Source organism: Bradyrhizobium sp. USDA 4472 (assembly GCF_054058595.1).
On sequence record NZ_JBSSAM010000001.1, the window covers coordinates 789244 to 844798 of the forward strand.

A 55555-nucleotide genomic window follows, 5' to 3' on the forward strand; every position below is an offset into this window, starting at 1 on the left:
CAGTTACAGGGGCTTAGCTTCGAACAGCAATTAAGCAGCTGGCTGCCTAGGAAATCTTGCGTAAGCCGCTTTCCTGGTCGGGATAAAAATTAATACGCGTTACGAGACCGCACCAGCTCGAGACACGTTAACACCAAAATCTTGAAGTCGAGGGCCAAGCTCCAGTTATTGATATACCAAAGATCGCAGTCGACCCGGCCCTTCATCTGCTCCACGCGCGCGGTCTCGCCTCGGAACCCCTTTACTTGGGCCCAGCCGGTAATGCCCGGCTTAACGTGGTGCCGTAACGCATAAGCAGAAAGAAGATCGCCATAATGGTCGTCATGGGCGAGCGCATGCGGCCGGGGTCCAACCAGCGACATGTCCCCGAAGAGAACGTTCAGCAGCTGCGGCACCTCATCGATGCTCGATCGCCGCAGGATCCGTCCAACCCGTGTCACGCGCGGATCGAACCGCCTAGCCTGCACCACGGTTGCGCCATCCTCCATCACGGTCATCGTGCGGAACTTGAAGATCGGGAATTGCCGGGCGTTGAACCCCTTGCGTCGCTGGCGGAAGAACACCGGGCCAGGTGAATCCAGTTTGATCGCAATTGCACTCAGCAGCATCAGGGGAGCCAGCATAGTCAGACCGCAGGCAGCCCCCGCCACATCAACGAGGCGCTTCGAAAGCTGCTCGGCTCGCGAAAGCGGACCACGTTGAATTTCGATCGACAATGATTTGCGCAAGCGGAACGAGGGATTTTCTGCCAGTGAGCGAATCCGCCGATCGGGCAGCAGCTGCACCGGAAGCGGCGAAATCCGCAGCTGATCTCGAACCAGCTCCAGCTTGCGCGTATCAGTCCATGGGAGAGCCAGCACGATCTCATTCGCGCCACGCTCACGCGCAACTGCCAGCGCTTGGTCGAGCGAACGCGCCTCATCCTCAGTCATCGCGAAACGGGTATTGTCGTTGCTGGTGAAAACGACGCGCTCGATCTCCGTAAGACCAAAACGTTCGAGCAACTCACCGACCCCGAGCGTCGCGAGCTCATTGCGCGTTCCGAGTACAATCGCGCGCCGGCCCTGGACTTGGCCCTCAGCAACCGCAGTCGCAACAAAACGCTTGGAAACGCGCCGGAACAGCAGAAGCAACGATAGAGCTAGCAGCCCAAAACAGATGATCGACCCGCGCGAGAAGGACGCCCCAGCCTTCATCAGAAAGGCGAGCAGAGTAAGAAGTAAGCTCACCAGCGCCCATTGCGCAAAAATCCGTCCGGCATCTTTTCTCTTGGAAAATGCGGTGCGCAAATCGTAGAAACCGCCGGACTGGCCGATCAGCACATAGAGCAACGCCGCAATAAGGCCCGCACCCAGCAATTGATTGGCGTTCTTGAAGTCTCCCATGACCAACATTTGATAAAGCCCACCTCCAACGAGGCTCGCCGAGATGATCAGGCAAGCATCGATGCAAGCGAGGGCGTTCTGAAGCGCAAAATAAGGCAGCTTGAACTTGCTGTCGGTGCGCTCGATGGTTGTCGGGCTATTGGACGGATACAGACCGCTCGCCTCCTCAGACGCCGCTTGATGCTTTGCAAAGCGTTCGCGTTGCTCTAGGTCGGTCGAACTCTGGGGGTTCAATATCGCCTCCCGAAATAGCCGGGTACGTCAACTTGCAATGAAACAAGCATAAACTTTTTTGCAATGCAATAAAATTGCGCGCCGCAGCACTACAAAACTTTATGATAAACACATGCCTACATAGTAAGCATGCCGTCAAGCGGATCCTTATGAACAAGCATCAACACCTCTCGCCGCAAACGCGAATCCGTCTCAGCGCCTCAGGGACGCTGGCTTTCCTGGTGCTGGCCTGTAGCCCGAGCGCTGCTTACGCGCAGCGGTTGCTAAATTGTGTGCCGGGCGCCGGGGCTGGCCAAATCGAAAGCTGCGACGAGGAGGCTTCAAGACTCGCCAATGCGCGGACCCAAACGACAATGCTCGGTGACGGATGGCGCCTGGCCAAAACGCGGGATTCGAGCAGCAGCGCTGAGATCGTCTCCGTCATGCATGTCGCCGATATCTCGAAATCGGATATCAATCTCGCCGGATTGAGCCTGCGCTGTGGCCAGGATGGGCTCCAGGCGGTTCTGATCCTGCTCGCACCGCTCCCGCGCAGCAGTCGACCGTCTGTGGTTGTGAAGACCAGCACGAAAAGGTCGGAATTCGAGGCGGTCGTCACCCAGGCAGGGGAGGCCTTGCTGCTGCCAGGGCTCGCATCCACGCTAGCAAGCGGCGCATGGCAAACGGCGTCGGAACTTTCGATCGAAATTGCGACGGGCCCCAACCCTATCGAAGGCGTCGTGCCAATCCGAGGACTGGTTGCCGCACTCAACTCCCTTCCGCCCAACTGCTTAACCAAATAGCCAACCACATCGCGAAGTCGTGGAGCTAAGGCGGTCGTTTCACCCTTTTTTAGGGAACCGGGTGAAATGGTGGCATCCGGAGATTTCGCATGATTCCGGCCGCCATTTTCTTGTTTCTCGTGGGCGCGGTCCTGGCGTGGGCGTTCCGCGTCTGGATTCTCGTGCCGCTATCGCTATTGGCGACGCTCTTAGCGACGGTCTTCGATTTTTCTTCCGGCGCGACTTTCTTCGAAGCCTTCGCGCAAGGCTTGCTGATCGGCATGACCCCACAGTTCGGTTACGCCTTCGGCCTGCTCTCACGATTCACGCTGTTGGGCCTGCGAGCGCCGTTGCTACCGAAAGCCTCCCGCAACGCTTCGGTCGCGCTGCTCTACAAAAAGAACGCAGCGCGGCGACCTCACTGAGGCCCCCGCGCTCGCTGTCATCAGTGCGAGCAAGCGACCCTACACACGGAGGGTTAGCCACACCGTTTGGCGTTACGACTTCCATATGCGATAGTCGCCAGCAATAGCGTCAGACTTGACTGTCGAACTCCGGTCACGTCATCACCTGAAACCATTGAAACTTGCTAATCGCCTTCCGACTTCTCACAATACTTTTGGCCGCCGTCCCTGCACTCGCAATAGCAAACGATGCGGTCGCGCGGCTTTGCGTCATCTTGGCAGCCGCGGCACTCGCGGTGCTATCTGCGGTGACCATTCCGCAGGGTGAGCTGACGCTTGTTTCACCGCCGCTACGCCGCGTATCAATTGCGATCGTCTTTCCCGTAACGTGGATGCTGCTGCAGATCGTGCCGTTGCCCTTCGCCAGGCTCATCAACCCGATCTGGTCGACCGCGACAGCCGCTTTGGGAGAGGCTTCGAAATGGGGCTATATCAGTATCGCCCCCGGGGCCACCTTCCAAAGCCTCGTCTTCTACCTGACACTCCTGGCGCTGATGATCTCCTCGGCTCTGGTCACGAGAGATCGCAAGCAGGCCGAGACCGCATTCTTCGTAGTCACAGCAGTCCTGACAATTGTGTCGGCCGAAGTTTTGATTGGTCAGAACAAGACCTTCGCAGGATTAGTCTCCCCGCCAGGTAGCGCTGCCTCAGCCGTGTTCGCCTCCATGAGCCTGTTGGCCACACTCTTTAACTGCGCAGCTGCGATCATGGCGATCGAACGGCATTTGAGCCGGAAAGCTTCGGCCAAGGACTTGTCGTCCATGCCCCTGCTGCGTCAGCTCGGTCTGGTCTTTATCGGTCTCGCAATGTCCGCCGGAGCAACAGCGATCCTTGCGCCGCCTTTCGCAGTCGCGGCCCTAATCTTGGCGCTAGCGGCGCTGGTGTCCGTTGCGATCCTACGCGGCCTCCATTTCCAGTCAGGGCCCGCAGCGATCCTGTTTCTAATCGTTGCAGGAATCGCAGTTGCTATCGTGCTCCCGCATCTTCAAGGAAATTCGGCCCGCGGAATCGCCGGATTCGCAACCTTTTCGACCCCTGAGACGCTCGCGCTTGCGAACCGCATCCTGGCTGACACGCCTTGGTTCGGAACCGGCGTCGGAACGTTCCGCACGCTGACGTCGGTGTATGGCGATTTCGGCAGTGCGCCGCAGGCAGCGCCTACAACGGCGCTGTCGGTCGCGATCGAATGGGGATGGCCGGGCTTCGCGATCCTGGCGGCGCTGACCCTTCACGTCTTCGTATTTCTTTTTGCCGGAGCCCTGCGCCGAGGACGAGATTCGGTCTTCGCCTCGGCGGCTGCAGCGAGCATCCTGACCGTGGCCACCGAAGCCCTCTGCGACGCAAGCCTGCTTTCCCCAGAGGTTCAGGTCGTTGTCGCAATCATTGTTGGGCTCGGCCTCTCGCAAAGCGTCGGCCGGACCAGCAAGCTCAAATAGATCGCCTACACCCCACGGCCCGCGATCGTGGCCCAGAGCCGGTGATGGGTCGGCGTCTGGATCCGGACCCAACGGTAAGGTACGCGCGACCAGGGCCTGATCTGAGGCGTCAGGTTATCGAGCACGAGGTCGCCGCCATTGGTCCGGACGACCAGGATCAGGTGATGTTCGCCGGAGCTGACCACGACCTCACTGAGCAGAAGCGCACGAGCTGGCCAGCCCCTGCTGAGCAGTTCGTGGCGCTTGCTGACGGCGTAGTCGTTGCAGTCACCGCGATCTGGGTTGATCAGCCATTTTTCCGCAAGGAGCCCGAGCTCATTGCGCTCCGGAATGATCTCGCGATTGACGCTTTGATTGACCTGCTTCAACTCGGCCAAGCGTTCTTCCGTGAGCTTCACGGGTCCGCCACGAAAGATCGGCCGCTTGCGGCACTCATCCTCGTAGCGGACACAGAACTGCAAGAATGCAAAGGGCGGCATCGTCGGATTTTCGAACTTGATGTGCTGGATTGCGGCCTGGAGCCCCATAGGCATCCCCAACAATCCAGCGTGAGCCCCTCGAACCCCCATCGACATCACCACAAAGGCCGTGGCAACCAGAACAGAAAGCTTGCGCATATGTCGCATCCCCGAATTTCCTTTGCCGGGGAAGCTAGATGTAAAGGTTTGAAATTCCGGGCGTATTTGACCGCCAATTAAGATCAAATGCGCCTTATGGCCTACTGAATTTGTTTACTATGTGGGTACGGTTGAAACTGTCCGAATCAACTGCTGCATGGATCACCAGAGTCGCCCTAGATGTTCAAATGGCCACAAGCGAAGACGCAAAGGCGCAAGCCGAAACTGCCGGAAGGGCTTCGCGTCTACGCCATCAGCGACATTCACGGCTGCGCTGATCTGCTTCAGCAAATGTTCACAGTCATCGACAGGGATTTGACGACGATCGGCTCCAGACGCCCGCTCCATGTCTTCCTCGGCGACTATGTCGATCGTGGCCCAGATTCCCGTCGCACCATAGACCTGTTGATCGAGCGAGGCCGCAAGCACGAATCGGTATTCCTGAAGGGCAATCACGAGGCCTTCCTTACGGACGTACTCAAGGATCCGTCCCAACTCGATCAGTGGAAACAATTTGGTGGCCTTCAGACACTGACGTCCTACGGCCTGAGACCATCGCTCAATCCTGACGCAGCCGAGCAGGCCGAGCTCGTCAAGGAGCTCGCCACGAAAATTCCTGCTCAGCAGCAGCGATTCTTTCACAGCCTGCGACTGCGCTTCGTCTGCGGTGATTTCTTCTTCGTGCACGCGGGCGTTAAACCCGGCGTCCCGCTCGCTCAACAGCAGGAACAGGACCTGCTCTGGATCCGGGAGGAGTTTCTGCAAAGCGAAAGGCATTTCGGCAAATACATCGTTCACGGCCACACACCCGTGCAGGAGCCGGACGTGCGTCATAATCGGATCAACATCGACACCGGCGCCTATGCGACGGGCAATTTGACGTTGCTCACCATCCAGGGCGATAGTCTCTTAGCTCTGTGACAAGAAGCCCATTTCCTATGTATTCCACAACACGCTTCCGCATAGCTCTGACGACCCTTGGTCTGGTGCTGGGCTGCTACGGTCTCTGTTCCCTGGCCGCGGAGTTGAGCGCGATGCAGAGGCCGCAATTTCCCTCTGATCCGGGCAAAATTGTCGCGCCTGCGGGCGAGGTACCGGGATGGCTCGAGGCGGCAGCGCTCGTCAGGTCGGACCTCCAGAGCAGTCAAGCCCTGATCGCCGCTTTGCAGACGATCCAGCGCGGCAAGGCGGCCAACAGCGCGGCGTCCCATAATGCGAGCAGCCGTTCGCTCGTCAAACAGGCGCTTTCCTCAGCGCCATACGATGCCGAACTCTGGCTCGCCCTCGCCCTGCTCGAGAGCCAACACGAACCCGGCGGACCGACCATGCTCGAGGCACTGAAAATGGCGTACTTTACGGCGCCAAATGATGCACGGCTGATGCCGGTGCGACTTGATACGGCAACCCTGTTTGATGTGTTGGTCGACCCGGACCTTGCGGAACTGGCCCGCGGCGACGTGCGGCTGATGCTGACGCGACAGGCCGACCTGAAAATGGCCGTCGTGCGAGCTTACCGGCGGGCGTCAAAGCAGGGCAAAGAATTCCTCGATCAGGCCGTTAAGGCGATCGATCCGTCTTTCATCGCCGCCTTGCATAGTTAGGGATCGCGCCTGTGCGCATCGCTTGCTCGTCTGCATCGAACCGTCTAAGTTAATTGCAATTGGGGAAAATACAGCCATGCGATCTCCTCTCGGTCTTTTCGCACTCATGTCGAGCCTGACGGTCTCAGCTGCGCCCTCCTTTGCCGCAGACTACGCGGTCCCGCCGGTTCCGGTACGCCACGTGTCGAGCATCCCATACATTGACCGCGGCCCGAATCCGTATTGCGGTCCGCGTTGCGGCTGCCCGATTGTGGTTCATGTCCGCCACAAGAGCCTTGTGCGCTACTATCCGTCGAGCTTCGACCCGCGCACCAGGAATGATGATCCGAACTATGCTTATGGTCGGACACAGACGTACGCCCGTTTTGCAAATCCCGCCTTTCCAGAGCGCGTTCTGGACTATTAATCCCTTCAGGTAACGCCGACTTGAATATGGCCTGTCGACCGTTCAGTGGCGCTTAGCTGAACCAGATACGGCCGCCGCTAGTTGTTAGCGGCCGGCGGCCTGAACTTCGGAAACCGGCTCAGCATCGCCGCCTTCAAAAATTTGAAATGAGCGATCGAGGAGCCGAGTTCCTTGAGCCGGCGCTGGCCGTTCAGGATCTCCTTGTCGAACAGATCCTGGTGATGATTGTCCAGCGCTTCGCGCTCGAGATATTCGTCCTCGCCGTTGCCGATCGTCACGGCAGCCCGTGCCAGCACATCTTCGACCCGGCGATTGAGGCCCGACTGCTCCCGCTCGGCCGCCTCCAGAGCGTCTTCGATCGCGGCCATGATGGTCTCGATACGGGACTGGTCGGTTTCGGCGTCGCGCTCGGGCGAACGGGAACGGAACTCTTGCTCAGCCCCGCTGTGGCCTCTCAGGAAGTTGTGGGTTCGAGCTCGCAAGAACAGCTGAAACATGCGTTCATTTTCCGGTTGAAAGCGTCAAGGCCAGAAGAAGACCAGAAAGTGGGTCCGGGATAGTTAATAAAGGCTAAAGCCCCCGGACTGCTCGTCCCGATTTTGCGCCACCCATGCTTTCCAGGCGCCTTCGTGCTTGCTGTACAATTCCTGCCAGCGTTGCTGCCCAACAACTGGGCAGAGGACACTGCCGTCGCGTGCCATCGGGCCGTCTTCCTGGCCAGGAAGTGCCTGGCTGTCCAGTCGTTCGAACTCGCACGTCTCCTCGAATGTCAAGCCGATCAGGACCCGCCGCCCACCAGCATCGACGAAATATCGCCGCGGCGCATTGTTCCCCGGGTCAATCATGGCGCGCCTCTTCCCAAATCCAGGGGCCTCTCAATGCGCGGAGACGACGACCATAAGCCCAGACAAACAGCGGTGTTCCGATAACCAGGACCAGCAAAGCGATGAGCCAAATCATTAATACCAACCCCAAATTCGAGATTACGGAAGCAACCATTGGCCTTCAAATCCGGGCGCAACTAAGCCACCAGCGGTCAAGGAAACAATGGCAGCTGCCGCTTAACCTAACCGGACATGGTTACCTGGCGATCCTGGACAAGGCCACCATCACCTCCAAATTCACACCATCCAAACCTCCGCAGGTTGTAGATCCCTAGACTGGATACGCACCGCGTAGCCAGAGGCGAAGCCGGCAAAGAAGATCAAGAGCACGATCAGGAATGGCGCCATTTGGAAATCTTCCACTTGCGGATGTTTCCTTCCCCAGACTCCGCATTCTCATCGCCCAGTTGTGTCGAGACGATGATGAACGCCGCTGATTTCGTCAGCAAGCGCGAGAAATATGGGCAGCAATCTGCTTGAGGATTAGCCGTTCTCGATCAACCGAAGAACCACAGGATCAATCTCACCAGCGACATCGTGATGAAATAGACCCAGCCCGCCATCGCGATCAGCACGATGCTGAAGAACGCACCTTCAAATGCACGCTCTCCGATCTTGGTGAGAGGCAACGCTGCCCAGGTTTTTTGAAGCATCTACGTCTTCGTATTAATTGTTTGCGAGATAATAGAAATCGAATTCGACGATCTCGTGACGCGCCTCGTAGGAACTCATCTCGAGAGATTCACCAAAGCATTGTTGCATGCCCGCAGCATGCTTAGATTGTGAACCGGAGTTCCTGCGTCATTCAAGATTGGCCGCGAAGACTTTGGTCGTATAGACAGGGACCACGTTGCCCCGACATCGCGGCGGAGACATCGATGTTGCGCACTTATGCTAGACGAAATCTGCTGTTTGGCCATCCGCTCCCGACGGGCCGCGAAACAGGAAGAGGCCTTTATCCGTAGAGACAATGTCGCCCGGCTGCAGCGTGTCCTCGGCGAGCACACGCTCAGTCGCAAGCTTCTCCGGCAGATCCGGCTCGAATCAGCGTAGCGGGGCCTTGAGTCGCCAATCCCGCCGGGCCTGTTCAGCGCGCTTGCGAGCATCGTTTATTCTGCGCTTCCAGTCCTCGCGCAAAACCAGACCCAGCACCTGTCCGCTCCCGAGCTGGAGCGACACGACCAACACGACTACAGTTGCAAGATCCACCCTCATGCCGGTTATCAGGCTCGCGCGGCAATTCGCGCGCATTCTATTTCACTGCCGCGGCAATGTCTTCCGGCCTCGAGCATGCCGCGGAGCGAAACGAACTTTGTACGAAGGGCTCAGCTCACGAAAACTCCCGTGGTTGTACGGTGCGCTTCGCACCAACTTCATCGCGGTAAGGTTGAGCGGTTAGCTTAATCGGCGTTGTTTGTTGCGAAGTCTCACGGATCGCCTATCCATCTTCGCACCGGGCTCCCCCAAGGCCCGGCCCCACCCAAGCAAAGCCGCTGAGCGAATATCGGTCCGCTTGGCGGCTTTGTCGTTGTGTTGACGCGTAGAGGATCATTCGGTTATGGCGCGCAAGCCCTGGTCATTCAAAGAAGACCGCCGGCTCATAGAATTGGCCAAGTCTTCGATCTCGCTGGAAGAGGCAGCGAAGCAACTCGGGCGCACGCCCGATGCCATTAAGCGCATGGCCCTGCGCCTCGGCCTTTCCCTCAGATTGAAGGGCGGCAAGAAGGGTTAACGACCGCTTTTCCCGGATGCGTCCGGAGCGGAACCGTCAGGCAAATTCGGCGCTGCTTCAAAAGGAACTTGCTGAAATGGCGGAGATTCCGCCGTGGCACATTATTTCATTATCGGCATATCCATTTGGTTCGCCCTCAACGTTGGCTTCTTAGTGTTGCGCCTCTGGGTGACACGCCCGACCTGACACCCGAGCTATGCGTGGCAGCTATCAGCCGAGCCAAATCCGGGTATGGCCGCCGCTGCGCCATTAACCACACCCCGATCGGCGCCAGACCACCCCCGTGGTCGGATCGGCGTTCGGCTTTAAACCTTATTTTAGCGGGCCGAAGGTTAGTGTCGGGTAATTCTTGTTTTACCCCCCTGGGCCGGATGGAAGCAGCACGGCCGAAACTATCAATGGTGGCGCTCGTGCTTGCGGCCACGGCTGCCTTTGGGCTCGCCGGCCACCTCCTCGTTCATTCACAATCAGCAGCCGCGGCAGCTCGATGAACTCACCGAGGTGGTGATGCGCCGCTCCGAGTTCGCTGTCGACTTCGCAGCGGCAAACCTCGACGAATTGGCGGGCCGCGGCTGGCCACATGCGATCCGTCTGCACTCCAGGCGATCCGCCTCCATGTCTATCAGAGCTCGGCCGTCGTCCAGATGCTGGTGGCGCTCGCCAGGAATTTCCATATGACGGTGGTTGCGGAAGGCGTCGAAAGCGAGGAACAGGTCCACGCACTTCTGTCCTGCGGCGTCGAAGAGGGACAGGGCTATCTCGTTGGGCCGCCGTTACCCCTCACAAGATTTAGTGATCTTCTTGTTGCTCATACTGTGCGCAATTCATCTGGTGCTGCATCCGAATATGGTTTGACCGCGTAAGGTCGCTCATCGCAGTCTTTTTTAGGAGCTTCTAACGCTTCACCCTGCATGCGATGAAGATGCAAGCCGAAACTTTGCACAAAACCATCGGCCGTGCACACAACTGATCGTCAAACTTCTGCTTGAGAGCTGTCTCATCATCCTCGCAATGGCGGAACCCAGCGGGGATCGTGGTGATGAGACAGATCCCATCCATTGTGGTTATATTGATCCTCGCTTGCTTCGATCGAACGGCCGCGGTGTCACAAGATGACCGAGTTCCGCCTCCCATGGCGTTCACCCTGTTTTGCACGCGCCATCCCGCGGACTGTAGTCGGCGCGCTGGAACCCAACAGGCGGTAGACCGACTTGATTTCGCGGCACTTTGGCACGAGCTGAACCTGGTCAACACTGTGGTGAATGCCAGCATTGCACCAAGCGCTTCGAGCGACGCGATCGACCTCGACTGGCAAATCTCTCCGCAAGAAGGAAACTGTGCGGACTACGCGGTGACCAAACGCCACCTCTTGCTGGACTCCGGCTGGGCCTCATCCGCGCTGATGCTTGCAGAAGTGGTCATCCGGAAGACGGGCGAGCACCATCTCGTGCTCATCGTCAAGGAAAACGGAGATTACCTGGTCCTCGACAATCGCAGGCCCGCGATCGTCAAACTCATGCAGGCACTGAGGGATTACAGTTTCGTTCGCGGACAACGGGATGACACGTCCCGACTTTGGACGCGAGCTCTGTGGTAGGCCGTTCAGAAATCGATTGAGATTCCCGGAGATTCATTGGAGAAAGAGCATGTAACAACCCCGAGTAAATCATGACGCGGCCTGCAGTGTTCTTCGATCGCGACGGCGTTCTCAACGAGGATGATGGCTACGCATTTGAACCGAGCAAGATTCGGTGGGTCAAAAGAGCCATTGAAGCTGTACGAGCCGTCAATCAATCCGGTTATTTTGCCTTCGTGGTGACAAACCAGTCCGGAGTCGCGCGTGGATTTTACCAGGAGCAACAGGTTCGCGCGGTTCACGACTGGATGGCGGATCAACTGGCAGCAGTGGGCGCGCGTATCGATGAGTTCGCTTACTGTCCCCACCATCCCGAAGGCACGGTCGCCAAGTATCGGCAAACATGCACGTGCCGCAAACCTCAACCGGGAATGATCCATGAACTAGCAAAGCGCCATTACGTTGACCTCCGCCGGAGCAGCATGATCGGCGATAAGCAGAGTGATCTCGACGCTGCCGAAGCTGCAGGCATTTCGGGTCATATGTTTCGCCGACCGGATCTCAAGGCGTTCATCGTCCCTCTCTTGGTGCAACTGTAGCAGGCGCCCCGACCAATGTGATGGCGCGCGTAGGAGCGTCTGTCGGGATCAGGAACCTGATCTCGGCATCGGATTGCCTGCGAAAAAATCCGAGGTTGCGATGTCTCGCAACAAAAGCACGCGCTGGACCGAAGACCAAGAGTCGCTCTTGCTCGAACTGGATGCCAAGGGGTATCCGCCGCGATTGATCGCCGCAAAGCTGGAGCGCTCTGTACGATCCGTTACGATACGGCTCGCGCAGATTAAGAAAACAGCACCAGACAAGGCACGCTGACTTGTACGATGCTTTGTTGGCCAATGCCGGCGATCGCTCTCATCTCCGGGATTTTTGCGATCTGCTTCTGCTTGCGGCACAGGGGGCACTCTCGCGAGGATAAGGCTGCTCGAGACGATCGCTTTGACAAAGCCACCGGCGTCACGCTCTGACCTGAGCAGCAACACGTCCAGATGAGCACGACCCCGGGCGTTTGCGCCTCTTGATTCCAGTTCCACGTTTCGCAGGCAAATTCATGTGATCACGAGTCATCGCGATTCCGCAAAACTGCCTTATCCGTGTTGGGCTAACTCCGTAAACGGAATTTCTTCTCCGTTTCAGGTCTCGTTCAATGCTTGGTGCAATCCTCCTGATCGTCATCGTGGCCGCTTCGTTTGCGGCTGGCTACCTCACGCGCTCCGCCGTCTCCTCTCGGCGTCGTACGCGATATTTGAAATGGGAACCCTATGTTCGATCTTCGCGCCCTTCGCAACCCCCACAGTTCCTGATGCGACCAGACGACCGAAACATCACACCCATGCACCGGTTCGCATCGGGCAATCGTCGTAGGGCTTGACCTCGGCGGCTCGCGACCGCGAAGTTCCAAGCGAATCTGCTTAACGATACCGAAAGGTTCCAAGCGCCCGCAGCCCCGATTGGCGCTATGGTCTGCGCATGCAACGTAAGCACTTCATGACCGCGACGGGGATTTGTCTCGTGCTTATCGCTTATGCCACCTTGGCAAGACTGGCAGGCAGGCCCGCTTTACTGGGCCACGCGGAGGCTTATTGGGTCGTCGTCATCGAGCGCTTTAGTGCTTACGCCGTACTTGGATTCCTTCTGTCTTTCCTGTTGCCCGGACGAATTTCAGTAGCTTGTCTTCTCGTTTTGACTGTCGCGACCTTTCTTGAGATCTTTCAAGCTTTTATACCAGATCGCGACCCACGCCTTCTCGACGTCCTGCAGAAGGCGGCAGGCGGGATCACAGGCGTTCTCATAGCCCAAACGATACTGACATTTCTGCCGCGCCCCCCATCCTAGCACCACGGCTCACGTGACTTCGTTGCCATGCGACGAAGTTTTGATTGGGCGGGGAGCGGCATTCAATTCATATTGGACGCACGAATAGGAAGGATTGGGTCATGATGAACGGACATGGCTTGCTTGTGGCGGGTGCGCTGTTCATCGGACTGTCGTTCCCCGCCAAGGCTCAGGGCACGTACACCATCACCACCACACGAGGCGGATATACCGGCAGCACTTACGGCACACCTGACGCCCCTAAGGCTCCTGCAACTTCGAGATATGTTGCCCCAGCGCCGCGGAATCCGGGAACAGGCCAAGGCCGGACCGAAGGCGCCATGGGGTTGACGCCTCAACTACAAAGAGAGCTTGGAATTTCACGCCAACAGTAGAAAATTGTTCTCGCCAGCGAATTTCGACACGGAGGGCTAAACTAACGTTCGAATTTCGGTGAACTGCAGCCAATGCGGGTTATAGAACACCTCTATGACCGCTGCGAACGGTTCGCGGCGGCATTCCGAAGGATGCCAAGATGCGCAAGAGCCCTGGCTTTATCTTGATCACAACGCTTTCTGTGGCAGCGGCTTCGGCTCAGGACAAGCCTCAGCCTCCGCGGCGCGAGAACAGCCGGTGCAACTACACGATTGCGGGAAAGCAATATGAGCTTGCAGCAGATACCAGGATTTGCTTTCGCTCGCCGCCGCCATACGGTGACCAATACTCCCTACAGCAGTGTTTTCCCCCGTTGCAAGAAATTGCCCAAGTAAAACGCGGCGACCCGCGCTGCGAGAAATACGAAGATCGCCAATAACTTACAGATGCGTCCCGCGTTGAGCAGACTGAATGGTTCTGGATCAAATTGAGCGAAGCTTCTGCCGCGGTGCGTATCCGCTTGCTTGACGCTTGGGAGCGACATCGCTCGGAAATTTGCCCTACTTCGTCATCTGTCCGCGCAGCTCGCCACTGGGATTAAGGGCCGTGTGGATGTTCGCGTACCACTTACCTGTTAGCAAATCTGTTGCCTGACTTTCAGTCAGCGTTGTGGTGCCTTGTATCGGGCTCTGGACTGTCTTGAAGGGGAGTGCGATGCCGGCGTTTTTGCCGGCTTCGCTGGGGCCATGAAAGTGAGCCCCATCACGGGGCCGGACAGACCGGCATAAGTGACCGTATATGTTAGGGCTTTTGTATCAGTATCGTAAGTGGCTTCTGCTTTGCCGAAGCCCGAAGAATTGTTCGGGGGCACTTCGTTGCTCCCCTTGACCTCAGCCTGCAGCTTCACGATCTCGGCCCTTGCGGTTTCGGCCATCAAGATAGGCGGCGCGAACAGGGCCGCAGTCGCTAATAACTTTACGCAAATCAGACAGCTGGCTTTCCCATGGCATCCCCCTCCGGGCTCGATGGCCGGCTCCGTTGGAACACCAGCCGCAGCCTGAAACTCCGTCCAATTATGCCTGATTCGAGACAACTATCGCGGGAATCTCAATGCCACCTCCTGGAGCTGGTGGGTGCGAGGCTCCGGCTTAGGCCATCCCGCGCGCGCCATAGATTTGAGTCGGCGTTAGGAGCTCAGCCATCTGCCGGTGCGTAGCTTGGAGAGCTAGGATCGCGCCGTCCAGATCAAGGTCCGCCTCGCGGACGGACGACAGAAATTTAGCCGTGAGCGCCAGGTCCAGCTTGACGCGCGTTGCGCCGTCGCGGCTTTTTTTGCGATCGAGCGACAGGTGAATGGCTCGCATCCTCGCTTCATCGCTGCTGCAATCGCAGAGCGTTCCGAGTTCGTCATAAGTCATCCAGATCTGAGGCATGTCCCTGTCCATTCCTTGTTATCGGACCCAGCCTAGATCTCGGCCTTAAAGGGATAGTTGCTGCAGCGCGACCTCGCGACCTTTTCGCTGAGGGATGGTCAACTGAAGCTAAATCTGAGACGCCGTTTCGCCCGCGTTCCGAGGGGCGAGCTGGGCAGGCCCTTCCCAACGGCCGCGGAATTCACGGCAAGGCCCAATTCTGAGCCAGCATACAAACTGGACTTCGGGACCGCCAACCACATGTCTCAGTTCAACGCGCCGCACTTTCAGAACCACGTCGACGTCAGGAAGTACCTTGAGGATCTCCGCTGGGGCGGCGAGCGCCTTTATCCGCAGGCAAGTCACACGAAAACGCGTTTACAAGGACTTCACCATCACGACCAAGAGCGTAATGGGGGTCGAGCCACGTCATGTTCAACGTCTAGCTTGAGGCCTTCTAATGGCATCGAGCAAGAAGGACATGAGCGCTCATCAGCTCCACCGTTCTCTTGGCGTCACCTGCAAAACCGCATGGTTCCTTGCTCACCGAATCCGCGAGGCCATGCGCGCTGGCGGTCTCATGGCCCCTTTTTTGTGTAGCGGCGGCAAGGTCGTTGAGGCCGATGAAACGTTCATCGGCCGCAAGGAAGGCGTCAGCAAAGCCCGCGCTGCCGGTCACCATACAACGTCGCGCTGACGCTCGTTGAACCTGGCGGCGCTGCCCGTAGCTTCCATATCGACGGCACGCCCACGGCGACATCTTTCAATCATCGGCGCGACTCTCGGCCGCGAAGCAGGCGAGATCTATCGCGGATTGCGCGCCGGTTTCTGCGCTGGCGCGCGAGGCGGCTTCGCCGCTCGTGATTTTGGTTTTTCCATCGGCGGCTTCTGCGACGTCTTGAGTGCGCCGCGTAGCACAGCCTCGAAGCGCTTTTGGACCTCTTTGTCGCGATAGCCGTCTTTGTCTCTCATCTGAAATTCCCAACAACCACCTGGTAAGGCCGAGACGGTTTGTCTTGATCGGCATCACGCGACGCGAACAGGTAAATCAACGCAGTCCAACACTTGCCTCAGCGCCGCAAAGATAACCCGTGAAGGTACGTATTTGTAACCTGCTCGGGTTCGCAACATCCTCCAACGAAATCATAGACGTCATCGCGCTTTCCCGCGAGAAGGGCTCGAACGTCGGTTCCATCGAACCAGTTCACCCGCCGCAAACCAACCTTCGCCAACATCACGGCGAACGGCCCATCTCGCGGGCAGTTACGCTAACAAGCCGGCCAGAGCAGCCACAATCCTCCCAAGTGAACCCCTTGCAAAGCATGCGTTCGCTTTCCTCGAACAGCCGTTTGGCGAGGAATGTCACCTGCTCATGGGACAGGCGGCAAATCACAACTTCGGGCGCGCCAGTTCCCCCCGCTTTATCGGTGCCCCGGGAGGCAGTCACCGAACTACCCTAGGGTCGTGGGCTGCCAATCAACCCGCTTGCGTGGGGAGCCGATCACTCTATGCTTCAGTGTGTGCTTGCCGGGGCGCGCCCAGATTTCTTGATATCGAGGGGATTCGGTTGAGGCTGCTCGAGCTTCGATCCGTTGGTGTTGCAGCGACAGCCTCTTATCCAGGCCATATTCCTGCTGGAATACCCCTCGCAGGCCGCCGCTCGGCGCGCTTGCGCGCAAGGAACCAGAGTGGCTCTCGATAGCGCTGCAAGTTTGGCCTGGATGATCGCTGCTTTTGCGTTGGGGTAAGGAAATATGACAGACCGACCGACTATCCTCGTCACGGGAGGCGCCGGCTATATTGGCTCGCACGCCTGCCGCGCGCTTGCCGCTGCCGGCTATCGGCCCGTCGTTTATGACAATCTGACAACAGGGCATCGCAGCTTCGTCGCCGGAGAGCTGGTGACGGGCGATCTGCTCGATGGCGCGACGCTGGCGCGCACCTTCGCCGACCACTCGGTCACGGCGGTGATGCACTTCGCGGCGGCGAGTCTCGTCGGCGAGTCCATGACCGATCCGCAGAAATATTACATCAACAACGTCCAGGGCACGTTGTCGCTGCTCCGGGCGATGCGCAACGCGGGCTGCCATCGCATCGTCTTCTCCTCGACCGGCGCCGTTTATGGCAATGCCGATTCCAAGGCGCTGTCCGAAGATTTCCCCTGTGCACCGATCAACCCCTACGGCGCTTCGAAATGGATGATCGAGCGCATGCTCGCCGATTATCGCGCGGCTTACGGCTTCGGTGCGTTCTGCCTGCGCTATTTCAATGCCAGCGGCGCCGATCCGGCCGGCGGCATCGGCGAATTGCGTGACAACGAGACGCACCTCATCCCGCGCGCCATGATGGCGTTGCAGGGCCACGCCGAGTTCGCGGTGTTCGGCGACGACTACGACACGCCCGACGGCACCGCGATCCGAGACTATATCCACGTCACCGACCTCGCCGCGGCTCATGTCGCTGCATTGAAACTGCTGGAATCAGGACATGTCGGCGGCAGCTTCAATCTGGGCACGGGCTCAGGCTTTTCGGTGCGCGAAATCCTCACCGCGATCAAGCAGGAGACCGGGCGCGAGGTGCCGCACACCGTGAAGCCGCGCCGCGCCGGCGATCCGACCTATCTGGTCGCCGACCCCACGGCTGCGCGAAAGGTGCTGGACTTCGTGCCGCGCCATTCCGACCTACCGACCGTGATCCGCACCGCCTGGGCCTGGCATCAGACGGCGCATCCGCTGAGATAAGCCGGACATCATTTTTGTTGGAGTGCAGGCCTGGCTTGTACGTCGGTGGTGAACGACGCGTTTCTGGCGTTCGACGCCGGTCGACTTGCGCGCCAAGGCATGTAGCCGATCTGGCTGTTGATCACACCGATCCCAGTGGTCCGGACGAGAAGGGCGGCCGAAGCCGCGACCGACCATCGGGCCCCTTCGGCAATTTGTCGGCGTTGAGCTTCACGACCGCGCATTTGGCGTCGGCGGCTACCGAGTCATCCTGGCTGTAGATCAGCGTGCACTCGAACCTGACGTCAGGTGCCTGCCTTGCCGTCCCCCAGCACGTCGCCACTGCGCCGTTGCATTCGCCGGAAAGACTGGCCTCGACTTCATCAGGACCAAACACGCTCGTATTACCTTCTGCGTGCCGTTTCACGGTCAGCACGGCCGTGAAGCGCTGCTGATCGACCTGATAGGTGCCGCCATACGTGAAGAAACTATCGCGCCCAGAGATCCGCCCTTCTACCAATTCGACAAGGCCTGTGCCTTGGCCGCGCTGCGTCCTGAACCAGGCAGCGTATTTGCCGTCCCTGAGCATGCAAAACATCCGTCGCGAAATTCAAACGTATTTGCGACCAACTCTGGGGCGCGACAATGACTGATATGACGCGTATTCCGCCACGGTTAACACCCGGCAAAGCCATTTCGTCAAATTACCGGCGCGGCATGCGCGAGGCCGGCGGCAAACTCGAAACAATTCGATGCCGTCGTCTGCAGGTTCGAGCGCTTCGACCCTGTGTGCGGTCGCGCTCGACGGAAGCCCGAGGGCTTGCAAGAATTCGCCTTGGACGTGACGCTCACGCTCCATCGTACAGCGCACGAAGAGATCGTCGAGCATCGCCTCGTCACGCTGGGATGAGGTGGTAGCGATCGCGGGGCACACTGCGGCGTCATTGCAGAAATCCCAGGCCGGCTCGATACCCTTCATATCGGGAGTGACGGGGAAAGGTCCGAAGCTGGATCGCGCCCCCGAATCCGCCGCGGCGGATTGACATGCTTAGAGAGTAACCCTTTGCCAGGGCGCTATTTTCTGCCATCAGAGATTTGAACCTGTTCGTGCCAGGGGGGCACCAATAGCAAGGGTGACTTTCATCACATTGGTCTGGACCATCCCCGCTAGGCTCGCGCTGGGGCGTGGATTATGGGCATCTGGATCGGTGGCATATCGTTCGAACTGGAAGAGAAAGACATGAGAAGCCTGATCGGCGCCGTCGTCGGCGTGTTTTGCCTCACGGCCCCCGCCATCGCGGAGAGCCCGGCCGCCATCGTCGAGGATGTGCAGGGCAAGGTCGACGGCGTCGAATTCATGGACTATGTGGCGCCCGGCAAGATCATCAAGCTCGGCCCCAAGGCGGGCATCACGCTCAGCTACCTGAAATCCTGTCTGCGCGAGACCATCACCGAAGGCGTCGTCCTGGTCGGCACTGAGCAGAGCACCGTGCAGCTCGGCAAGGTCGAGCGCGCCAAGGTGCCGTGCGACGCCAACGCCGCCCAGCTCTCCGAGCGCGAGGCGAACCAGAGCGCAGCGACCACGTTCCGCAGCTTGCGAGCCGACGCCAACGCCCCGCCGGCAAAGTTGCCGACGATCTACGGTGTCGCGCCGCTGATTCAGGCCAAGGCTGGCAGCACCCTGGTGATCGAACGCACCGATGGCAAGGAACCCACGATCACCCTGCCGCTCAAGAGTGACATCCTGGTCGCCAGAAAATTCTACGACCTTTCGAAAGCCGGCAAGTCGCTGACCGCTGGCGGCAGCTATCTCGCGAAGCTCGGCGCCAAACGCTACACGTTCCAGGTCGACGGCAGCGCCACCGCATCGCCGACGCCGATCGTCGGACGTCTGCTGCGGCTCGAATAGACGGCCCGCGGCACAACGATGCGGCGGATCGGACGACGGGACATCGTTGCGGCGATCCTGATCGCGCTCGTCACGGGCGCGGCTTTTGCGTCCCCCCCGTTCCAGAGACTGCAAGGACTTTCGCTCGACATCCTCACGGCCTTGCGCTGGACCCTGATCGGCGATCACCGTGATCCCGCGACATCGCCGGTCGTCGTCGTCGCCATTGACGGAGCGACCTACGAGACGCCGCCTTTCAAGGGATCACCGACCCAGACCTGGACCCGTGAAATCGCCCGGGTACTCAACAGCATCACCGCGGGTGGCGCCAAGGTCATCGGGTTCGACGTGATCTTTCCAAGCTCGATCGAGCAATCAGAAATTCCCTTCGGCGATGCATCGTTCGGCAGCCGGGTGAAGGGATTTGACCGCGACTATCTGATCGCGCTCAGGCGGCTCTCCGACAGTGGCAAGCTCGTGCTCGGCGAGATTCTCAGCAATGATCATCCGGACAGGCCCGATCACGCGCAGCAACTGGCCGTGAACGGCAACATCCGCGCGCTCAACGTCGATACCGACCCCGACCACGTGATCCGGCGGATGCCACTGAGCTTTTCCATCGAGGGTCGGCCGGTGCCCGCAATGGCCGTCGAACTTGCCGCAAGGTCGCTCGGCGCCAAGCCTGAGACCGGACCGACCGGCGTAACGGAACTGTCCGGCTACGCGATTCCAAGCACGGTGCCCAACACGCTCGCCCCCAACTTCCGCGGCATGGGCCGCGACATCCCTGCCTATTCCTTCGCCGATCTGCGCGCCTGCGTCGAAAAGGGAGACGCCGACTTCTTCCGCCATGCCTTCGACGGCAAGATCGTGCTGCTCGGCAGCATCCTCAATTTCGAGGACCGCAAGCTGACCTCGATGCACCTGGCCGGTGGATATGACGGGGCGCCGACGGCGCGATGCGCGCTGCCCGCGCCGGCGAGCTCCGCGCAGGGAGCCCACAGTGCGGTCGCCGGCGTGTTCGTCCATGCCACGGTCGTGCGAAATCTGCTCGAGCATGATGCGGTCAGCGAGTTAGGATTCCCACTGCGCACCGTGCTGACGATCATCTTCGCGGCAATCATTGCCTGCGCGGCCTGCATGCTGGCGCCGAGCGGCGCCCTGATGACCTGGTTCGTGCTCTGCGTCCTCTATACCGCCGTCGCCGTCGGCACGTTCGTCCATGCGCTTGCACTGCCTCTGACGGAACCCGTTCTGGCGAGTCTCGCCGCGCTCGCCATGATGATCGGTTACCGCTTCATGATCGCCGACCGCGAAGAGCGTTTCCTGCGCAAGAGCTTCGCGTTCTACCTCGCACCGGAGGTGATCGACGGCATGGTCGCGTCCGGCAAGATGCCGGTGCTCGGCGGAGAGACGCGTGACATCACCATGTTCTTCTCCGACGTCAGCGGCTTCTCCTCGATTGCCGAGAAGATGACGCCCGGCGAGCTGGTCGCACTGATGAACGATTATCTGTCGGCCATGACCGATATCATCGAAAGCCATGGCGGCTATGTCGACAAATATATCGGCGATTCCGTCGTCGCCATGTTCGGCGCGCCCGCCGACGATCCCGATCACGCACGGAACGCGGTCGCGGCCGCGCTTCGATGCCGCGATCGGCTGGAAGAGCTCAACGAAAGCCATCCCGCGTTCCGGGGCCGCGGCCTCGCCCACCGCATCGGACTGAACAGCGGCGAAGCCGTGGTCGGCAATATCGGCTCGCGCCGGCGCTTCAACTACACCGTCATGAGCGATACCGTAAACCTCGCCTCGCGGCTCGAAGGCGCCAACAAATATTTTGGCACGGTGATCATGGCGTCGGAGATGACCATGAACCAGAGCCGCAGCGCCTATACCTGGCGCGAGCTCGACATCGTCAGGGTGCAGGGGCGCGACGAACCGATCAGGGTGTACGAGCCGTTGGCAGAGAAGAACCGGGCAACACCGAACCAAGGCATCCGCGCGGCGACTTACGCCCGAGCACTGGAATGCTGGCGCGCGCGCGACTTTGCCAAAGCGGCCGAACTGTTCGAAAGCGTCGCCTGCGACGATCCGCCAAGCCGATATTTCGCCGGGCGTGCCCGGCTATTGGCTGAGAAACCACCGCCGCCGGACTGGACGCCGGTGAATGCGCTGGAAGGGAAGTAGGGCGCCTCCTAGAACGGCAGTCCCACATAATTCTCCGCAAGCAACCGCTGCGCCGTGTCTGACGACAACAGATATTCCAGCTCGGTCTGCTGGAGCCGATCTTCGTATTCGGAACGATCGGGAAAACGGTGCAACATCATCGTCATCCACCACGAAAATCGCTGCGCCTTCCAGATCCGCGCCAGCGCCTTGGCGGAATAGCCCTTCAGCCCGGAATCGTCGCCATCCTGATAATGCGCGAGCATGGCGTGGTAGAGATAATAGATGTCGGAGCCGGCGCTGTTCAGCCCGCGTGCGCCGGTCGGCGGCACGATGTGGGCGGCATCGCCGGCAAGGAACAGGCGGCCATAGCTCATCGGCTCGGCGACGAAGCTGCGCAGGGGCGCGATGCTCTTCTCGACCGAGGGGCCGGTGACCAGCCGCGCGGCGACGTCATCAGGCAGACGACGCTTCAGCTCGGCCCAGAACGCATCGTCCGACCAGCCCTCGACCTTGTCGGTCAGCGGCACCTGGACGTAATACCGGCTCAGCACCTGCGAGCGCAGCGAGCACAGCGCAAAGCCGCGTTCGTGCTTCACATAGATCAGCTCCGGCGAGACCGGCTTGGTACGCGACAGCACTCCCAACCAGCCGAACGGATAGACCTTCTCGTATTCGCGCAGCACATCCTTCGGGATCGATTTGCGGCTGACACCGTGAAAGCCGTCGGCGCCGACGATGTAGTCGCAATCGATGCGGATCGTCTGGCTGTTCGACCGGTACGTGACGTACGGCCTGTCCGACGTCAGTTCATGCGGTGTCACGTCCTCGGCATCGTGCACGACTTTGCCGCCGAGGCGATCCCGCGCCTCGTAGAGGTCACGCGTCAGCTCGGTCTGGCCGTAGACCAGTACCGAATTGCCGCCGGAATGCTTGTGCAGATCGATATGGGAGAGGACCCCGTCATGAGCGATCTCGAATCCGTTATGGATCTCACCCTCGCGGTCCATCCGCTCGCCGCATTGCGCCTCGCGCATCAACCTGGCAAACCCGTGCTCGAGCACGCCGGCGCGGATGCGGGCCAGGACGTGGTCGCGGCTGTATTTCTCCAGCACGACGGTGTCGATGCCCTTCAGGTGCAGGAGCTGGGACAGCAGCAGTCCGGACGGCCCACCGCCGATGATGCAGACCTGAACTTTCATTTTTCCGTCCTCCATCCGGCATTTTTTGCAGATCACCGGGCCCGGACCGATGGAGGGATCGGCCTTTGTCTTGTACTATTCGCACATGAGAACCGCAGTCCCCGCCCCGGCCATCCGGGTCTATAATCTGTTCGGCGAAGCCGGCGACCTGCCTGACGTCGTCCATTGCGAGACCATTGCGTCGCGCTCGGTGCTGCACGACTGGACACTTGCCGTGCACCGGCATGCCCGGCTGCACCAGGTGCTGCTGATCGAGCGCGGCGGCGGGGAAGCAACGCTCGACGGGCGCGCGGTGCCGTTGAAGCCGATGCAGATCGTCAACGTGCCGGTCGGCCATGTCCACGGCTTCAGCTTCGTGCCCGGCACCGAGGGCTGGGTCTTGACCATCGCTGCGGAAATGCTCGACGAAGCGCTGCTGGCCGCCGAAGGCCTGCGCAGCGTGTTGTCGCGATCCGGCGTGGTGCGCGGCACGCCGCAGATCCGCGCCGTCATGAAGCAGATCTTTGCCGAACACGCCGCGCGCGATTTCGGCCGCGCGCATGTGCTGCGCGCATTGTCGGCGGCCATGATCGGCCTCGTGGCACGTGCCCTCACGCGTGACAGCGGCAGCAGCGGCAACTCCGAATCGAACCTGTTCCGTCGCTTCGAAGCCCTGCTCGAACAACATCATCTCGAGCGCTGGACGGTGGCGGACTACGCCGACGCGCTGGCGATCACGCCAACCCATCTCAACCGCATCACGCGCGCGGCGACCGGCGACACAGCCTCGCATCTGATCCTGAATCGGCTGGTTCGCGAGGCGCGGCGCAATCTCGTCTATACCAACCTGCCGGTCTCGACGATCGCCTACGCGCTCGGCTTCGAGGATCCCGCCTATTTCAGCCGGGTCTATGCCGCCGCGACCGGGCTGTCACCACGCGCTTTTCGGGCGCAGCTTCACGGCGCTGAAGGCTGATCCGCGCTCTATTGGTGCGCTCGTTCCGCGGACCCGGCCGATGCTTCGTCCGGATGGCGCTTCTCGTAATGCAGGAAGAGATCGAGCAGCGCCAGGAGCACGATGAAGATGCCGAAGCCGATGCTCAGATGCATCGCCCGCGTATGCGGAAATCCGAGCAGCCAGGGCGACGCGATGAGCCAGACGCCCATCAGAACGTTGATCCATTCCTCCCAGTCCCGATAGGCGATCATCGCTGCCAGCGACAGCACGACGATGATTGCGCTCGTAACCCAGAGGTCGACCTTGCCCAGGCTGTTGGTCAGCTTGAACAACCACGGCGATATGAAGAGGACGGCGGCGAGAAACAGATTGTAGACGTCAGGGACGGTTTCGCGCTCTTGCAGCTTGCCCATGGCAAACCCTCCGCGAGAGATTCATCGAAGCAAAGATCGGGAAGGCGATTCGGTTCCCATTCGGCGTGGGCCCACTGGCTCGACTTTGGTCGCACCGAGGAAGCGGAGAGGAACCGAAGCGGCGGCGATAATCCTGCGGTGCAGTGGCGAGCACGCGCAAAAAGCTGCGGCGCACAGATACGTCGAGCGCAACACCGCGATTCTCGCAAGGGCGACTATTGCCGCCGCGTCCATCTACCTTGGTATAGAGGATCGAATCCTTGGGATTAGGCGCCGTTTACTTCCGTACAATTGAGCACGGAATGCGGACGCCTTAACGTGGATCCATTCGGCGCCCTGGCGTCGGTCGCCTTAGCCTCCCTCCACTTGGCGCATGACGGCCACACCCTGTCCGGCCGTCTGCGCCGCCTTTTCAGTAAAGCCATCGCGACCTCAGTGTTTTTCGGCAGGCACACACCCTTCAGGGGGTGAACCTGCGGCCCCTGGCAGAACCGGAGATCCGTGCACTATGTCTTCGTTTGAGAAGATCGCACTCTTCATCGATGGCGCCAATCTCCACGCGACCGCAAAGGCACTCGGCTTCGATCTCGATTACAGACGTCTGCTCAGCGAATTTCGGGGCGGAGGTAACCTGCTGCGAGCCTTCTACTACACGACCGTCCTGGAGGATCAGGAATATTCATCGATCCGGCCCTTGATCGATTGGCTTGACTATAACGGTTACACTGTCGTCACCAAACCCGCCAAGGAGTTCGTGGACGCCACCACCGGCCGCCGCAAGATGAAGGGCAGCATGGATGTCGAACTCACCGTCAACGCGATGGAACTCGCCCGCCACGTGAATCACATCGTGCTGTTCTCGGGCGACGGGGATTTTCGTCCGTTGGTAGAAGCGGTGCAACGCCGCGGGGTCCGCGTGACCGTTGTCTCCACGCTTGCCAGCCAACCACCAATGGTCGCCGACGAGCTGCGGCGGCAGGCAGACGTATTCATCGATTTGGCGGGACTGAAGCCAAAGGTGGGGCGCGCCCCCTCTGACCGACCCCGGGCGCGCGAGACAACGATCGCCGAACAGTTCACCCCGCGCGGTGGGATGGGTCGAGGCGACCGGGTGGAATGACCCTGCGGCGATCGCCAGACTTCAGACGTCGAAGAAGACCGTCTCCTCCGGCCCCTGCAAATTGATCGTGAAGGAATACACGACCTTGCCGGCACGCTCGCTACGAGTGGCGATCAGCGTCTTGCGACGCACCGGTGGCTCGACCAGATTGAGCACCGGGTCGGCGGCATTCGCAGCTTCCTCATCGGAGAAATAGAGCCGCGTGTTGAGGCCGATATTAATGCCGCGGGCGACGATCCAGATGTTGACGTGCGGCGCGCATTTGCGCCCTGCCCTGTCGACGATCGCACCCGGCTTGATGGTCTCGAACGTCACCAGCCCGCTCTCGAAATCAGAGCCGGCGCGGCCCCAGCCGCGAAAGTCATCGCCGACTGCGCCGGCGGAGCGATCGGCCGGATGATTGTAGCGGCCCGCCGCATTGGCCTGCCAGATTTCGAGCAAGACGTCGCGCAGCGGCGAGCCGCTGCCGTCGATCACCCTGCCCTCCAGCGTGATGCGCTCGCCTTGCGTATCCGGTGTCACCAGCACGTTGGAAAAATTCTTCTCGAAGATGTCGAAGCCTGCCATGGCCGGGATCAGGCCGATATGGACATAGGGGCCAGCGGTCTGTGACGCGGTTTCCTTGAGATAGTTGAGCGGCTGCGGCATGGCTCAGTTCCCCTCCGGGCGATTCTCGAAATAGGTGGAGCGCTGACCACGCAGCACGATGTCGAAGCGGTAGGCGAGCGAGTCGAGCGGGATCGAGGCGTTGAGATCGAGCGGCGCCACCAGGCGATCCAGCGCGTCCTTGTCCGGGATCGTCGTCAGGATCGGACAAATCGGAATCAGGGGATCGCCCTCGAAATACATCTGCGTGATCAGCCGCTGCGCGAAGCCTGAGCCAAACACCGAGAAGTGGATATGGGCAGGACGCCAGCTGTTGACGAAATTGCGCCAGGGGTAGGGCCCGGGCTTCACGGTGCGGAAGTAATAGTAGCCGGTATCGTCGGTCAGCGCGCGGCCGCAGCCGCCGAAATTGGGATCGACAGGCGCGAGATATGTGTCCTTCTTGTGCCGGTAGCGGCCCCCGGCATTGGCCTGCCAGAACTCGACCAGCGTATTCGGGACACCACGGCCGGTCTCGTCCAGCACGCGGCCGTGGACGATGATGCGCTCGCCGACGGGATCGCCGTCCTTGGCGTAATTGCGGATCAGATCGTTGTCGAGCGGACCGAGATCGTTGTGGCCGAACACCGGCCCGGTGATCTCGGAGACCGAGTTCTCGATCGAGAGCAGCGCCTGGCGCGGCGAGCGCAGCACCGAGGATTTGTAGCCCGGCGCGAAGGCGGGTGGATGGATCGTGCGGTCGCGCTGGAAGAAGCCGCCATCACGCGGCGTGAATGGCTCGGGGCTGTTGAGGCGGGGATCCCTTAAGGCTGGCGCCTGGGCGTTCATCGGCGTTGTCTCTCCCTGCGGCCGCGACCAGTCCGGCGCGACCTGTTGACTGGATCATGGGCCCGCCTATTCTCCGAATAAATAGATCAATTATAATGCATTACATGAAGAAAATCGATCATTTGGCCCTCGATGGCCATGCGCTCGAACTGTTCCTGGCCGTGCTGGAGGAAGGCTCGGTGACAGCGGCGGCGACGCGTCTCGGCCTGACGCAGTCGGCCGTCAGTCACGGGTTGAACAAGCTCCGGCGGATCGCCGGCGATCCTCTGTTCGCCAAATCAGGCCGCGGCATCGTCGCGACTGCCCATGCCCAGGCCTTGGCCGCGAAGGCGCGCGCGCTGATCGATGAGATGCGCGGCTTTGCCGGCGGCGTCACGTTCGAGCCGGCAAGCGCGCAGCTTTCGCTGACGATCGCCGCCAACGATTTCCAACGCGACTTGCTGCTGCCGCACTTCTTCGACCATGTCGCCGCTCAGGTGAAAAGCCTGAACCTGCGCGTGATCCCCTCGCAGTCGCCCTCCCCCGGAATGCTGCGCGAAAATCGCTGCGATCTCCTGATCACGCCGCTGCCGCCGTCCGGCATCGACATCGTGCAGAAACGACTGCTGAGCGATCATTACGTTTGTTATTTTGATCCCAAGACCCGTGCCGCGCCAAACGATCGCGGCGCTTATCTCGCGGCGCGCCACATCACCGTGGTCTACACTGACAACGAACGGCTCGACTTCGATCGCCGGCTCGCCGCGAACGGATTTCACCGCGACATCGCCATCTCCGTCCCGAGCTTCTCCGGCGTGCCGTCCTTCCTGCGCGGCTCGCAGATGCTGGCGAGCATGCCGAGCCTGCTCGCCCCCGGCGTCATGCGGGGCTTCGCCCATGCGCGGATTCCACTGGCCTCACGCACGCGCACGCTGGCGGAGTTGCCCATGTTCATGGTGTGGCACCAGCGATATCAGAAAGACCCGGCGCATCGCTGGATCAGGAATCAGTTCGAGTCCGTTGCAGCGAGCGCCGGCAGCTGAATACGGCGCGCGGCGACGTTCGTTGCGCCCTTCCGGTGCGGGGGCCTGCCCTTCGCCAAACCCACTGGTTGGGCGCGCGCGACCACGCTAGAATTCGGCCATGACGATGACCGACATTGCGAGCCGGACCTACAATCACAGCTGGCGGCTGGACCCCATCATCCGCAGCCTGCTCGATACCGACTTCTATAAGCTGTTGATGTTACAGATGATTCGAGAATCGTACCCGAATCAGCAAGTAACGTTCTCGGTCATCAATCGCTCGCGCCATGTGCGGCTTGCCGAGATCATCGACGAGGGCGAGTTGCGGGCCCAGCTCGACCATGCCCGCACCATCCGCTTCACCAAGAAAGAGCTGATCTGGCTTGCCGGTAACACCTTCTACGGCAAGACTCACATGTTCTCGGCGGACTTCATCCGCTGGCTGGCCGAATTCCGCCTTCCCGAATACGAGTTGCGCAGGGTCGAGGGCCAGTACGAGCTGCATTTCCACGGGCCGTGGACCCACACCACGATGTGGGAGATTCCGGCGCTCGCCATCCTCAACGAATTGCGCTCGCGCGCGGCGATGAAGGGCCGCGGCCGGTTCGAGCTCGACGTGCTCTATGCCCGCGCCAAGGCCAAGCTGTGGACCAAGGTCGAGCGGCTGCGCGCGCTGGAGAACTTGAAGCTTTCGGACTTCGGCACGCGCCGCCGTCACGGCTATCTCTGGCAGCGCTGGTGCGTCGAAGCGGTGAAGGAAGGGTTGGGGCCGTCCTTCATCGGCACGTCCAATGTGCTGCTTGCGATGGACAACGATCTCGAGGCAATTGGTACCAATGCGCATGAGCTGCCGATGGTCGCGGCCGCGCTGGCCAAGGACGACGAGGAGTTGCGCTGGGCGCCCTATCGCATTCTCGACCAGTGGCGCCAGACCTATGGGGGCAATCTGCTGATTGCGCTGCCTGACGCGTTCGGCACGAAGGCCTTTCTGCGCGACGCACCGGAATGGGTGGCCGACTGGACCGGCTTCCGGCCCGACAGCGCGCCGGCGATCCAGGCCGGCGAAGAGATCGTCGCATGGTGGCAGAAGAAGGGTCGCAATCCCAAGGACAAGCTGCTGGTCTTCTCCGACGCGATGGATGTCGGCTCGATCGAGGAGACCTATCACCACTTCGCCGGCCGCGTGCGGCTCTCGTTCGGCTGGGGCACCAACCTCACCAACGACTTCGTCGGCTGCGCACCGGATGGCACGTTCAATCTCGATCCGATCTCCCTGGTCTGCAAGGTGTCGTCGGTCGACGGACGTCCCGCCGTCAAGCTCTCCGACAATCCGGAGAAAGCAACCGGCGTGCCCTCCGAGATCGAGCGCTATCTGCGCGTGTTCGGCGATGCCGGCCGCGTGCGTCAGCCGGTGCTGGTCTGACGCCAGGCTGAAACTCTCTCGATCGGGTTAATCGCGAAGGCCGAATGCGTGACAGTGCCGCGCAAGTTCCGGCTCGGTAGCATTTGCGACGATCTGCGCGCATCGGCTTCATGGCCCTTTCACCCTGAGTCACGGTCACTTCACCATTCTAGGTCGAGTTAAGCAGCATTCCCGCGTAATCCGCGTTATCAGCCGACGCTCCGTCGGGATCGTTGAGTGGATTTGGGGAACGCAGAGTGTTTCGCAGAACAACAACGTCGGCGAAGGAAGGCAGCTTCCTTCACGTCATCAAGCTTGTGTCGCCGTTCGTCATGGTCGTCGTGCTGCAAGCGATGATCGCGGGCTTCAGCCTGGAAGTCATGTCATCGGTCCGAGCCTATGTCGCGGGCGAGGCGATGTGGTCGCGCTCGCAAAAGAACGCCGTCTATTTCCTCAATCTCTATCTGCATTCGGGCAACGCCGGCCAGTTCGCGCAATACCGGACCTCGCTCGCCGTCCCCATCGGCGACGAATATGCGAGATGGGCGCTCGAGCGCGATCCCGTCGATGTTGAGCTCGCGCGCATCGGTTTCCTGCAGGGCGGCAACCACCCCGATGACGTTCCCGGGCTGATCTGGCTGTTCCGCCATTTCAACCAGGTCAGCTTCCTTCGCGAAGCGATCCGGGAATGGGCCGCCACCGATCCAATGCTGCTGGAGCTCGGCGTCTTCGGTGAGGTCATCAAGAGCGAGCTAAGGGACGGTCCCATTCGGGACGGCGATCGCGTGCAATTCCTGTCGTCGCGGCTCTCCGAGCTGAACAGGCAATTCACGGGGCATGCCGAACGGTTCTCGACGGTGCTGGGCGAAGGCTCCCGCGCCATCAAGCTGACGCTGATATGGCTTAACATCGCCACCGCCGCGACCTTGATCCTGCTGCTGGTCTGGCTCACGAGGCGACTGGTGCTGCAGCGCCAGGCATTCGAGGATGCGCTGCATGCCGAAAAAGAGCGGCTCGCCTTCCAGGCCTCGCATGACTGGCTGACCGGCATCGCCAACCGGCGAGCTTTCGAGGCCCGCCTGCAAAGCGAGCTGGATGGTCACAACGAAGGTTCGCTCTGCCTGCTCCTGCTCGACCTCGATCAATTCAAGGGCGTCAACGACAGCTGCGGCCATCTCGCGGGCGACCGGCTGCTCTGCCAGGTCGCGCAATTGCTGCAGCAGAACCGGCGAACGCGCGATCTGGTTGCCCGGCTCGGGGGTGACGAATTCGGATTGATCCTGCCGCAATGCGCTCCATACGACGCAATGGACATCGCCGAACGGCTGCGGCGGTCGCTCGAGCTGTTCAGCTTCGCCTGGGAGGATCGCTGCTTTGCGGTGACCGCCAGCATCGGCGTTGCCTGCATCGTCGATGGCAACACGACGCTCGAAGAGGCAATGCGTCGGGCGGATGCCGCCTGCTATCGCGCCAAGGAGAAGGGGCGCAACCGGGTTCAGGTCGACAATGGGAAACCGGAAATCATCCTCGTGGCGGCGAGACGGGAAGCGGCGCGCGCTTGACGGCACCCTTCGCCGTTAGCGTGTCGGCCGGATCCCGAGACCCAGAAGATGCGTGTCGAGAAACTGCGTAACCTGCTGGCGCAGCATCTGCGGCGGCACGGCAACCATGCGTTCTTCGAGGCCGAGCGAGATGATGCCGTGCACCGCGGAAAACAACGTGCGCGACAGCAGTGCGATCTTCACGTCGTCCGCACGCGGTAACACCCGCACCAAAGGCGGATGCATCAGGGAAAAGGCGTCCATGACCATCTGAAGAATGTCGTCGGGATAAGGACGATCGTCCTCCATCCGATGCTCGAACAACGAGCGCAGCAAATTTGCGTTCGCGGAGAAGAATTCGAGATAGGTCTCAGCCAGACCATAGAGCTGCCCAACCGGATCCTCGGCCGGAACCGCGCGCAGCCGCGCAGTCAGCGCCTGGACTGTCCCTCGGTTGACCGTCAGGATCACCCCGTCGAAATCGCCAAATTCATTGTAGACGCTGCCGACCGAGCAGCCGGCAGCCTCGGCAACGTCCCGAACCTTCAATGATCTCAACCCTTTAGCTGCGATAATGCCGCGGGCGATTTCCAGGATTTGGAGCCGTCGCCGACTTTTTTTCTGGTTCGACAGCGATTCTTCTTGAACATTGTTCATTTTCAAGCTACCCATGTGAACATTGTTCAAATTAGTCCGGAGATCGACAAAATGCAAACCCTGGCACTCGATATCGCCTTCACCTTCGTCGACGACGCTGCGGCGCTCGCGAGCGGCTTCCTCCGAGCGGTCTTGCGGCTTGTGATGGCCCCGATCGATCGCATCGCAACCGCCTGCGACATTGCCGGCGTGCTGACTGAGCGCCGCGCGACCTTCCGGATGTGGCGGGCCGACTGTGCCCGCCACGAGGACCGCCGTTTCAGCCTGCTCGGCCGCATCAACCCCTTCCGCCATCTCGCTCACCTCACCTGAGGACATCGAGATGCGCATGCGGGTCCACTCGAATGCGAAGCGGCGTCGCAACAAAGGAGTTACTATGTCCGGACATTCGGGCCGATCGACCCACTGTCCACAGTTCGGTTCAGCTTTTCCTTATCGGTCGGGGCGATATCCCCATAAGCGCGGCATTTCCGCCCGAAACTGCAGCCGCGACCGGATATTTGCGAACCTAACGAGACAAGCTGGAGACCAAGAGGATCGGAGAAATCGTGGGGACAGAGCAAGCCGGGCGACCAGCATAGGCCTGCAACCGTCCCTACAGCGCTCTTCCGGTCTTGGCGTTTCATCGACAAATTAACAACCTCAGCCTGCCCTCCAAAACAGGACTCGTCATGATCAGGGATCTGCTGTCGTCACGCCGCTTTGCGCCGCTGTTCTGGGCGCAGTTCTTCTCGGCGCTCAATGACAACGTGCTCAAGAACGCGCTTGTCATCATCCTGCTGTACAGCGCCGCGACAGGCCACGGCGACGCTCTGGTGACGGTCGCGGGTGCCGTCTTCATCTTCCCCTATTTCATCCTCTCAGGCCTCGGCGGCCAGCTCGCCGACAAATACGTCAAATCCGTCGTCGCAAGGCGATTGAAATTCGCCGAGATCTTCGCGGCGGCCTTTGCTGCCGCCGGCTTCTTCCTGCACTCGGTGCCGCTGCTGTTCACGGCACTCGCATTGTTCGGCATCATCGCTGCCCTGTTTGGCCCCGTGAAATACGCCATGCTGCCGGACCAGCTCGAGCTCGGCGAGCTCGCGACCGGCAACGCGCTGGTCGAAGGCGCGACCTTCATGGCGATCCTGCTCGGCACCGTCGCAGGCGGCCAGTTCGTGGCCGGCTCCGCCCATATGGGCTGGGTCGCATCGGCCGTGGTCGTGCTCGCCCTGCTGTCCTGGGCCTTTGCGTCTCGCATTCCCGCGACCACGCCGTCCGCAGCGGATCTGCCAGTCGATGCCAATCCCTGGACATCGACGCTCGGCCTGTTGAAGACGCTGTATGCGGATCACCGTCTGTGGGACGGCACCGTGGTCGTCTCCTGGTTTTGGCTGGTCGGCGCCATCGTGCTGTCGCTGCTGCCGGCGCTGGTCAAGGATGTGGTCGGTGGCAGCGAAGGCGTGGTGACGCTGTGCCTCGCGATCTTCGCGATCGGCATTGCCATCGGCTCGCTGTTTGCGGCCAGCCTGAGCCACGTTCGGCCCAACCTCGCGCTGGTGCCGATCGGCGCCATCATGATGGGATTTGCCGGCATCGACCTTGCGTGGGCCATCGGAGTCGCGGTGAAAGGGAACGACGTCGCCGCAATCGACTTCGCAACCTCTTTCGCCGGCCTGCGCATGCTGGTCGACTTCGTCGCCTTCGCGTTCGGCGGCGGCCTGTTTGTCGTTCCGTCCTTCGCCGCAGTGCAGGCCTGGTCGGCTCCGAACGAGCGCGCCCGCATCATCGCCGCCGGCAACGTGTTGCAGGCTGCCTTCATGGTGGTCGGCTCGCTGTTCGTCGCGCTGTTGCAGGCGGCCGGCCTCCACATCGGCTGGATCTTCCTCGGCCTCGGCCTCGCCAGCTTCGGCGCGGTGTGGTTCGTGCTGACGAAATGGGGCAAGGAGGGCGTACGCGATTTCGGCGGCCTGCTGTTCCGCGCGCTGTTCCGCACCGAAGTGCGCGGCCTCGAGAACCTGCCGCCATCAGGCACACGCATGCTGATCGCGCCGAACCATGTCAGCCTGATCGACGGCCCGCTGCTGCACGCCGTGCTGCCGATCGATGCGAGCTTTGCGGTCGACACCGGCATCTCCAAGGCCTGGTGGGCCAAGCCGTTCCTGCGGGTAATCAAGCATTACACCATGGACCCGACCAAGCCGCTGGCCGCGCGCGACCTGATCAAGCTCGTTGCCGCGGGCGAGCCGGTGGTGATCTTCCCGGAAGGACGCATCACGGTCTCCGGTTCGCTGATGAAGGTCTATGACGGCACCGCGATGATCGCTGACAAAGCCGACGCCGTCGTCGTGCCCGTTCGCATCGAGGGCGCGCAACGCTCCCATCTCAGCTACCTCAACTCCAGCCAGATCAAGCGCTCGTGGTTCCCGCGGGTGACCGTGACGATCCTGCCGCCTGTCAAGCTGCCGATCGATGACGCCCTCAAGGGCAAGGCTCGCCGCAACGCTGCGGGCGCGGCCCTCCAGGACGTCATGATCGATGCAATGGTCAAGAACGCCATGCTCGATCACACGCTGTTCGAGGCGCTCGGACACGCCTATCGCGACCGCGACACCGGCAAGGTGATCATCGAGGACGCGCTCGGCACCAAGCTGACCTATCGCAAGCTGATCCTCGGCGCGCAGGTGCTGAGCCGCAAGCTCGAGACAGGTACCTCGGCCGGCGAGAATGTCGGCGTGCTGCTGCCGAACTCCGCAGGGGTCGCCGTCACCTTCATGGCGCTGCAAAGCATCGGCCGCGTGCCGGCCATGCTCAACTTCTCGGCCGGGCCGGTCAACGTTCTCGCCGCCATGAAGGCCGCGCAGGTCAAGACCGTTCTGACGTCGAAGGCCTTCATCGAGAAGGGCAAGCTCGACAAGCTGATGGCCGCGATCTCCGCAGAGGCGCGCGTCGTCTATCTCGAGGATGTTCGTGCCTCGATCGGCACCGCTGACAAGATCAAGGGCCTGCTTGCAGGGTCCGCGCCGCGCGTTGCCCGCCAAGCCAACGATCCCGCCGTTGTGCTGTTCACCTCGGGCTCGGAAGGCACGCCCAAGGGCGTGGTGCTGTCCCACCGCAACATCCTCGCCAACGCGGCGCAGGCGCTGGCGCGGGTCGATGCCAATGCCAACGACAAGGTGTTCAACGTGCTGCCGGTGTTCCACTCATTCGGCCTGACAGGCGGAATGATGATGCCTGTTCTCGCGGGCATTCCGATCTACATGTATCCTTCGCCGCTGCACTACCGCATCGTGCCGGAACTGATCTACCAGACCGGCGCCACAATCCTGTTCGGCACCGACACGTTCCTCGCCGGCTATGCCCGCTCGGCGCATGCCTACGACTTCCGCACCCTGCGCCTGGTGATCGCTGGTGCCGAGGCGGTCAAGGACCGGACGCGCCAGGTGTTCATGGAGCGCTACGGCATCCGTATCCTTGAAGGCTATGGCGTCACCGAGACGGCGCCGGTGCTGGCGATGAACACGCCGATGGCCAACCGCCCCGGCACCGTCGGCCGCCTGTCGCCGCTGATGGAAAGCCGCCTCGATCCGGTCCCCGGCATCGAGGAGGGCGGACGCCTCTCGGTGCGCGGCCCGAACGTGATGCTCGGTTACCTCAGGGCCGAAAATCCCGGCGTGCTCGAAATGCTCCCCGAGGGCTGGCATGACACCGGCGACATCGTGGCGATCGATGCCGCGGGCTTCATCACCATCAAGGGCCGCGCCAAGCGTTTTGCCAAGATCGCAGGCGAAATGGTCTCGCTGTCGGCGGTCGAGAGCATCGCGACCACGCTGTGGCCGCAGGCTAGCTCGATTGCCGTGTCGATCCCGGACCAGCGCAAGGGCGAGCGCATCGTGCTGCTGACGACGGAGAAGAATGCCGAGCGCAGCGCGATGCAGGCCCAGGCCAAGTCGATCGGCGCCTCCGAGCTGACCGTCCCAGCTACGATCATGGTGGTCGACAAGGTGCCGCTGCTCGGCACCGGCAAGACCGACTACGTCACCGCGACGACGATGGCGCGCGAGCAAGCGTCCTCGCCGGAGCGCGAGGTCGCGTAAGCGAGATGCGCGAAGCGCCTGAAATGGGCAGCGCGCGGTGTCCGGGAGTGGTTCTGCTTCACGGCATCGCGCGCGGCTCCTCATCCCTCAAGAGGCTTGAGCGAGCGCTCCAGGTGGCCGGATTCGCAACGCTCAACATCGACTATGCGAGCCGCAAGAAGCCAATCGCGGCGCTCGCAGACGATATCCACCCGGCGATCGCCCGCTTCGCCGAACGTGAGGCTCCGCTCCATTTCGTCGCACATTCGATGGGCGGTCTCGTGACGCGCGCCTATATCGCGAAACACCGGCCCGACCGGCTCGGCGCCGTCGTAATGCTGGGCACGCCGAATGGCGGCAGCGAGGTTGCCGATCTCCTGAGCGGATCTCGGCTGTACCGCGGATTTTACGGGCCGGCGGGGCTCGAACTCACGACAGCGCGCCGGCCGGACGCGCTGCCCGCGGTGGACTATCCCGTCGGGGTCATCGCAGGCAACCGCTTCATCGATCCTGTCGCTGGTCTCTTCGTTCTGCCGACGCCGAATGACGGACGGGTCTCAGTTCAGAGCGCAACATTGGCCGGTATGGCCGACCATATTGTCCTGAAAGCGTCCCATACGGAACTGCCACGCCACGGCGTAGCGATCGAGCAGACGATCGCGTTTCTGAACAACGGCCGCTTTGGCACAGCCTGACGGCTAAGCCGCCGTCCGCCGCTCCCGCGCATAACGCACCAGCGCCGCGAAGCGATAGATGCCGTGCACGAACTTACCATACGGCATGGTGATGAACAACGCGAACACCGCGCCGAGATGCAGCGCCAGCAGCAGCCCCATGGCGGCCGTCTCGCGCAACACGAGAAGCAGCATGCCGGTGAAGCCGGTCAGGAAAAGCATGGCGATAAAGCCGACATCCATACCGTAGCGCTGCTCGTCGAGCAGCGCCGGATCGCGCCGCATCTTGGCCATGAACAGGCCGATCGGGCCGACGATGAGGCCGATGCCGCCGACTGTGCCTAGCACCACAGGCAGGTCCCACCACGGATACGGCGCCTCTCGTCCCAGCAGATAGTGATACAGTGTGGCCACCGAGGTTGCGGCGAAGCAGAGAAGGAAGCCATAGAACGTCAGGTGATGGAAAAATTTGCGTCGGTCGGTCGGCTTGTCGTCCTCGTTGTAGCAGCCGACGCCGCCGCCATGAAGATAGCGCAGTTCGCCTGCATCGCGGATCGCCTGGAAGATTGAGCCACCGTCGGCTCGGCCGCCGATCGGCGGGCCGATGTCGCGCCAGAACGCGCGCACGCTCATCACCAGCGCAAGGACGGCATAGAGGAACGCAACGCTGAACAGCGCGGCCATCGCATTGTGCGGCATCAGCTTGTAGAATGCGCCGGGGCCGGTGTGCACGCCGAACAGCACGCCGCGGTCGTTGAGCGCGGCGAAACCGAGGATGAAAGCTGCCATGCTGAGCGCAGCGACAATGCTGATGAGGAGACCATTGCGGGCGAACGCGCCGGAGAGCGCCTGCGGCCAGGCATAAGCCGCATAGGATTCCGCGCGCGCGACCGCCAGCGTCTTGGGAACGTTGACGTTGAACTCGTGCGGCGGCGAGAACTGGCAATCGACATAGCACGCGCCGCAGGCATGGCAGAGGTTGGCGAGATAGTTGAGATCGCCGTCGGAGAAGGCGCGCCGCATCTCCATCGCGGGGAATACCGCGCAAAGACCCTCGCAGTAGCGGCATGAATTGCAGACCGTCATCAGACGATCGGCTTCATCAAGAGTTCTAGTTCCGTGCATGTTTCGCCGCTTCCCGTCCTGCGATCCGCCCGAACACACTGCCGATGGTCATGCCCATGCCGGCGGCATACCCCTTGCCGAGCACGTTGCCGGCCATGATCTCGCCGGCGGCGAACATGTTGGCGGACGGTTTTCCGTCAGCCATCAGCATCCGTGCCTCCTTGTTCACGCGCGTGCCGAGATAGGTGAAGGTGATGCCCGGCCGCACCGGATAGGCGAGATAGGGCGGGGTCTCGATCTTGCGCGCCCAGTGCGTCTTCGGCGGCGTGAGGCCTTGGGTCACGCAATCGTCCAGGATGGTGTGGTCGAACGTCCCGGGCCGCACCGCCGCATTGAACTCGGTGACGGTCTTTTCCAGCGCGCCGGGGTCAAGCTCGAGCTTGCCGGCAAGTTCTGCCACGGTCCGCCCGGCGATCGGCGGAAACAGCGTCGGCATGAAGCTCGTGACCACTGTCGAGTCGAAGATGATGTAGGCGATCTGGTCGGGCTGCGCCGCGACCAACCGTCCCCAGATGGCATAGCGTTTCGGCCAGATGTCCTCGCCCTCGTCGTAGAAGCGCTGGGCGTGCTTGTTGACGACGATGCCGAACACCACCGAGTCATGCCGCGTGATGATGCCGCCGTCGAATTTCGGCGCGCGCGCATCGATTGCGACCGCATGGCACTGGGTGGGATCGCCGACCTCCTGCACGCCGTTGTCGAGCAGCATTTTCAGGACCGAGCCGCGGTTGTAGGGCGTGCCGCGGATCAGAAAGTTGTCGGCGGCCTCGCCCCAATATTGCTTCAGCCATTCGATGTTGGCCTCGAACCCGCCGGCTGCTGCGACCAATGACGTGGCACGAATCTCGGTCGCGCCCTTGATCGGTCGCTTGAGGCGTGCGGCGAGAAACAAGCCGTCCTCGATCACGAGATCGGTGACTTCAGCGTCGTATGCCACGTCCACACCGAGCCGCTCGGCGGTGAGATAGAGCGCATTCAGCATCGCGCGTCCGCCGCCGAGAAAGAACGAGTTGGTGCGACCGAGGCTCAGCGTCCCACCGAGCGAGGGCTGCCAGCGCACACCCTGTTCCACGATCCAGTTCAGGATGTCCTTGGACTCCCGGATCATGTGGCGGGCGAGCGCCTCGTCGGTTTGCCCGCCGGTCACGCGCAGCAAATCCTCCCAGAACTCCTCCTCGGTGTAGGGCCCGGTCAGGATTTCGGTCGCGGCATCATGGGCGCAGCGCATGTTGCGGGTGTGGCGGGTGTTGCCGCCACGGTAGAACTTTGGCGCACCTTCGAGAACCAACACGGATGCACCGCCACGGCGCGCCGAGATCGCCGCGCACAGCGCCGCGTTGCCGCCGCCGATCACCAGCACATCGTATTTGCTGCCCATTCCCTCGGTCCGATGCGACGAAGTTGGAGACATTCTGCTCGCTGGCGGCCTTGGTCAACCCCGACAGCCATTGCGTACTTTTGTATGCAAAGATATACATAAGCGCTGCAAGCGGCATCTCTGCATGGGCAGGCTGCATTTCGAGGGTTCATGGCCAGACGCCCGGCAAAGGCAAGCGGATCGATCACGCGCGGCGGCGGCGTGGCACTCGGCGAAGCCGTGTTCCGCTCGCTCTGCGAGGCGCTCCAGGCCGGCAGCTACCGGGCCGGCGACCGCCTGCGCGAGGAGGAGGTCGCGCAGCGGCTGAAGGTCAGCCGCACGCCGGTGCGCGAAGCGCTGGGCCGGCTCGCCGCCCGCGGTTTCGTGGCGCCCGCCGCTGGCCGCGGGCTGATCGTGCGCAACCTCGACATATCGGAAGTGCTCGAGCTCTACGCCATGCGCGAGATCATGGAAGGCGCCTCGGCGCGCCTTGCCGCCGAGCACGCATCAGCTCCGGAGATCGACGCGCTCAGGGATATCGAGCAAGCCCTTGTCGAGGCGTCCGAGACCGACGCCGCCGAGATGGCGAAGCTCAACCGCGCCTTTCATGAAGCAATCTGCCGCGCCGCGCGCAACCGCTACCTCGACAACGCGTCCCGCGAATTGCAGGACTGGATCGCCCTGCTTGGCCCGACCACCTTCACCGTGACAGGTCGTCCCTCGACCAGTCACGGCGAGCACCAGGCCATCATCGAAGCCATCGCCGCGCGCGACGGTGACAAGGCCGAGCAGCTCGCGCGCGCGCATATCCGCGAGGCGCTGCGTTGCCGGCTCAAATTGTTGCAGAAGCAGTAGGCAAAACGCTCACGCCAGCACGTCCGCGACGACCGCCTTCACGATGTCCCGCACATCAGTTGGCTTCATGCGCACCTGCAGGCCGCGCTGACCGCCATTGAGATAGACCAGCCCGTGCGCAAGCGCACTCTGCTCGATCACGGTGCGGACCTGCTTGCGCTGCCCGAACGGACTGATGCCGCCGACTTTGTAGCCGGTGACGCGCTCAGCCTCCGGCGGCTTCATCATCTGCGCCGACTTGCCGCTGACGGAGGCGGCGAGCTTCTTCATCGAGACTTCCTGATCGGACGGAACGATCACGCAGACCGGCTTGCCATCCACCAGCGCCATCAGCGTCTTGAGGACACGCGCGGGATCTTCGGCCAACGCGGCAGCGGCCTGGAGGCCGATGCTCTCGGCATCAGGGTCGTAGTCGTAGATATGGACCGTGAAGACCACGCCTGCGGCTGTGAGCGCGCGGGTGGCCGGGGTGACTTTGGACATGCGCCACTTCTAACACCGTCATTGCGAGGTGCGAAGCGACACCCTAGCCGTCGTCCTGGCGTTCGCCAGGACGACACCGTGGTTGGCGCCGGGCTGCGCCGTCAAACGACGACCGCGCCCTACTCCGCCGCATCCCTCATCTCCGCGCGCTCGGCACGTGCCGCGCAGAACTTGAACTCCGGAATCTTGCCGAACGGGTCGAGTGCCGGGTTGGTCAAAAGGTTCGCCGCCGCTTCCGCGTAGCAGAACGGCATGAACACCATGTTTTCCGGCACGTCGCGGTCGGAGCGGACCTTGACCTCGATCGCGCCGCGACGGGTCTCCAGGCGAATGAAATCGCCGGGCACGAGCTGCTTCTTGCGCATGTCCTTCGGCGACATGAACGCAACCGCTTCCGGCTCGATCTGGTCGAGCACCTGCGCGCGGCGGGTCATCGAGCCGGTGTGCCAGTGCTCCAGCACGCGGCCGGTCGAGAGAACCATCGGATATTCGGCATCAGGCAGCTCGTCCGGCGGAATGACCTTGGCCGGCACGATCTTGCCGCGGCCGCTTTCCGTCGGGAAGCCGGTGGTGAAGATGATCTCGTTGCCGGGCTTGTTCGGATCATCGGCCGGGTAGGTGACCGCGCCTTCGCGCACCAGCCGCTCCCAGCTGATGTTCTTCAGCGACGGCATCAGCTCGGCCATCTCGGTGTAGACATCGCCCGGGCCGGAATAATTCCACGGCAGGCCCATGCGCCTGCCGATCTCCTGGATGATCCAGAGATCCTGGCGCGCATCACCGGGCGGCTTGATCACCTGGCGTGCGAGCTGCACGCGTCGATCGGTGTTGGTGAAGGAGCCGTCCTTTTCCGCGAATGCCGAGGCCGGCAGGATCACGTCGGCATGGAACGCGGTCTCGGTGACGAAGAGATCCTGAACCACGAGATGATCGAGCATGGCGAGCGCACCGCGCGCATGCTGCAAATCGGGATCGGACATCGCAGGGTTCTCGCCCTCGACATACATGCCCTTGATCTCGCCGGCATGGATCGCGTTCATGATCTCGACGACGGTCAGGCCGCGCACGGGATCGAGCTCCTGGCCCCACAGCTTCTCGAAGGCGCCGCGCATGTCGTCGCGGCCGACCGGCTGGTAGTCCGGCAGGAACATCGGGATCAGGCCGGCATCGGAAGCGCCCTGCACGTTGTTCTGGCCGCGCAGCGGATGTAGGCCCGTGCCGGGCCGGCCGACCTGTCCGGTGATCAGCGCCAGCGCGATCAGGCAGCGCGCATTATCGGTGCCGTGGACGTGCTGGCTGATGCCCATGCCCCAGAAGATGATCGAGGATTTCGCGCGGGCATAGGTCCGCGCCACCTCGCGCAGCGTTTGCGCCGGGATGCCGCAGATCGCCTCCATCTTCTCAGGGGTGAACTCCTTGATCTTCTCCTTGAGGTCCTCGAACCCCTCGGTGTAGCCGGCGATGTACTGGTCGTCGGTCAAGCCTTCGGTGATGATGGTATGAATCATCGCGTTCAGCATGGCGACGTCGGAGCCGGGCTTGAACTGCAGATGCTTGGTGGCATGACGCGACAACGACTGCCGGCGAGGATCCATCACGAACAGCTTGGCGCCGTTCTGCTTGACCGCGTTCTTGATGAAGGTCGCAGCGACCGGATGGTTCACGGTCGGGTTAGCGCCGATCACGATGATGACCTCGGCATCCATCGCAGCCGAGAACGGCGCGGACACTGCGCCGGAGCTCAAGCCTTCGAACAGCGCTGCCACCGACGAGGCGTGGCACAGCCGGGTGCAGTGATCGACATTGTTCGAACCAAAACCGGTGCGCACCAATTTCTGGAACAGATAGGCCTCTTCGTTCGAGCCCTTGGCAGAGCCGAAGCCGGCCAGCGCCCTGGAGCCCTTCTCGTCGCGGATTTTCGCGAGGCCCTTGGCCGCCAGGTCGAGCGCTTCCTCCCAGCTCGCTTCGCGGAAATGCGTGAAGGGATTGGCGGGATCGACCTGGTCGTTGGCATCCTTCTTCGCATTCGGCAGCCGCACCAGCGGCTTGGTCAGGCGATGCGGATGATGGATGTAGTCGAAGCCGAAACGACCCTTGACGCAGAGACGGTTGTGATTGGCGGGGCCGTCGCGGCCCTCGGCATAGATCACCTTCTCGTCCTTGACCTCATAGGTCACCTGGCAGCCGACGCCGCAGAACGGGCAGAGTGAATCCACCTTCCTGTCGGCATAGGTGACGCGGGTCTGCGCCTCGTCCAGCATCACGGCCGGCATCAGCGCGCCGGTCGGGCAGGCCTGCACGCACTCGCCGCAGGCGACGCAAGTGGACTCGCCCATGGGATCGTCGAAATCGAACACGATCTTGGCGCCGTGATTACGGTAGGCCATGCCGATGACGTCGTTGACCTGGACCTCGCGGCAGGCGCGCACGCAGAGGCCGCACTGGATGCAGGCATCGAGATTGACCCGCATCGCCGGATGGCTGGCGTCGGTCTCCCAGCGCTCGGCCGCGGGAAAGCGGCTCTCGGTGACCCCTGTGGCTTCAGCCCAATGCCAGAACTTCGAATCCGGATCGTGGCTGGTCTCGCGCGCCGGCTGGTCGGCGACCAGCAGCTCCATCACCATCTTCTGCGCGGCCGTCGCGCGCGCGGATTCGGTCTTTACCTTCATGCCGACCGATGGTGTCCGCTTGCACGATGCCGCCAGCACGCGCTCGCCCTCGATCTCGACCATGCAGGCGCGGCAATTGCCGTCGGGGCGATAGTCGGGCGCAGGCGAATAGCAGAGATGCGGGATGTCGCGGCCCTGGCGTTTGGCGACCTGCCAGATCGTCTCGCCGGCATTAGCCTCGACCTGCTTGCCGTCGAGCTCGAACGTAATCTTCGTCATTCGGCCGCTTCCTTGAACTCGTCAGGGAAATATCTGATCACGGAGGACAGCGGATTCGAGGCCGCCTGTCCGAGGCCGCAGATCGAGGCATCGCGCATCGCCTGGCTCAATTCTTCCAGCAATGCGCGGTTCCAGACCGGCTTCTGCATCAGCTGCGCCGCCTTCTGGGTTCCGACCCGGCACGGCGTGCACTGGCCGCAGCTCTCGTCCTCGAAGAACTTCATCAGGTTGAGCGCGGCTGCGCGCACGCTGTCCTTTTGCGACAGGATCACGATCGCGGCCGAACCGATGAAGCAGCCGTATTTCTCCAGCGTGCCGAAATCGAGCGGGATGTCATCCATCGACGCCGGCAGGATACCGCCGGACGCACCACCGGGAAGATACGCGTAGAACTGATGGCCATCGGCCATGCCGCCGCAATATTCGTCGATCAATTCGCGCACGGTGATGCCCGCGGGTGCGAGCTTCATGCCGGGATTTTTGACTCGGCCCGAAACCGAGAAGCTGCGCAGGCCATGACGCTCATGGCGGCCATGGCCCTTCCACCAGTCGGCGCCCTTCTCGACGATGTCGCGCACCCACCACAGCGTCTCGATGTTGTTGATCAGCGTCGGCAGGCCGAATAGGCCGACCTGGAACGGATAAGGCGGCTTATGCCGGGGCAGGCCGCGCTTGCCCTCGATGCTTTCGAGCAGCGAGGATTCTTCGCCGCAGATGTAAGCGCCGGCGCCGCGGCGCATGTGCAGCGTCGGGCCGCCTGCGGGAAGTTTTGCGATCTCGCGCGTCAGGATCTCGCGGGAGGCCGGATATTCATCGCGAATGTAGATGTAGACGTCGGAGGCCTGCACCACATGCGCGCCGATCAGCATGCCCTCGATGAAACGATGTGGGTCGCTCTCCAGGTAAACACGATCCTTGAACGTACCGGGCTCGCCCTCGTCGCCGTTGATCGCCATCAATCGCGGACCTGGCTCGCCGAGCACTGCGCGCCATTTGCGCCCGGTCGGGAAGCCGGCGCCACCGAGGCCGCGCAACGAGGCGTCGTCGAGCGACTTCAGCAAATCGTCCGTCGACAGTCCACCGGAGCGCACGCGATTGAGCAGCTTATAGCCGCCGCCGGCGACATAGGCGTCGTAGCCGATATGTTTGGGCAGATGCGCGTGAGTGTCGCCGGCCTGTGCCGCCGCCATCACATTGGCCACGGTCGCATGATCGACGAAGTTGTGGCCCACCTCGGCGGCAGGCGCGCTGTCGCACCGGCCGACGCAAGGCGCACGCACGACGCGGATGCCCGGGCCCGCAGCGTCTTGCAGATCCGCGAGCAGCTTTTCGCCGCCGAGCATGGCGCAGGTCAACGAATCGCAGACACGGATCGTCAGCGGCGCGACGTCGGGCTCGCCTTCCTTCACCACATCGAAATGCGCGTAGAAGGTCGCGGTCTCGAACACTTCGGCGAAGGCAAGCTTCATCTCGTCGGCGAGCGCGGCAAGATGCGCAGCCGATATCTGGTGATAGGTATCCTGGATCAGGTGCAGATATTCGATCAGGAGATCGCGCCGCCGGGGCTTGTCGCCGAGCAATTGCTCGATCTCGTGTGCGGCTGTGGGATCGACCTGCCTGCCCTTGGGCGTCGCCTTGGCGCGCCGGCGCCCCTCGCCCGGATGCTCGAAGTCCCTGACCTTGTGAACGTCGTCGTTGCTGCTCATGGAAACGTCGCGTTCTCCTCAAAAGCGCAATGATCTCTGAGCGAGATAACCCATCGCGATCCGCCCTTACTTCCACGCCTGACAATCGGGGAACCGGATTGCCCGCCGCGCTGTTCAGGCTTCATTTCCAGGCAACTCTAGCGTCTGGCATACCAGATGCCAAGCGAATTTAGAGCGTCTTTGTCATCATTTAGGGGGCGGCCAGCCGCCCTGCCACGCCGCTTTGAGCGAGTTGAGCGCGGAACCTTGTCAGGTCTTCTCCATGCAGTCCTGGATGAAGAACCAGCGGTCGTCGCCAATCAGTCCCTTGGCCTTCACCTCGGCGCGGCACGCCTTCAGCTTCGGCTTGTTGGCGGCCCACTTCGCCTTCATCTCTTTCAGCTTCTGCATGGTGAGCTTGATCTTGCCCGCCGGCTTGGCGGTGGTCGTCGCGGCAGGCGCCGGATTAGCCGGCGTGGTTGCCGTCTGTGCGGATGCGGTGTGAAGGCCTGCGGCCAGCAGCACGGCGGCAAGGCAGATACGAGTGCGAAGCATCGGAAATCCCCCTGGGTCCCATTTTCGATTTGGAAGACAGATGTCGCGGGATGCCGAACAGTCGGCATCCCGCGACGATATGGCTTTGCGATCAGAAGATCTGCCAGGCGCTCTGGAGCGTCTTGTACACACCCCAAATCAGCGGGATGCCGACGAACAGCCAGAACAGCGCAGCCTTGCCATCCAGGCCGCCGGTGCCGATCCCGAACGAGCCGGTCTGGACCGGACCCGCACCAGCGTTCGCCGCCTGCAACTTCGCGACCTCCGCCTCGCTCATGTACCATTTCGAATTGACCGGTTTGACGAGGTAGTTGCAGATGATACCCGCGATCAGCATCGCACAGAGTATGTACATGGTCGTGTTGTACAACTGATCACGGGGCACGCCCGCCGCGAGCTGAAACTCGCGGATGTAGTTCACCACGACTGGGCCGATGATCCCCGCAGTGGACCATGCCGTCAGCAGCCGTCCATGGATGGCGCCGACGAACTGGGTCCCGAACATGTCGGCGAGATAGGCCGGCACGGTCGCGAAGCCGCCGCCATACATCGACAGGATGATTCCGAAGCCGAGCACGAAGAGCAGCTTCGAACCCATCGCTGCGAAGGTTGGCGCCAGCGCGTAGAGCACGATGCCGAGAATAAAGAACGTATAATACGTGTTCTTGCGGCCGATATAGTCGGACAGCGACGCCCAGGCAAAACGGCCGCCGATGTTGAACAGCGAGAGCAGACCGGCAAAGCCCGCCGCAATGCCGGCGATCACGGTCTTCTGATCGGCCGAGAGCTGACTGAAGGTGAGCTCGGGATGTCCGATCAGCTTGCCGGCAAAGATTTCCTGCAGCATCGGCGAGGCCATGCCGATGACGCCGATACCGGCCGACACGTTCAAGCACAGCACCCACCAGATCAGCCAGAACTGCGGCGTCTTGTGCGCGTTGTTCAGGTGGACATGATGCTCGGTGATCATCGATTTGTTTTCGCTTGGCGGCGTCCAACCCTCAGGCTTCCAGCCACCTGGCGTCACGCGATAGGCGAAGGCACCGATAGTCATGAAGATGAAATAGACGACACCCATGACGACAAAGGTCTGCCACACACCGACGTCGCTCGACGACTTGAAGTAGTTGATCAGCAGATTGGCGAATGGCGCGCCGATCATCGCACCACCGCCAAAGCCCATGATGGCCATGCCGGTCGCCATGCCGCGCCGATCGGGGAACCACTTGATCAGCGTCGAGACCGGCGAGATGTAGCCGAGGCCGAGCCCGACGCCGCCGATGACGCCAGCCCCGAGCCACATGATCCAGAGTTGATGGACGTAGATGCCGAGCGCGCCGATCAGGAGGCCGCCCCCCCAGCAAAGCGCGGCAACGAAGCCGGCCTTGCGCGGACCGGCCCGCTCAAGCCAGCCGCCCCAGATCGCGGCGGAGACGCCAAGCAGGACAAAGAACAGGGTGAACATCCACCCTAGGCTTGCGACCTTCCAGTCGCAGGTCGTCGTGAAGAGCTCCGACCACAGCGACATATCCGGGCAGGCCTTCGGCGCAGTCAATCCGATCGCACGGGAGAGCGGCAGCCAGAACACCGAAAAGCCATAGGCCATACCGATACACAGATGGATGCACAGCGCCGCGGGCGGCACCAGCCAGCGATTGAAGCCGGCCTTGGCGATCGTGCGCTCGCGATCCAGAAAACCGGCGCCGGCGCCCGAAATTCTTCCAGCGCTCTCAATTGTCGTCATGCACTCCTCCCCTGCAGCTGCCCTTCTGAGCAAGACTGCCGCTACGCTTCTGTTCCTCAGCCCATTGCGGCGCAGCCGTCCCTGCTGCTCCGCACAATCACCCGACACGCGCCAGGATCGTCACGCGCATCTGAAAACGTTAACCCCTCGGCCGGGGGTCTATGCCCGATACGATATGCAGGCTTGCGTGCCTGGCCCGCTGCTCCGCGCATCGCGGAGAAGACTCAACCGCCGCGGCCGAGAGCACAAAGTCGATTGGGGCAGAAGCTGTGATCGATGTCGATAGATAAAAGGTCGGTATCGGCGCAGTAACGCGCCTAAGAACGCAGCGCAGCATTGGCGCTTTCTATCGAACCATTCGTCTTTTCTATCAAGAACACGATGCGCGCCTCGTTGCGCTCGGTGATCTCCACCCTATCGCCCGTCTCACGGATAAGGTTCGGAATGTCGATTACCGACAACGGATCCGTGCAGTGGACTTCAAGCTGATCGCCCGGCTGCAATGGTTTCAGCGCCTTGCGTGTCTTCAAGGCGGGCAGCGGGCATTTCAGCCCGGTGAGATCGAGCGTCGTTCTGGTCATGGGCGCAACATGGCGGGAGTGATCAAGGGCGTCAACGCAAGGGCTTCAGATGAGGGCTGCATAGGACAGAAAACCTACGTCCTCACCCGGCTCCACGCGCGCGATATCCTCGCCCAGTTCAATCAGGCCATCGGTCTCCACCAACGACGACAACAGCCCGGCCCCTTCGCGCGGAAACTTGACGGCTTCGAGCGTACCATCTTGTCCACGTCGCAAGGAGGCACGCACATATTCGCGGCGGCCCAGCTTTTTCTTGTAAGTGAACGCCGCGCGCAACGGGATCGGCACCAGCGGTTCCGGCAGACTGCCGGCGAGCGCGAGCACCGTTGGCCGCACCACGTGGACAAAGGTGACAAAGCTCGCGACGGGATTGCCGGGCAGCCCGATCAGCGGCGTGCCGCCAATGATGCCCATCGCCACCGGCCGGCCCGGCTTGATCGCCATCCGCCACAGCACCAGTGAGCCGACGCTCTCGACCGCCGCCTTGACGTGGTCCTCCTCGCCGGTCGAGACACCGCCGGTGGTGAGGATGAGATCATGGCCTCCCGCGACCTGCTTCAATCCGTTCGCCAGCGAAGTGCGTTCGTCGCGCAGAATGCCGAGATCCGAGACCTCGCAGCCCAGACGGCGCAGCATCGCCATGAGCATGAAACGGTTGGAATCGAACAGCTGCGACGCCGCACGCGACTCGCCCGGCGAGGCGAGCTCATCGCCCGTGGAGAACACCGCCACGCGAATACGCCTGACGACCTCGAACCTGACAAGGCCGAATGCCGCCGCAAGCGCGACATGCTGCGGCCGCAGCCGCTGGCCGGCGCGCAGCGCGACGTGGCCAACGGGAATGTCCTCCCCCGCCGGGCGAACATTGGCGCCGGGCTTCAGCCCGGACGGCAGCACGATCTTGCCTGATGCATCGACGCGGACGTCTTCCTGCATGAAGACCGTCCCGGCCCCCGGCGGCATCGGCGCGCCGGTAAAAATGCGCGCGGTGTGACCAGGCTTGATCGGCGCTTGTGCAGAGCCGCCGGCCTGGATGCGCCCGTCGAGCGGGAATGCCTGTTCCGCCTCTTGTGGAAGGTCGACATTGCCAACGGCGTAACCATCGACCGCGGAGTTGGTGAAAGGCGGCAGCGGCAGCGGCGCTGCGATATCGCGCGCCAGCACGCGCCCGTCGGCGTCATCAAGCGCCACCGTCTCGATGTCAGCAATCGCGCTGACGCGTGCCGTGATCAGGCCCACGGCCTCGTCGACCGACATCATCGGTCCGCCGAAAGCAAAGCAATCGTCCGACAGTTGCGCCATGGTGCCTCGTCAGCGCCTCGCCGCGCTTCTTACCACCGCTTCCTCGGCCGGCATCGCCGCATGCAGCAGCAACGCCGCCGCAGCCTCGATATCGTCGAGATGGACAGTCGGCAGCCGGGTTTCAACCGCCGCGTCGGTTGCAATTCCGACAATACCGGGATCGTCAGGAAACAGCAGCGGCTTGCCGTTGCCGGCGCGATGCACCTCGATCTTGCGATGCGGCTCACGCTTGAAACCCTCGACCACGACGAGATCGGCTTCGGACAGCTTGCTCAGCAGCTCCGGCAATCGCGGTTCGGCTGCACCGCGCAGTTCGTGCATCAGCGCCCAGCGGTTCGACGAGGCCACCAGCACCTCGGCCGCACCGGCCTCGCGATGGCGCCACGAATCCTTGCCGGGCACATCGACGTCGAACTGGTGATGCGCATGCTTGATCACGGAGACGCGCAGGCCCCGCGCGTTGAAATGCGGGATCAGTCGCGTCAACAGCGTGGTCTTGCCCGCACCGCTCCAGCCTGCAAGGCCGATGACTTTCATAACAGTTCGATCTCCGCCAGCCGCATGACGCGGCTGGAACCGTCTACTTAAGCATTGTGGGCATGCTTATATCGGCTTGACCCGAATGTCATGCTAACGTCGCGGCCATGATGAAGATCGATAAAGTCCCGGTGCCCCTGATTATCCCAAACCCCGACGACCGGCGCCTGACCCAGAGCGTGACCGGAACCGACCAGACCGGCGCCAGGGTGGAGATCAAGGTCCCGATGGAGCGACCGCTGACGCTCTATCTGAATTCGCAGGAGATCGTCACCATGATGACGATCGGCGACTATCCGGAATATCTGGCGCTCGGCTACCTGCTGAACCAGAACATGCTGAAATACAATGACGCTGTCACCGAGGTCGAATACGACGACGACCTCCAGGTCGTCGTCGTGCGCACCGAGCACCACACCAATTTCGAAGCCAAGCTGAAGAAGCGGACGCAGACGTCGGGCTGCGCGCAGGGCACCGCCTTCGGCGACCTCTTGGAAGCGGTCGAAAGCGTCGCACTGCCGAAGGCCGCATTGCGCACCTCCTGGCTCTACCAGATGACCCAGACCATCAACACCATGCCCTCGCTCTATCTCGAGGCCGGCGCGATCCACGGCTGCGTGCTGTGCAGGGAGGGCGAGCCGCTCTGCTACACCGAGGACGTCGGCCGCCACAACGCCGTCGACAAGATCGCGGGCTGGATGTACCGCCACGGCGTCGATGCTTCCGACAAGATCCTCTACACCACGGGACGCCTCACCTCGGAAATGGTGATCAAGACGGTGCGCATGGGCATTCCGATCCTGGTATCGCGCTCCGGCTTTACCGCATGGGGCGTCGATCTCGCGCGACAAGTGGGCCTGACGCTGGTTGGACGCACCCGCGGAAAGCGGTTCATCGTACTCGCCGGCGAGGAGCGGATCGTCTACGACCAGAATCTCGCTTACGTCGAGGAGGAATCGGCAAGGCACAAGCGCAAGGGTGAAAGTGGTGACGACTGAAACTCCGCTGACGCAAGGCGTGCTGCTCGCCGGCGGTCTCGCACGCCGCATGGGCGGCGGCGACAAGCCGATGCGCACGATCGGCGGACGCACCATTCTGGAGCGCGTGATCGCGCGCCTCAAGCCACAATGCGACGGGCTGATCCTCAACGCAAATGGTGACCCGGCACGCTTCGCGCGGTTCGGCTTGCAGGTCATTGCCGACGATGTGCCCGGCTTCCCCGGCCCGCTCGCCGGCATCCTCGCCGCGCTCGACTGGACCGCAGCGAACCGGCCGCAGATCGAATGGGTGCTCAGCGCCGCCGGTGACTGCCCGTTCCTGCCGCGCGACCTCGTCGCGGCCCTGCACGGCGGGCGCCTGCGAGAGAACGCCCAGCTCGCGGTCGCCGCATCAGGCAATCAGTCGCATCCGGTGATCGGCTTGTGGCGCGTCGCCTTGCGCGCCGAGCTGCGCCACGCCTTGGTCGTCGAGGATGTCCGCAAGATCGACCGCTGGACCGCGCGCTATCCGCTCGCGACGGTGAGGTGGCCTGCCGAGCCGCTCGATCCGTTCTTCAATGCCAACACGGTGGAGGACATCGCCGAAGCAGAGCGGCTGGCGGCGCTGGATGATGCGGCCTGATGGAGTTCAACGGGACATCGAACCGGGTCGAGCCCGGCAGCGACCACTGGTCGGGACATGCCTCCGGACCAGCCATGATCGACCCGCTCCTGAATGCCATTTTCACGGTCGTCGATTTCGTATTCGATCTCTCGATCGCGATCGATCGCACCAAGCGGCTGAGCCACCAGGCCACGGGCAGCGACACGATCGTTGAGGTCCCTGCGGCCCCGAAGCCGCTGCCGCCCGCCGCGCAGCGTGCGCTCGCCGAAGCCGAGGAGCGTGAACGCGCCGCGCAAGCCGCCTCCAGCGGCACCGACGAGGCGTCATAACGTAGGCCCGGAATGCATTGGCGCCGCGGCCGAAAGCCGATTGTCTAAGCGGGTCGGAAGCCGGCTCGCTCCAGCGCCGTACGCGCCTCGCCCGAACCGAGGGCATCGAGAAAAGCCTGCACCGCGGGCCGCTGCTTTCGCGCCGTCACCAGCGCGAAGTCATAATGCTCTTCCGAGAGCGGAATGAAAGCGAGGCCGGCGGCATGGGCGACCGGCGCAATGGTCATCCCCCAGTCGGCGCGGTGCTGCGCGACGGCCGCCGCGACGGCATTGTGCGAACGCGGTTGGTTCCAGTATCCCTCAGGGCGGGCGCCACCGAGCAGCCGGTCGATCAGGATGCGCGTGCCGGCGCCCTGGTTTCGATTGACCATGATGCAGGTGGGATCGGCGAGCGCGACGGCGACGGCCTCCTTCGCACCAAGCCCTTCGAAACGCTTGTCACCCTTGCGGAAGACGATACCCTGCATGCGCCGCCAGCCCGGCACCAGCTCGAGTCCTTCGACGAGATAAGGCGTGTTGTAGGTCTCGCTCTTGTGGTCGAACAGATGGATCGGCGCGAGATCGCATTCGCCGCGCTTTGCGGCTGCAAGTCCGCCCAGGCTGCCGACCGCAATCGAGCGCACCATCAGACCTGCATGCGCGAGAGGCGTGGTGACGAGATCGAGGCCGGTGCAGTGGCTGCCGACGATGACGAGATCAGGCACGCGCACGTGCGGCGTGAACAGAGTCACCTCGGTCATCGTGCCGGCCGGCATCTGGTCAGCGAGCGCGTCGATACGCAAAAAGCCGTCGGCCTGTGCGAACGATGTGATCGCGCCGGAGCCCTTGCCGGAGGGATAGGCGATCAATCCATCATTGCCCTCGACCAGCGAAACCATGACGAATTCGGTCCGGCCAAGCTCCGACGCAACGCGCACCGGCACGGTCGCATTCACCACGGTATCGGAGCGCGGCGGCAAGCCAGCCATCTTGCGCAGTGACGGCACGATCATGTCATGGAAGGTGAACATCGCCGATGTCGGAAAGCCCGGCAGGATCACCACCGGCTTGCCGTCGCACACCGCCAGACACAGCGGCTTGCCGGGCTTGAGGGCGACACCGTGCGCAATGATGCCGGGCCTGCCGAGCCGGCCGATGATGCGATGGGACAGGTCGCCCGCGCCTTTCGACGTGCCGCCTGACAGCACCAGCATGTCGGCAGCCGCCAGCGCATCGCGCATCGCGGCTTCGAGCTTGGCTTCATCGTCGGGAATGGCGCCAAGAAAGACAGCCTCGCCGCCGTTCTCGTCGATCGCAGCCGCGACAATCGCCCCGTTGGTGTCGTAGATTGCGGCCGGCGGGAGCGTGTCGCCGGGCTGCACCAATTCGTCGCCGGTCGAGATCACCGCAACGCGCGGCTTGCGCGCGACCTTCACCTCGGCGATCCCGCAGGCCGCCAACATGCCGATCTCGCGCGAGCCGATGATCGTGCCGGCGCGTAGCAGCGTCTCGCCACGTGCGATGTCAGATCCGGCGTAGGATACGAACTGCCCCGGCGATATGGCGCGACGGACGTCGATCGCATCAGCGCCGGCCGGCTGGGTGTGCTCGACCATCACCACGGCATCGGCGCCGCGGGGAAGCGGTCCGCCGGTTGCGATCGGCGTTGCGGTTCCCGCGGTCACTTGCAGCGCCGGCACGGTGCCGCAATGAATGGTCTCGCCGGTGACGGCGAGCCGCACCGGCGCGCCCTCACCGGCGACTGAAAGATCCGCCGAGCGCACGGCAAAACCGTCGACATTGGAGCGATCGAATGGCGGCACGTCCATCGGCGCGGGGATGTCTTCTGCCAGCGCTGCGGCGATCGCGTCGGCAAGCTTGCGCGTTTCGCTCGGGACTGCGCGCGGGAACAGCGCATCGTCAAAGCGCGCCAGCGCCTCCTCGCGGGAGAGGATTTTGAGGAATTGCTCCTGCTCAAGTGCGCTTCGGTCTGGCGGCTTTGGGATCATCGTCATGCCGGAACCCATATCATTCCCGCATCAAATAAGCATCGGCCGGCTCGCCCGCGGCAAATCCCTCGTGGCTGGCGGGAATGAGCAACCATGCATCCGCGCCGGCCATGGCCTGGAGCGGCCATTCGCCCACGGCAAGCGGCCGCCACGTCTTATGTTCCTCGGCCAGCAGGGCGATCTCGGCAATGCCGACGCTGGAAGCGATCTTTCGCGCAAGCGGCAGGGTCACTGCGCGGCGCGGCTGCCGAGCCGAAAATCGATCGATCAGCGGAAGCACCAGCGCAAGCCAGACCGCCAGCGCCTGAGCTGGCGATCCGGGCAAGACGACGACGGGAACTTTTCCGATCCGCCCTGAGGCCGCGGTGCGTCCGGGCTGGAGCGCAAGGCCATGATCAAGCTGCGCTCCGCGCTGAACCAGCGCCGCGACCGTGCCATCCGCATGGCCGACGCCGCTGCCTCCGATCGTCAGCAGGAGATCGCAGGCTGAGGCATCGAGCGCCTCCCCGATCGATGCCGTACCGCGCGAGGCAGCTTGATGGGCGCTCACATCGAGTCCTGCCTTGCGTGCGAGGCTGGCGATCATCTGCATCGTCGCGGTCCCGCCGGGCACGTTGACGATGCGCAGCCGCGGCCGCCTGACACTTAGCTGGTCGCGCCCGGCGACACGGGCGAGCAGCAGGGCCGCTGCACCGACGGGATATCCCCCTGTGACCACGGGCGCGTTCCCGGCGATATCGCTACCGGCACGCGCGACGCCTTGTCCCGGAACGCCTTCCACCAGCACCTGGGCGAGTGGGCCCGATACCCCGACCGCATCAGCATCGAGCACGCAATCGCATCCCGCCGGCATCGCATCACCGGTCTCGACCCACACTGGAAGCTCGGCCAGAGGCAGCGGCGAATAGGAGGACGCGCCGACCAGATCGTTGGCGCACAGCGCCCAGCCATCGACGGCCGCGATGTCTCGCGGCGGATGGGCCGGCAGCAACGGCATCCCCGCGGAGATACAGTCGGCCGCTTCATCCAGCGGCAATTGGACCGGCTCAACCGGATCAACGCCGCGCAAAAGCATAGCGAGCGCGGTGTCTAGCGGCGTCAGCGAGGGGGGCAGGCGCTGGGTCATGCCTCATGATGGACCACGCATCGCGCAGTTTGGCAACCGCTCGTGCCTCGTCCTTCAGCCGCCTGGCTTCTCCGCGTTCGGAAAGAACACCTGCTGCCCGTCGACCTTGTAGTTGGCGATCGCCGCCTGCCCCTCCGGCGAGATCAGCCAGTCAATGAAGGCCTGCCCGAGCTCCTTCCTGACGTTCGGAAATTTTTCCGGATTCACGAGCATCACGCCGTATTGGTTGAGCAGCCGCTTGTCGCCCTCGACGACGACGTCGAGATCGCCGCGGTCCTTATAGGCAATCCAGCTGCCGCGATCTGCGAGCACATAGGCGTTGGCCGTGCGAGCCGCGTCGAGGGCGGCAGTCATGCCGTACCCGCTCTCGCGATACCAGGCGCCCTTGACGCTCGCGATATCGATGCCGGCGACGATCCAGAGTGCAAGCTCCGCCGCATGGGTGCCGGACCGATCGCCGCGCGTCACGAACGGCGCCCCCTTGGCCTCGATGGCCTTTAGCGCAGTCGCGATGTCCTTGCCCTTCACACCGGCGGGATCGCTCTTCGGCCCGACCAAAACGAAATCGCTGTACATGACGTCGAATCGCTTCGCGCCAAAGCCGTCGGCGACGAACTTCTCCTCCTGTGGCCGGGCATGCATCAACACGACGTCGACCTCGCCTCGTCGTGCAACGTCGAGCACCTCGTCGCTGCGGCGCGCGATCACCGTCACCGCGATGCCGGTCCTGTCGCGGACAATAGGCAACAGATAATCGAGCAGGCCAGTGTCCTGCGTCGATGTCGTCGAGGCCAGGACAATCGCACGCTCCTCGGCAAACGAGGCCGCAACGCCCCCGGCAAGGCCGCAGAGCAGCGCAAATGCAACGGTCAGTCGGCGAACGGCCATGACAGGTTTCCATTGAAAACGACGCGATCATGATCATCGATTGCGCCACACTCGTGACGGATGTGGCCGTCGCGCGGGCAACAAGCAATGGCACTTGGTTTGAGCCACGAAAGGAAGGCAAGTTCACGATGCGCGGGTCAGCGCGCCGAGGCAGGCCATTGGGAAGTTTCGCCCAATCAACCGGCACGTTGATTGCACGCGCCGAGGGGCCTGCCGGCTGCGATCCCCTCCCGCGCCGGGCGGATCCGCTTCGCGGGCTGAGATTGACGCCCACCCCCAAATAGTTGCAAAAGAAACCAATTCAGCCGGGCCGTACCCGGGACAGACAACTTTCGGCCAACGCGCCGGATCAGGGGAGGACAATCGTGAATCCAGCGAGATTTGGACTGCCGGTCGCCGCCGCCTTGACGGCAGCGCTACTGACGGGTGCGGCGTCGGCGCAGGTGTCCGACGACATCGTCAAGATTGGCGTTCTCACCGACATGAACGGCCCGGCCTCGGCGCCAACCGGCCAGGGTTCGGTGACGGCTGCGCAGATG

Annotated in this window: 54 protein-coding genes and 2 pseudogenes (1 of these 56 cut by a window edge); 29 read left to right on the top strand and 27 right to left on the bottom strand. The window is 62.3% G+C overall.

Annotated features, from left to right (window positions below):
- Positions 1 to 89 precede the first annotated feature (89 nt).
- A complete protein-coding gene (locus ACVWZ4_RS03695) occupies positions 90 to 1619 on the bottom strand; it encodes an undecaprenyl-phosphate glucose phosphotransferase (RefSeq protein ID WP_456790018.1) in 1530 nt (509 codons plus the stop codon).
- A gap of 149 nt (positions 1620 to 1768) precedes the next feature.
- Here ACVWZ4_RS03695 and ACVWZ4_RS03700 point away from each other — a divergent pair, with 149 nt between their 5' ends.
- From ACVWZ4_RS03700 to ACVWZ4_RS03710, 3 genes are all read left to right on the top strand, one after another.
- The gene (locus tag ACVWZ4_RS03700) at positions 1769 to 2401 is read left to right on the top strand and encodes a hypothetical protein (protein WP_456790019.1); all 633 of its coding nucleotides are present in this window, start codon (positions 1769 to 1771) and stop codon (positions 2399 to 2401) included.
- Between the two features lie 89 nt (positions 2402 to 2490).
- Entirely contained in the window at positions 2491 to 2805 is a 315-nt protein-coding gene (locus ACVWZ4_RS03705; protein WP_456790020.1) for a hypothetical protein, read from the top strand.
- Positions 2806 to 3092: 287 nt separating this feature from the next.
- Positions 3093 to 4280: a hypothetical protein gene (locus ACVWZ4_RS03710; RefSeq protein WP_456790021.1), complete on the top strand. Its 1188-nt coding sequence runs from the start codon at positions 3093 to 3095 to the stop codon at positions 4278 to 4280.
- Positions 4281 to 4285: 5 nt separating this feature from the next.
- Here the strand turns inward: ACVWZ4_RS03710 and ACVWZ4_RS03715 are convergent, their stop codons facing one another.
- Positions 4286 to 4897 carry a transglutaminase-like cysteine peptidase gene (locus ACVWZ4_RS03715; protein WP_456790022.1) on the bottom strand — a complete coding sequence of 204 codons (612 nt, stop codon included), beginning with the start codon at positions 4895 to 4897 and terminating at the stop codon, positions 4286 to 4288.
- 180 nt (positions 4898 to 5077) lie between these two features.
- Between ACVWZ4_RS03715 and ACVWZ4_RS03720 the strand changes: the two genes are divergently transcribed.
- Together ACVWZ4_RS03720 and ACVWZ4_RS03725 are read left to right on the top strand one after the other, a co-directional pair.
- The gene (locus ACVWZ4_RS03720; protein ID WP_456790023.1) at positions 5078 to 5818 is read left to right on the top strand and encodes a metallophosphoesterase family protein; all 741 of its coding nucleotides are present in this window, start codon (positions 5078 to 5080) and stop codon (positions 5816 to 5818) included.
- A 17-nt stretch (positions 5819 to 5835) separates the two neighbouring features.
- Positions 5836 to 6498 (top strand): hypothetical protein, encoded by a 663-nt coding sequence (locus ACVWZ4_RS03725; protein ID WP_456790024.1) that lies wholly within the window; start codon positions 5836 to 5838, stop codon positions 6496 to 6498.
- Positions 6499 to 6981: 483 nt separating this feature from the next.
- Here ACVWZ4_RS03725 and ACVWZ4_RS03730 read toward each other — a convergent pair whose 3' ends face one another.
- A complete protein-coding gene (locus tag ACVWZ4_RS03730) occupies positions 6982 to 7401 on the bottom strand; it encodes a hypothetical protein (protein ID WP_456790025.1) in 420 nt (139 codons plus the stop codon).
- 63 nt (positions 7402 to 7464) lie between these two features.
- Complete coding sequence (locus ACVWZ4_RS03735; protein WP_456790026.1) at positions 7465 to 7749, bottom strand: hypothetical protein; 285 nt, start codon at positions 7747 to 7749, stop codon at positions 7465 to 7467.
- A 101-nt stretch (positions 7750 to 7850) separates the two neighbouring features.
- Between ACVWZ4_RS03735 and ACVWZ4_RS03740 the strand changes: the two genes are divergently transcribed.
- On the top strand, positions 7851 to 8063 hold the full coding sequence (locus ACVWZ4_RS03740; RefSeq protein WP_456790027.1) for a hypothetical protein: 213 nt from the start codon (positions 7851 to 7853) through the stop codon (positions 8061 to 8063).
- 222 nt (positions 8064 to 8285) lie between these two features.
- Here the strand turns inward: ACVWZ4_RS03740 and ACVWZ4_RS03745 are convergent, their stop codons facing one another.
- Positions 8286 to 8441 (bottom strand): hypothetical protein, encoded by a 156-nt coding sequence (locus ACVWZ4_RS03745; RefSeq protein WP_456790028.1) that lies wholly within the window; start codon positions 8439 to 8441, stop codon positions 8286 to 8288.
- Positions 8442 to 9346: 905 nt separating this feature from the next.
- On the opposite strand from ACVWZ4_RS03745, the gene ACVWZ4_RS03750 reads away from it, so the two are divergent.
- Positions 9347 to 9520 (top strand): hypothetical protein, encoded by a 174-nt coding sequence (locus tag ACVWZ4_RS03750; protein ID WP_456790029.1) that lies wholly within the window; start codon positions 9347 to 9349, stop codon positions 9518 to 9520.
- A 467-nt stretch (positions 9521 to 9987) separates the two neighbouring features.
- On the opposite strand, the gene ACVWZ4_RS03755 is transcribed toward ACVWZ4_RS03750, so the two are convergent.
- The gene (locus ACVWZ4_RS03755; RefSeq protein WP_456790516.1) at positions 9988 to 10239 is read right to left on the bottom strand and encodes a hypothetical protein; all 252 of its coding nucleotides are present in this window, start codon (positions 10237 to 10239) and stop codon (positions 9988 to 9990) included.
- Between ACVWZ4_RS03755 and ACVWZ4_RS03760 the strand changes: the two genes are divergently transcribed.
- The 6 genes from ACVWZ4_RS03760 to ACVWZ4_RS03785 all read left to right on the top strand — a co-directional run bounded on the left by ACVWZ4_RS03760 (position 10195) and on the right by ACVWZ4_RS03785 (position 13782).
- Entirely contained in the window at positions 10195 to 10383 is a 189-nt protein-coding gene (locus tag ACVWZ4_RS03760) for a hypothetical protein (RefSeq protein WP_456790496.1), read from the top strand. The genes ACVWZ4_RS03755 and ACVWZ4_RS03760 overlap by 45 nt on opposite strands.
- 269 nt (positions 10384 to 10652) lie before the next feature.
- Positions 10653 to 11117 (top strand): transglutaminase-like cysteine peptidase, encoded by a 465-nt coding sequence (locus ACVWZ4_RS03765; RefSeq protein WP_456790030.1) that lies wholly within the window; start codon positions 10653 to 10655, stop codon positions 11115 to 11117.
- Between the two features lie 71 nt (positions 11118 to 11188).
- A complete protein-coding gene (locus tag ACVWZ4_RS03770; RefSeq protein WP_456790031.1) occupies positions 11189 to 11695 on the top strand; it encodes a D-glycero-alpha-D-manno-heptose-1,7-bisphosphate 7-phosphatase in 507 nt (168 codons plus the stop codon).
- Between the two features lie 100 nt (positions 11696 to 11795).
- On the top strand, positions 11796 to 11969 hold the full coding sequence (locus tag ACVWZ4_RS03775; RefSeq protein ID WP_456790032.1) for a hypothetical protein: 174 nt from the start codon (positions 11796 to 11798) through the stop codon (positions 11967 to 11969).
- A gap of 672 nt (positions 11970 to 12641) precedes the next feature.
- Positions 12642 to 12989, top strand: coding sequence for a VanZ family protein (locus ACVWZ4_RS03780; protein ID WP_456790497.1), 348 nt, complete (start codon positions 12642 to 12644; stop codon positions 12987 to 12989).
- Positions 12990 to 13503: 514 nt separating this feature from the next.
- Positions 13504 to 13782 (top strand): hypothetical protein, encoded by a 279-nt coding sequence (locus tag ACVWZ4_RS03785; protein WP_456790033.1) that lies wholly within the window; start codon positions 13504 to 13506, stop codon positions 13780 to 13782.
- A gap of 121 nt (positions 13783 to 13903) precedes the next feature.
- Here ACVWZ4_RS03785 and ACVWZ4_RS03790 read toward each other — a convergent pair.
- Together ACVWZ4_RS03790 and ACVWZ4_RS03795 are read right to left on the bottom strand one after the other, a co-directional pair.
- A pseudogene (locus ACVWZ4_RS03790) lies at positions 13904 to 14277 on the bottom strand (CHRD domain-containing protein).
- A gap of 214 nt (positions 14278 to 14491) precedes the next feature.
- Entirely contained in the window at positions 14492 to 14776 is a 285-nt protein-coding gene (locus ACVWZ4_RS03795) for a hypothetical protein (protein WP_456790034.1), read from the bottom strand.
- 436 nt (positions 14777 to 15212) lie between these two features.
- On the opposite strand from ACVWZ4_RS03795, the pseudogene ACVWZ4_RS03800 reads away from it, so the two are divergent.
- Together ACVWZ4_RS03800 and galE are read left to right on the top strand one after the other, a co-directional pair.
- Positions 15213 to 15434: pseudogene (locus tag ACVWZ4_RS03800) on the top strand (IS1595 family transposase); the annotation flags it as partial.
- A 1075-nt stretch (positions 15435 to 16509) separates the two neighbouring features.
- Positions 16510 to 17496 carry a UDP-glucose 4-epimerase GalE gene (galE, locus tag ACVWZ4_RS03805; protein WP_456701892.1) on the top strand — a complete coding sequence of 329 codons (987 nt, stop codon included), beginning with the start codon at positions 16510 to 16512 and terminating at the stop codon, positions 17494 to 17496.
- Between the two features lie 121 nt (positions 17497 to 17617).
- On the opposite strand, the gene ACVWZ4_RS03810 is transcribed toward galE, so the two are convergent.
- Positions 17618 to 18064, bottom strand: a complete 447-nt coding sequence (locus tag ACVWZ4_RS03810; protein WP_456701891.1) for a hypothetical protein — start codon at positions 18062 to 18064, stop codon at positions 17618 to 17620.
- 651 nt (positions 18065 to 18715) lie between these two features.
- On the opposite strand from ACVWZ4_RS03810, the gene ACVWZ4_RS03815 reads away from it, so the two are divergent.
- Positions 18716 to 19384: a hypothetical protein gene (locus tag ACVWZ4_RS03815; RefSeq protein WP_456701890.1), complete on the top strand. Its 669-nt coding sequence runs from the start codon at positions 18716 to 18718 to the stop codon at positions 19382 to 19384.
- Positions 19385 to 19402: 18 nt separating this feature from the next.
- Entirely contained in the window at positions 19403 to 21553 is a 2151-nt protein-coding gene (locus tag ACVWZ4_RS03820) for a CHASE2 domain-containing protein (RefSeq protein WP_456790035.1), read from the top strand.
- Positions 21554 to 21561: 8 nt separating this feature from the next.
- Here ACVWZ4_RS03820 and pobA read toward each other — a convergent pair whose 3' ends face one another.
- Positions 21562 to 22734: a 4-hydroxybenzoate 3-monooxygenase gene (pobA, locus tag ACVWZ4_RS03825; RefSeq protein ID WP_456790036.1), complete on the bottom strand. Its 1173-nt coding sequence runs from the start codon at positions 22732 to 22734 to the stop codon at positions 21562 to 21564.
- A 49-nt stretch (positions 22735 to 22783) separates the two neighbouring features.
- Between pobA and ACVWZ4_RS03830 the strand changes: the two genes are divergently transcribed.
- Complete coding sequence (locus tag ACVWZ4_RS03830) at positions 22784 to 23689, top strand: helix-turn-helix domain-containing protein (RefSeq protein ID WP_456739912.1); 906 nt, start codon at positions 22784 to 22786, stop codon at positions 23687 to 23689.
- An 8-nt stretch (positions 23690 to 23697) separates the two neighbouring features.
- On the opposite strand, the gene ACVWZ4_RS03835 is transcribed toward ACVWZ4_RS03830, so the two are convergent.
- Positions 23698 to 24084 carry an SPW repeat protein gene (locus tag ACVWZ4_RS03835; protein WP_456701886.1) on the bottom strand — a complete coding sequence of 129 codons (387 nt, stop codon included), beginning with the start codon at positions 24082 to 24084 and terminating at the stop codon, positions 23698 to 23700.
- Between the two features lie 508 nt (positions 24085 to 24592).
- On the opposite strand from ACVWZ4_RS03835, the gene ACVWZ4_RS03840 reads away from it, so the two are divergent.
- Entirely contained in the window at positions 24593 to 25204 is a 612-nt protein-coding gene (locus tag ACVWZ4_RS03840; RefSeq protein WP_456701885.1) for a LabA-like NYN domain-containing protein, read from the top strand.
- A 21-nt stretch (positions 25205 to 25225) separates the two neighbouring features.
- Here the strand turns inward: ACVWZ4_RS03840 and pcaG are convergent, their stop codons facing one another.
- Positions 25226 to 25852, bottom strand: coding sequence for a protocatechuate 3,4-dioxygenase subunit alpha (gene pcaG, locus ACVWZ4_RS03845; RefSeq protein ID WP_456739913.1), 627 nt, complete (start codon positions 25850 to 25852; stop codon positions 25226 to 25228).
- 3 nt (positions 25853 to 25855) lie between these two features.
- Complete coding sequence (pcaH, locus tag ACVWZ4_RS03850) at positions 25856 to 26638, bottom strand: protocatechuate 3,4-dioxygenase subunit beta (protein WP_456737698.1); 783 nt, start codon at positions 26636 to 26638, stop codon at positions 25856 to 25858.
- 95 nt (positions 26639 to 26733) lie between these two features.
- On the opposite strand from pcaH, the gene ACVWZ4_RS03855 reads away from it, so the two are divergent.
- The 3 genes from ACVWZ4_RS03855 (at position 26734) to ACVWZ4_RS03865 (ending at position 30606) form a co-directional block, all read left to right on the top strand.
- The gene (locus tag ACVWZ4_RS03855; RefSeq protein WP_456739914.1) at positions 26734 to 27660 is read left to right on the top strand and encodes a LysR family transcriptional regulator; all 927 of its coding nucleotides are present in this window, start codon (positions 26734 to 26736) and stop codon (positions 27658 to 27660) included.
- A gap of 100 nt (positions 27661 to 27760) precedes the next feature.
- A complete protein-coding gene (gene pncB / locus ACVWZ4_RS03860) occupies positions 27761 to 29065 on the top strand; it encodes a nicotinate phosphoribosyltransferase (RefSeq protein WP_456701881.1) in 1305 nt (434 codons plus the stop codon).
- Between the two features lie 236 nt (positions 29066 to 29301).
- Positions 29302 to 30606: a GGDEF domain-containing protein gene (locus ACVWZ4_RS03865; RefSeq protein WP_456790037.1), complete on the top strand. Its 1305-nt coding sequence runs from the start codon at positions 29302 to 29304 to the stop codon at positions 30604 to 30606.
- 15 nt (positions 30607 to 30621) lie between these two features.
- On the opposite strand, the gene ACVWZ4_RS03870 is transcribed toward ACVWZ4_RS03865, so the two are convergent.
- Positions 30622 to 31242, bottom strand: coding sequence for a TetR/AcrR family transcriptional regulator (locus tag ACVWZ4_RS03870; protein WP_456742181.1), 621 nt, complete (start codon positions 31240 to 31242; stop codon positions 30622 to 30624).
- 671 nt (positions 31243 to 31913) lie between these two features.
- Here ACVWZ4_RS03870 and ACVWZ4_RS03875 point away from each other — a divergent pair.
- Together ACVWZ4_RS03875 and ACVWZ4_RS03880 are read left to right on the top strand one after the other, a co-directional pair.
- Positions 31914 to 35318 carry an acyl-[ACP]--phospholipid O-acyltransferase gene (locus ACVWZ4_RS03875; RefSeq protein ID WP_456739916.1) on the top strand — a complete coding sequence of 1135 codons (3405 nt, stop codon included), beginning with the start codon at positions 31914 to 31916 and terminating at the stop codon, positions 35316 to 35318.
- 5 nt (positions 35319 to 35323) lie between these two features.
- Positions 35324 to 35992, top strand: coding sequence for an esterase/lipase family protein (locus tag ACVWZ4_RS03880; RefSeq protein WP_456739917.1), 669 nt, complete (start codon positions 35324 to 35326; stop codon positions 35990 to 35992).
- A 3-nt stretch (positions 35993 to 35995) separates the two neighbouring features.
- On the opposite strand, the gene tcuB is transcribed toward ACVWZ4_RS03880, so the two are convergent.
- Both tcuB and tcuA read right to left on the bottom strand, forming a co-directional pair.
- On the bottom strand, positions 35996 to 37096 hold the full coding sequence (tcuB, locus tag ACVWZ4_RS03885) for a tricarballylate utilization 4Fe-4S protein TcuB (protein ID WP_456739918.1): 1101 nt from the start codon (positions 37094 to 37096) through the stop codon (positions 35996 to 35998).
- The gene (gene tcuA, locus ACVWZ4_RS03890; protein WP_456739919.1) at positions 37083 to 38474 is read right to left on the bottom strand and encodes an FAD-dependent tricarballylate dehydrogenase TcuA; all 1392 of its coding nucleotides are present in this window, start codon (positions 38472 to 38474) and stop codon (positions 37083 to 37085) included. The genes tcuB and tcuA overlap by 14 nt, the downstream gene beginning before the upstream one ends.
- A gap of 150 nt (positions 38475 to 38624) precedes the next feature.
- Between tcuA and ACVWZ4_RS03895 the strand changes: the two genes are divergently transcribed.
- Positions 38625 to 39308, top strand: a complete 684-nt coding sequence (locus tag ACVWZ4_RS03895; RefSeq protein WP_456701875.1) for a GntR family transcriptional regulator — start codon at positions 38625 to 38627, stop codon at positions 39306 to 39308.
- 9 nt (positions 39309 to 39317) lie between these two features.
- Here ACVWZ4_RS03895 and ybaK read toward each other — a convergent pair whose 3' ends face one another.
- The 8 genes from ybaK to mobB all read right to left on the bottom strand — a co-directional run bounded on the left by ybaK (position 39318) and on the right by mobB (position 49083).
- Positions 39318 to 39791, bottom strand: coding sequence for a Cys-tRNA(Pro) deacylase (gene ybaK / locus ACVWZ4_RS03900; RefSeq protein WP_456737691.1), 474 nt, complete (start codon positions 39789 to 39791; stop codon positions 39318 to 39320).
- 119 nt (positions 39792 to 39910) lie between these two features.
- Positions 39911 to 42679, bottom strand: coding sequence for a formate dehydrogenase subunit alpha (gene fdhF, locus ACVWZ4_RS03905; protein WP_456763530.1), 2769 nt, complete (start codon positions 42677 to 42679; stop codon positions 39911 to 39913).
- Positions 42676 to 44385, bottom strand: a complete 1710-nt coding sequence (locus ACVWZ4_RS03910) for an NADH-ubiquinone oxidoreductase-F iron-sulfur binding region domain-containing protein (protein WP_456739920.1) — start codon at positions 44383 to 44385, stop codon at positions 42676 to 42678. The genes fdhF and ACVWZ4_RS03910 overlap by 4 nt, the downstream gene beginning before the upstream one ends.
- A 249-nt stretch (positions 44386 to 44634) precedes the next feature.
- On the bottom strand, positions 44635 to 44919 hold the full coding sequence (locus ACVWZ4_RS03915) for a hypothetical protein (protein ID WP_456701871.1): 285 nt from the start codon (positions 44917 to 44919) through the stop codon (positions 44635 to 44637).
- Between the two features lie 91 nt (positions 44920 to 45010).
- Positions 45011 to 46663, bottom strand: a complete 1653-nt coding sequence (locus tag ACVWZ4_RS03920) for an OFA family MFS transporter (RefSeq protein ID WP_456739921.1) — start codon at positions 46661 to 46663, stop codon at positions 45011 to 45013.
- Between the two features lie 317 nt (positions 46664 to 46980).
- On the bottom strand, positions 46981 to 47244 hold the full coding sequence (locus ACVWZ4_RS03925; protein ID WP_456701869.1) for a sulfurtransferase TusA family protein: 264 nt from the start codon (positions 47242 to 47244) through the stop codon (positions 46981 to 46983).
- A 45-nt stretch (positions 47245 to 47289) separates the two neighbouring features.
- Entirely contained in the window at positions 47290 to 48546 is a 1257-nt protein-coding gene (locus tag ACVWZ4_RS03930) for a molybdopterin molybdotransferase MoeA (protein WP_456763529.1), read from the bottom strand.
- A 9-nt stretch (positions 48547 to 48555) separates the two neighbouring features.
- Positions 48556 to 49083: a molybdopterin-guanine dinucleotide biosynthesis protein B gene (gene mobB / locus ACVWZ4_RS03935; protein WP_456739922.1), complete on the bottom strand. Its 528-nt coding sequence runs from the start codon at positions 49081 to 49083 to the stop codon at positions 48556 to 48558.
- A 107-nt stretch (positions 49084 to 49190) separates the two neighbouring features.
- On the opposite strand from mobB, the gene fdhD reads away from it, so the two are divergent.
- Genes fdhD through ACVWZ4_RS03950 form a run of 3 tightly spaced genes read left to right on the top strand, consistent with a single transcriptional unit; the run spans position 49191 to position 51014 of the window.
- A complete protein-coding gene (gene fdhD / locus ACVWZ4_RS03940; RefSeq protein ID WP_456701866.1) occupies positions 49191 to 50081 on the top strand; it encodes a formate dehydrogenase accessory sulfurtransferase FdhD in 891 nt (296 codons plus the stop codon).
- Positions 50062 to 50703 (top strand): molybdenum cofactor guanylyltransferase MobA, encoded by a 642-nt coding sequence (gene mobA / locus ACVWZ4_RS03945; protein WP_456737685.1) that lies wholly within the window; start codon positions 50062 to 50064, stop codon positions 50701 to 50703. The genes fdhD and mobA overlap by 20 nt, the downstream gene beginning before the upstream one ends.
- The gene (locus ACVWZ4_RS03950) at positions 50703 to 51014 is read left to right on the top strand and encodes a hypothetical protein (RefSeq protein WP_456739923.1); all 312 of its coding nucleotides are present in this window, start codon (positions 50703 to 50705) and stop codon (positions 51012 to 51014) included. The genes mobA and ACVWZ4_RS03950 overlap by 1 nt, the downstream gene beginning before the upstream one ends.
- Positions 51015 to 51058: 44 nt before the next feature.
- Here the strand turns inward: ACVWZ4_RS03950 and ACVWZ4_RS03955 are convergent, their stop codons facing one another.
- Genes ACVWZ4_RS03955 through ACVWZ4_RS03965 form a run of 3 tightly spaced genes read right to left on the bottom strand, consistent with a single transcriptional unit; the run spans position 51059 to position 55016 of the window.
- Complete coding sequence (locus tag ACVWZ4_RS03955; RefSeq protein WP_456739924.1) at positions 51059 to 53008, bottom strand: molybdopterin biosynthesis protein; 1950 nt, start codon at positions 53006 to 53008, stop codon at positions 51059 to 51061.
- A gap of 13 nt (positions 53009 to 53021) precedes the next feature.
- Positions 53022 to 54128, bottom strand: coding sequence for a molybdopterin-binding protein (locus ACVWZ4_RS03960; RefSeq protein WP_456739925.1), 1107 nt, complete (start codon positions 54126 to 54128; stop codon positions 53022 to 53024).
- A gap of 54 nt (positions 54129 to 54182) precedes the next feature.
- Entirely contained in the window at positions 54183 to 55016 is an 834-nt protein-coding gene (locus tag ACVWZ4_RS03965) for a substrate-binding domain-containing protein (RefSeq protein ID WP_456737682.1), read from the bottom strand.
- A 365-nt stretch (positions 55017 to 55381) separates the two neighbouring features.
- On the opposite strand from ACVWZ4_RS03965, the gene ACVWZ4_RS03970 reads away from it, so the two are divergent.
- A protein-coding gene (locus ACVWZ4_RS03970) for an ABC transporter substrate-binding protein (RefSeq protein ID WP_456739926.1) crosses the window boundary here: on the top strand, positions 55382 to 55555 show its 5' end (the start). 1041 nt of this gene lie beyond the right edge of the window; only the first 174 of its 1215 coding nucleotides appear in the window; it begins with the start codon at positions 55382 to 55384; its stop codon lies off the right edge, out of view.

Excerpts from the sequence above, each read along its gene's own strand:
- ACVWZ4_RS03780 (WP_456790497.1), top strand. The coding sequence starts at position 12,642 with ATGACCGCGACGGGGATTTGTCTCGTGCTTATCGCTTATGCCACCTTG.
- ACVWZ4_RS03765 (WP_456790030.1), top strand. The coding sequence starts at position 10,653 with ATGGCGTTCACCCTGTTTTGCACGCGCCATCCCGCGGACTGTAGTCGG.
- ACVWZ4_RS03740 (WP_456790027.1), top strand. The coding sequence starts at position 7,851 with ATGAGCCAAATCATTAATACCAACCCCAAATTCGAGATTACGGAAGCA.
- pncB (WP_456701881.1), top strand. The coding sequence starts at position 27,761 with ATGACGATGACCGACATTGCGAGCCGGACCTACAATCACAGCTGGCGG.
- fdhF (WP_456763530.1), bottom strand. The coding sequence starts at position 42,679 with ATGACGAAGATTACGTTCGAGCTCGACGGCAAGCAGGTCGAGGCTAAT.
- mobB (WP_456739922.1), bottom strand. The coding sequence starts at position 49,083 with ATGAAAGTCATCGGCCTTGCAGGCTGGAGCGGTGCGGGCAAGACCACG.
- ACVWZ4_RS03820 (WP_456790035.1), top strand. The coding sequence starts at position 19,403 with ATGCGGCGGATCGGACGACGGGACATCGTTGCGGCGATCCTGATCGCG.
- ACVWZ4_RS03925 (WP_456701869.1), bottom strand. The coding sequence starts at position 47,244 with ATGACCAGAACGACGCTCGATCTCACCGGGCTGAAATGCCCGCTGCCC.
- ACVWZ4_RS03880 (WP_456739917.1), top strand. The coding sequence starts at position 35,324 with ATGCGCGAAGCGCCTGAAATGGGCAGCGCGCGGTGTCCGGGAGTGGTT.
- ACVWZ4_RS03910 (WP_456739920.1), bottom strand. The coding sequence starts at position 44,385 with ATGAGCAGCAACGACGACGTTCACAAGGTCAGGGACTTCGAGCATCCG.
- ACVWZ4_RS03705 (WP_456790020.1), top strand. The coding sequence starts at position 2,491 with ATGATTCCGGCCGCCATTTTCTTGTTTCTCGTGGGCGCGGTCCTGGCG.
- ACVWZ4_RS03950 (WP_456739923.1), top strand. The coding sequence starts at position 50,703 with ATGGAGTTCAACGGGACATCGAACCGGGTCGAGCCCGGCAGCGACCAC.
- pobA (WP_456790036.1), bottom strand. The coding sequence starts at position 22,734 with ATGAAAGTTCAGGTCTGCATCATCGGCGGTGGGCCGTCCGGACTGCTG.
- ACVWZ4_RS03770 (WP_456790031.1), top strand. The coding sequence starts at position 11,189 with ATGACGCGGCCTGCAGTGTTCTTCGATCGCGACGGCGTTCTCAACGAG.
- ACVWZ4_RS03725 (WP_456790024.1), top strand. The coding sequence starts at position 5,836 with ATGTATTCCACAACACGCTTCCGCATAGCTCTGACGACCCTTGGTCTG.
- ACVWZ4_RS03920 (WP_456739921.1), bottom strand. The coding sequence starts at position 46,663 with ATGACGACAATTGAGAGCGCTGGAAGAATTTCGGGCGCCGGCGCCGGT.
- ACVWZ4_RS03955 (WP_456739924.1), bottom strand. The coding sequence starts at position 53,008 with ATGACGATGATCCCAAAGCCGCCAGACCGAAGCGCACTTGAGCAGGAG.
- ACVWZ4_RS03835 (WP_456701886.1), bottom strand. The coding sequence starts at position 24,084 with ATGGGCAAGCTGCAAGAGCGCGAAACCGTCCCTGACGTCTACAATCTG.
- ybaK (WP_456737691.1), bottom strand. The coding sequence starts at position 39,791 with ATGTCCAAAGTCACCCCGGCCACCCGCGCGCTCACAGCCGCAGGCGTG.
- ACVWZ4_RS03815 (WP_456701890.1), top strand. The coding sequence starts at position 18,716 with ATGAGAAGCCTGATCGGCGCCGTCGTCGGCGTGTTTTGCCTCACGGCC.
- fdhD (WP_456701866.1), top strand. The coding sequence starts at position 49,191 with ATGATGAAGATCGATAAAGTCCCGGTGCCCCTGATTATCCCAAACCCC.
- ACVWZ4_RS03830 (WP_456739912.1), top strand. The coding sequence starts at position 22,784 with ATGGAGGGATCGGCCTTTGTCTTGTACTATTCGCACATGAGAACCGCA.
- ACVWZ4_RS03745 (WP_456790028.1), bottom strand. The coding sequence starts at position 8,441 with ATGCTTCAAAAAACCTGGGCAGCGTTGCCTCTCACCAAGATCGGAGAG.
- ACVWZ4_RS03855 (WP_456739914.1), top strand. The coding sequence starts at position 26,734 with ATGCATTACATGAAGAAAATCGATCATTTGGCCCTCGATGGCCATGCG.
- ACVWZ4_RS03875 (WP_456739916.1), top strand. The coding sequence starts at position 31,914 with ATGATCAGGGATCTGCTGTCGTCACGCCGCTTTGCGCCGCTGTTCTGG.
- ACVWZ4_RS03760 (WP_456790496.1), top strand. The coding sequence starts at position 10,195 with ATGACGGTGGTTGCGGAAGGCGTCGAAAGCGAGGAACAGGTCCACGCA.
- ACVWZ4_RS03960 (WP_456739925.1), bottom strand. The coding sequence starts at position 54,128 with ATGACCCAGCGCCTGCCCCCCTCGCTGACGCCGCTAGACACCGCGCTC.
- ACVWZ4_RS03720 (WP_456790023.1), top strand. The coding sequence starts at position 5,078 with ATGTTCAAATGGCCACAAGCGAAGACGCAAAGGCGCAAGCCGAAACTG.
- galE (WP_456701892.1), top strand. The coding sequence starts at position 16,510 with ATGACAGACCGACCGACTATCCTCGTCACGGGAGGCGCCGGCTATATT.
- ACVWZ4_RS03915 (WP_456701871.1), bottom strand. The coding sequence starts at position 44,919 with ATGCTTCGCACTCGTATCTGCCTTGCCGCCGTGCTGCTGGCCGCAGGC.
- ACVWZ4_RS03775 (WP_456790032.1), top strand. The coding sequence starts at position 11,796 with ATGTCTCGCAACAAAAGCACGCGCTGGACCGAAGACCAAGAGTCGCTC.
- ACVWZ4_RS03895 (WP_456701875.1), top strand. The coding sequence starts at position 38,625 with ATGGCCAGACGCCCGGCAAAGGCAAGCGGATCGATCACGCGCGGCGGC.
- ACVWZ4_RS03785 (WP_456790033.1), top strand. The coding sequence starts at position 13,504 with ATGCGCAAGAGCCCTGGCTTTATCTTGATCACAACGCTTTCTGTGGCA.
- ACVWZ4_RS03870 (WP_456742181.1), bottom strand. The coding sequence starts at position 31,242 with ATGAACAATGTTCAAGAAGAATCGCTGTCGAACCAGAAAAAAAGTCGG.
- ACVWZ4_RS03840 (WP_456701885.1), top strand. The coding sequence starts at position 24,593 with ATGTCTTCGTTTGAGAAGATCGCACTCTTCATCGATGGCGCCAATCTC.
- tcuB (WP_456739918.1), bottom strand. The coding sequence starts at position 37,096 with ATGCACGGAACTAGAACTCTTGATGAAGCCGATCGTCTGATGACGGTC.
- ACVWZ4_RS03810 (WP_456701891.1), bottom strand. The coding sequence starts at position 18,064 with ATGCTCAGGGACGGCAAATACGCTGCCTGGTTCAGGACGCAGCGCGGC.
- tcuA (WP_456739919.1), bottom strand. The coding sequence starts at position 38,474 with ATGGGCAGCAAATACGATGTGCTGGTGATCGGCGGCGGCAACGCGGCG.
- ACVWZ4_RS03715 (WP_456790022.1), bottom strand. The coding sequence starts at position 4,897 with ATGCGCAAGCTTTCTGTTCTGGTTGCCACGGCCTTTGTGGTGATGTCG.
- ACVWZ4_RS03795 (WP_456790034.1), bottom strand. The coding sequence starts at position 14,776 with ATGCCTCAGATCTGGATGACTTATGACGAACTCGGAACGCTCTGCGAT.
- ACVWZ4_RS03750 (WP_456790029.1), top strand. The coding sequence starts at position 9,347 with ATGGCGCGCAAGCCCTGGTCATTCAAAGAAGACCGCCGGCTCATAGAA.
- pcaG (WP_456739913.1), bottom strand. The coding sequence starts at position 25,852 with ATGCCGCAGCCGCTCAACTATCTCAAGGAAACCGCGTCACAGACCGCT.
- pcaH (WP_456737698.1), bottom strand. The coding sequence starts at position 26,638 with ATGAACGCCCAGGCGCCAGCCTTAAGGGATCCCCGCCTCAACAGCCCC.
- ACVWZ4_RS03735 (WP_456790026.1), bottom strand. The coding sequence starts at position 7,749 with ATGATTGACCCGGGGAACAATGCGCCGCGGCGATATTTCGTCGATGCT.
- ACVWZ4_RS03930 (WP_456763529.1), bottom strand. The coding sequence starts at position 48,546 with ATGGCGCAACTGTCGGACGATTGCTTTGCTTTCGGCGGACCGATGATG.
- ACVWZ4_RS03700 (WP_456790019.1), top strand. The coding sequence starts at position 1,769 with ATGAACAAGCATCAACACCTCTCGCCGCAAACGCGAATCCGTCTCAGC.
- ACVWZ4_RS03965 (WP_456737682.1), bottom strand. The coding sequence starts at position 55,016 with ATGGCCGTTCGCCGACTGACCGTTGCATTTGCGCTGCTCTGCGGCCTT.
- ACVWZ4_RS03730 (WP_456790025.1), bottom strand. The coding sequence starts at position 7,401 with ATGTTTCAGCTGTTCTTGCGAGCTCGAACCCACAACTTCCTGAGAGGC.